At 65.5% G+C, this 55,263-nt stretch carries 54 protein-coding genes, 2 tRNA genes and 1 pseudogene (2 of these 57 running past the window's edge); 31 read left to right on the top strand and 26 right to left on the bottom strand.

All coding sequences use genetic code 11. The annotated features are described in order from the left end of the window. The 5 genes from ACZ1J6_RS08965 to ACZ1J6_RS08945 form a co-directional block, all read left to right on the top strand. Positions 1 to 770 carry the 3' portion of an SPOR domain-containing protein gene (locus ACZ1J6_RS08965; protein ID WP_431568773.1) on the top strand. The gene continues 235 nt to the left of window position 1, outside the view, so 770 of the gene's 1,005 nt are visible here — the last part of the coding sequence; the start codon falls outside the window, past its left edge; it ends in the stop codon at positions 768 to 770. A gap of 159 nt (positions 771 to 929) precedes the next feature. After that, a complete protein-coding gene (locus ACZ1J6_RS08960) occupies positions 930 to 2,147 on the top strand; it encodes a DUF418 domain-containing protein (protein ID WP_431568772.1) in 1,218 nt (405 codons plus the stop codon). A 7-nt stretch (positions 2,148 to 2,154) separates the two neighbouring features. Continuing rightward, entirely contained in the window at positions 2,155 to 2,412 is a 258-nt protein-coding gene (locus tag ACZ1J6_RS08955; RefSeq protein WP_431568771.1) for a (2Fe-2S)-binding protein, read from the top strand. 114 nt (positions 2,413 to 2,526) lie between these two features. Continuing rightward, positions 2,527 to 3,012 carry a bacterioferritin gene (gene bfr, locus ACZ1J6_RS08950; RefSeq protein WP_132262021.1) on the top strand — a complete coding sequence of 162 codons (486 nt, stop codon included), beginning with the start codon at positions 2,527 to 2,529 and terminating at the stop codon, positions 3,010 to 3,012. A 23-nt stretch (positions 3,013 to 3,035) separates the two neighbouring features. Further along, entirely contained in the window at positions 3,036 to 4,094 is a 1,059-nt protein-coding gene (locus ACZ1J6_RS08945) for an NAD(P)H-dependent flavin oxidoreductase (protein WP_431568770.1), read from the top strand. Here ACZ1J6_RS08945 and ACZ1J6_RS08940 read toward each other — a convergent pair. Beyond that, a complete protein-coding gene (locus tag ACZ1J6_RS08940) occupies positions 4,081 to 6,228 on the bottom strand; it encodes a prolyl oligopeptidase family serine peptidase (RefSeq protein WP_431568769.1) in 2,148 nt (715 codons plus the stop codon). The genes ACZ1J6_RS08945 and ACZ1J6_RS08940 overlap by 14 nt on opposite strands. A gap of 117 nt (positions 6,229 to 6,345) precedes the next feature. Here ACZ1J6_RS08940 and ACZ1J6_RS08935 point away from each other — a divergent pair, with 117 nt between their 5' ends. Next, positions 6,346 to 7,500 carry an AI-2E family transporter gene (locus ACZ1J6_RS08935; RefSeq protein ID WP_132262018.1) on the top strand — a complete coding sequence of 385 codons (1,155 nt, stop codon included), beginning with the start codon at positions 6,346 to 6,348 and terminating at the stop codon, positions 7,498 to 7,500. Between the two features lie 56 nt (positions 7,501 to 7,556). Here the strand turns inward: ACZ1J6_RS08935 and der are convergent, their stop codons facing one another. Further along, the gene (der, locus tag ACZ1J6_RS08930) at positions 7,557 to 8,933 is read right to left on the bottom strand and encodes a ribosome biogenesis GTPase Der (RefSeq protein ID WP_132262016.1); all 1,377 of its coding nucleotides are present in this window, start codon (positions 8,931 to 8,933) and stop codon (positions 7,557 to 7,559) included. 178 nt (positions 8,934 to 9,111) lie between these two features. Between der and ACZ1J6_RS08925 the strand changes: the two genes are divergently transcribed. Then, entirely contained in the window at positions 9,112 to 9,768 is a 657-nt protein-coding gene (locus tag ACZ1J6_RS08925; protein ID WP_431568768.1) for a CHAP domain-containing protein, read from the top strand. A gap of 101 nt (positions 9,769 to 9,869) precedes the next feature. Here ACZ1J6_RS08925 and ACZ1J6_RS08920 read toward each other — a convergent pair whose 3' ends face one another. Beyond that, positions 9,870 to 10,157 (bottom strand): DUF3297 family protein, encoded by a 288-nt coding sequence (locus tag ACZ1J6_RS08920; RefSeq protein ID WP_132262013.1) that lies wholly within the window; start codon positions 10,155 to 10,157, stop codon positions 9,870 to 9,872. 88 nt (positions 10,158 to 10,245) lie between these two features. Between ACZ1J6_RS08920 and ACZ1J6_RS08915 the strand changes: the two genes are divergently transcribed. From ACZ1J6_RS08915 to ACZ1J6_RS08895, 5 genes are all read left to right on the top strand, one after another. Then, positions 10,246 to 10,320: transfer RNA gene (locus ACZ1J6_RS08915), tRNA-Val, on the top strand. Between the two features lie 120 nt (positions 10,321 to 10,440). Then, complete coding sequence (serS, locus tag ACZ1J6_RS08910) at positions 10,441 to 11,748, top strand: serine--tRNA ligase (RefSeq protein WP_431568767.1); 1,308 nt, start codon at positions 10,441 to 10,443, stop codon at positions 11,746 to 11,748. Positions 11,749 to 11,804: 56 nt separating this feature from the next. Continuing rightward, on the top strand, positions 11,805 to 12,569 hold the full coding sequence (surE, locus tag ACZ1J6_RS08905) for a 5'/3'-nucleotidase SurE (RefSeq protein ID WP_132262009.1): 765 nt from the start codon (positions 11,805 to 11,807) through the stop codon (positions 12,567 to 12,569). Next, complete coding sequence (locus tag ACZ1J6_RS08900) at positions 12,566 to 13,720, top strand: LysM peptidoglycan-binding domain-containing protein (protein WP_431568766.1); 1,155 nt, start codon at positions 12,566 to 12,568, stop codon at positions 13,718 to 13,720. Before surE ends, ACZ1J6_RS08900 begins: the two co-directional genes overlap by 4 nt. Before the next feature lie 11 nt (positions 13,721 to 13,731). Next, positions 13,732 to 14,799, top strand: a complete 1,068-nt coding sequence (locus tag ACZ1J6_RS08895; protein ID WP_134095021.1) for a potassium channel family protein — start codon at positions 13,732 to 13,734, stop codon at positions 14,797 to 14,799. Here ACZ1J6_RS08895 and ACZ1J6_RS08890 read toward each other — a convergent pair. After that, positions 14,791 to 15,183, bottom strand: a complete 393-nt coding sequence (locus ACZ1J6_RS08890) for a DUF1761 domain-containing protein (protein WP_132262004.1) — start codon at positions 15,181 to 15,183, stop codon at positions 14,791 to 14,793. The genes ACZ1J6_RS08895 and ACZ1J6_RS08890 overlap by 9 nt on opposite strands. Positions 15,184 to 15,341: 158 nt before the next feature. Between ACZ1J6_RS08890 and rimO the strand changes: the two genes are divergently transcribed. From rimO to ACZ1J6_RS08875, 3 genes are all read left to right on the top strand, one after another. Then, a complete protein-coding gene (gene rimO / locus ACZ1J6_RS08885) occupies positions 15,342 to 16,724 on the top strand; it encodes a 30S ribosomal protein S12 methylthiotransferase RimO (protein WP_132262002.1) in 1,383 nt (460 codons plus the stop codon). A gap of 643 nt (positions 16,725 to 17,367) precedes the next feature. Next, positions 17,368 to 18,129, top strand: coding sequence for a competence/damage-inducible protein A (locus ACZ1J6_RS08880; RefSeq protein ID WP_132262000.1), 762 nt, complete (start codon positions 17,368 to 17,370; stop codon positions 18,127 to 18,129). A 3-nt stretch (positions 18,130 to 18,132) separates the two neighbouring features. Next, on the top strand, positions 18,133 to 18,690 hold the full coding sequence (locus tag ACZ1J6_RS08875; protein WP_431568763.1) for a hypothetical protein: 558 nt from the start codon (positions 18,133 to 18,135) through the stop codon (positions 18,688 to 18,690). Between the two features lie 46 nt (positions 18,691 to 18,736). On the opposite strand, the gene ACZ1J6_RS08870 is transcribed toward ACZ1J6_RS08875, so the two are convergent. From ACZ1J6_RS08870 to rplK, 3 genes are all read right to left on the bottom strand, one after another. After that, complete coding sequence (locus ACZ1J6_RS08870) at positions 18,737 to 19,585, bottom strand: TauD/TfdA dioxygenase family protein (RefSeq protein ID WP_132261996.1); 849 nt, start codon at positions 19,583 to 19,585, stop codon at positions 18,737 to 18,739. Positions 19,586 to 19,761: 176 nt separating this feature from the next. Beyond that, positions 19,762 to 20,463, bottom strand: coding sequence for a 50S ribosomal protein L1 (gene rplA / locus ACZ1J6_RS08865; RefSeq protein WP_132261994.1), 702 nt, complete (start codon positions 20,461 to 20,463; stop codon positions 19,762 to 19,764). 4 nt (positions 20,464 to 20,467) lie between these two features. Then, positions 20,468 to 20,899: a 50S ribosomal protein L11 gene (rplK, locus tag ACZ1J6_RS08860; RefSeq protein WP_021232774.1), complete on the bottom strand. Its 432-nt coding sequence runs from the start codon at positions 20,897 to 20,899 to the stop codon at positions 20,468 to 20,470. Between the two features lie 250 nt (positions 20,900 to 21,149). On the opposite strand from rplK, the gene ACZ1J6_RS08855 reads away from it, so the two are divergent. Next, positions 21,150 to 21,863 carry a GNAT family N-acetyltransferase gene (locus tag ACZ1J6_RS08855; RefSeq protein ID WP_431568762.1) on the top strand — a complete coding sequence of 238 codons (714 nt, stop codon included), beginning with the start codon at positions 21,150 to 21,152 and terminating at the stop codon, positions 21,861 to 21,863. A 90-nt stretch (positions 21,864 to 21,953) separates the two neighbouring features. Here the strand turns inward: ACZ1J6_RS08855 and nusG are convergent, their stop codons facing one another. From nusG to ACZ1J6_RS08835, 4 genes are all read right to left on the bottom strand, one after another. Next, a complete protein-coding gene (gene nusG, locus ACZ1J6_RS08850; protein ID WP_132261990.1) occupies positions 21,954 to 22,490 on the bottom strand; it encodes a transcription termination/antitermination protein NusG in 537 nt (178 codons plus the stop codon). 30 nt (positions 22,491 to 22,520) lie between these two features. Next, on the bottom strand, positions 22,521 to 22,715 hold the full coding sequence (secE, locus tag ACZ1J6_RS08845; RefSeq protein WP_086493495.1) for a preprotein translocase subunit SecE: 195 nt from the start codon (positions 22,713 to 22,715) through the stop codon (positions 22,521 to 22,523). A 184-nt stretch (positions 22,716 to 22,899) separates the two neighbouring features. Further along, positions 22,900 to 24,429 carry a hypothetical protein gene (locus tag ACZ1J6_RS08840; protein ID WP_431568761.1) on the bottom strand — a complete coding sequence of 510 codons (1,530 nt, stop codon included), beginning with the start codon at positions 24,427 to 24,429 and terminating at the stop codon, positions 22,900 to 22,902. Between the two features lie 253 nt (positions 24,430 to 24,682). Continuing rightward, positions 24,683 to 24,758 (bottom strand) — tRNA-Trp (locus ACZ1J6_RS08835). Positions 24,759 to 24,981: 223 nt separating this feature from the next. On the opposite strand from ACZ1J6_RS08835, the gene aat reads away from it, so the two are divergent. Further along, entirely contained in the window at positions 24,982 to 25,818 is an 837-nt protein-coding gene (gene aat / locus ACZ1J6_RS08830) for a leucyl/phenylalanyl-tRNA--protein transferase (RefSeq protein ID WP_431568760.1), read from the top strand. A 35-nt stretch (positions 25,819 to 25,853) separates the two neighbouring features. Here the strand turns inward: aat and ACZ1J6_RS08825 are convergent. The 4 genes and pseudogenes from ACZ1J6_RS08825 to ACZ1J6_RS08810 all read right to left on the bottom strand — a co-directional run. Then, positions 25,854 to 26,036: pseudogene (locus ACZ1J6_RS08825) on the bottom strand (DUF2155 domain-containing protein); the annotation flags it as partial. A 260-nt stretch (positions 26,037 to 26,296) separates the two neighbouring features. Next, complete coding sequence (locus ACZ1J6_RS08820; RefSeq protein ID WP_132261988.1) at positions 26,297 to 26,704, bottom strand: NADH:ubiquinone oxidoreductase subunit NDUFA12; 408 nt, start codon at positions 26,702 to 26,704, stop codon at positions 26,297 to 26,299. A gap of 52 nt (positions 26,705 to 26,756) precedes the next feature. After that, positions 26,757 to 27,236, bottom strand: a complete 480-nt coding sequence (locus tag ACZ1J6_RS08815; RefSeq protein WP_314464251.1) for a DUF192 domain-containing protein — start codon at positions 27,234 to 27,236, stop codon at positions 26,757 to 26,759. Positions 27,237 to 27,275: 39 nt separating this feature from the next. Then, complete coding sequence (locus ACZ1J6_RS08810; protein WP_132261986.1) at positions 27,276 to 27,821, bottom strand: regulatory protein RecX; 546 nt, start codon at positions 27,819 to 27,821, stop codon at positions 27,276 to 27,278. A gap of 151 nt (positions 27,822 to 27,972) precedes the next feature. Here ACZ1J6_RS08810 and ACZ1J6_RS08805 point away from each other — a divergent pair, with 151 nt between their 5' ends. Further along, entirely contained in the window at positions 27,973 to 29,733 is a 1,761-nt protein-coding gene (locus tag ACZ1J6_RS08805) for a fatty acyl-AMP ligase (RefSeq protein WP_431568759.1), read from the top strand. Positions 29,734 to 29,845: 112 nt separating this feature from the next. On the opposite strand, the gene ACZ1J6_RS08800 is transcribed toward ACZ1J6_RS08805, so the two are convergent. The 5 genes from ACZ1J6_RS08800 to ACZ1J6_RS08780 all read right to left on the bottom strand — a co-directional run bounded on the left by ACZ1J6_RS08800 (position 29,846) and on the right by ACZ1J6_RS08780 (position 34,571). Beyond that, positions 29,846 to 31,132, bottom strand: coding sequence for an MFS transporter (locus ACZ1J6_RS08800; RefSeq protein WP_431568758.1), 1,287 nt, complete (start codon positions 31,130 to 31,132; stop codon positions 29,846 to 29,848). An 80-nt stretch (positions 31,133 to 31,212) separates the two neighbouring features. Continuing rightward, positions 31,213 to 31,674, bottom strand: coding sequence for a DUF2721 domain-containing protein (locus ACZ1J6_RS08795; protein ID WP_243654022.1), 462 nt, complete (start codon positions 31,672 to 31,674; stop codon positions 31,213 to 31,215). Positions 31,675 to 31,677: 3 nt separating this feature from the next. Next, complete coding sequence (locus tag ACZ1J6_RS08790) at positions 31,678 to 32,493, bottom strand: class I mannose-6-phosphate isomerase (RefSeq protein WP_431568757.1); 816 nt, start codon at positions 32,491 to 32,493, stop codon at positions 31,678 to 31,680. Between the two features lie 10 nt (positions 32,494 to 32,503). Further along, a complete protein-coding gene (locus tag ACZ1J6_RS08785; protein WP_431568756.1) occupies positions 32,504 to 33,553 on the bottom strand; it encodes a mannose-1-phosphate guanylyltransferase in 1,050 nt (349 codons plus the stop codon). 268 nt (positions 33,554 to 33,821) lie between these two features. After that, entirely contained in the window at positions 33,822 to 34,571 is a 750-nt protein-coding gene (locus ACZ1J6_RS08780; RefSeq protein ID WP_431568755.1) for a TonB family protein, read from the bottom strand. 180 nt (positions 34,572 to 34,751) lie between these two features. On the opposite strand from ACZ1J6_RS08780, the gene ACZ1J6_RS08775 reads away from it, so the two are divergent. Continuing rightward, positions 34,752 to 35,432, top strand: a complete 681-nt coding sequence (locus ACZ1J6_RS08775) for a dienelactone hydrolase family protein (protein ID WP_465128053.1) — start codon at positions 34,752 to 34,754, stop codon at positions 35,430 to 35,432. A gap of 12 nt (positions 35,433 to 35,444) precedes the next feature. Here the strand turns inward: ACZ1J6_RS08775 and ACZ1J6_RS08770 are convergent, their stop codons facing one another. Beyond that, entirely contained in the window at positions 35,445 to 36,497 is a 1,053-nt protein-coding gene (locus tag ACZ1J6_RS08770; RefSeq protein WP_431568753.1) for a phosphotransferase, read from the bottom strand. 141 nt (positions 36,498 to 36,638) lie between these two features. On the opposite strand from ACZ1J6_RS08770, the gene ACZ1J6_RS08765 reads away from it, so the two are divergent. The 5 genes from ACZ1J6_RS08765 to ACZ1J6_RS08745 all read left to right on the top strand — a co-directional run bounded on the left by ACZ1J6_RS08765 (position 36,639) and on the right by ACZ1J6_RS08745 (position 41,220). Continuing rightward, positions 36,639 to 37,853, top strand: coding sequence for a CaiB/BaiF CoA transferase family protein (locus ACZ1J6_RS08765; RefSeq protein WP_431568752.1), 1,215 nt, complete (start codon positions 36,639 to 36,641; stop codon positions 37,851 to 37,853). Between the two features lie 2 nt (positions 37,854 to 37,855). Further along, positions 37,856 to 38,254 carry a Zn-ribbon domain-containing OB-fold protein gene (locus ACZ1J6_RS08760; RefSeq protein ID WP_314463561.1) on the top strand — a complete coding sequence of 133 codons (399 nt, stop codon included), beginning with the start codon at positions 37,856 to 37,858 and terminating at the stop codon, positions 38,252 to 38,254. Next, the gene (locus tag ACZ1J6_RS08755) at positions 38,251 to 39,435 is read left to right on the top strand and encodes a thiolase family protein (protein WP_431568751.1); all 1,185 of its coding nucleotides are present in this window, start codon (positions 38,251 to 38,253) and stop codon (positions 39,433 to 39,435) included. Before ACZ1J6_RS08760 ends, ACZ1J6_RS08755 begins: the two co-directional genes overlap by 4 nt. 81 nt (positions 39,436 to 39,516) lie before the next feature. Further along, positions 39,517 to 40,716 (top strand): amidohydrolase family protein, encoded by a 1,200-nt coding sequence (locus tag ACZ1J6_RS08750; RefSeq protein ID WP_431568750.1) that lies wholly within the window; start codon positions 39,517 to 39,519, stop codon positions 40,714 to 40,716. A gap of 93 nt (positions 40,717 to 40,809) precedes the next feature. Further along, positions 40,810 to 41,220 (top strand): GNAT family acetyltransferase, encoded by a 411-nt coding sequence (locus ACZ1J6_RS08745; RefSeq protein ID WP_431568749.1) that lies wholly within the window; start codon positions 40,810 to 40,812, stop codon positions 41,218 to 41,220. A 42-nt stretch (positions 41,221 to 41,262) separates the two neighbouring features. On the opposite strand, the gene ACZ1J6_RS08740 is transcribed toward ACZ1J6_RS08745, so the two are convergent. The 4 genes from ACZ1J6_RS08740 to ACZ1J6_RS08725 form a co-directional block, all read right to left on the bottom strand. Then, positions 41,263 to 42,315: a phosphotransferase family protein gene (locus ACZ1J6_RS08740; protein WP_431568748.1), complete on the bottom strand. Its 1,053-nt coding sequence runs from the start codon at positions 42,313 to 42,315 to the stop codon at positions 41,263 to 41,265. Between the two features lie 127 nt (positions 42,316 to 42,442). Continuing rightward, positions 42,443 to 43,279 carry an IclR family transcriptional regulator gene (locus tag ACZ1J6_RS08735; RefSeq protein WP_314463572.1) on the bottom strand — a complete coding sequence of 279 codons (837 nt, stop codon included), beginning with the start codon at positions 43,277 to 43,279 and terminating at the stop codon, positions 42,443 to 42,445. A gap of 90 nt (positions 43,280 to 43,369) precedes the next feature. Then, positions 43,370 to 44,914, bottom strand: coding sequence for a class I adenylate-forming enzyme family protein (locus tag ACZ1J6_RS08730; protein WP_431568747.1), 1,545 nt, complete (start codon positions 44,912 to 44,914; stop codon positions 43,370 to 43,372). 140 nt (positions 44,915 to 45,054) lie between these two features. Further along, a complete protein-coding gene (locus ACZ1J6_RS08725; protein WP_431568746.1) occupies positions 45,055 to 46,443 on the bottom strand; it encodes a helix-turn-helix domain-containing protein in 1,389 nt (462 codons plus the stop codon). A gap of 149 nt (positions 46,444 to 46,592) precedes the next feature. Here ACZ1J6_RS08725 and ACZ1J6_RS08720 point away from each other — a divergent pair, with 149 nt between their 5' ends. The 4 genes from ACZ1J6_RS08720 (at position 46,593) to ACZ1J6_RS08705 (ending at position 51,945) form a co-directional block, all read left to right on the top strand. Beyond that, the gene (locus ACZ1J6_RS08720) at positions 46,593 to 48,185 is read left to right on the top strand and encodes an isocitrate lyase (RefSeq protein WP_431568745.1); all 1,593 of its coding nucleotides are present in this window, start codon (positions 46,593 to 46,595) and stop codon (positions 48,183 to 48,185) included. A 148-nt stretch (positions 48,186 to 48,333) separates the two neighbouring features. Further along, a complete protein-coding gene (locus tag ACZ1J6_RS08715; protein WP_165921310.1) occupies positions 48,334 to 48,504 on the top strand; it encodes a hypothetical protein in 171 nt (56 codons plus the stop codon). Between the two features lie 379 nt (positions 48,505 to 48,883). After that, positions 48,884 to 50,953 carry a putative bifunctional diguanylate cyclase/phosphodiesterase gene (locus ACZ1J6_RS08710; RefSeq protein WP_465128052.1) on the top strand — a complete coding sequence of 690 codons (2,070 nt, stop codon included), beginning with the start codon at positions 48,884 to 48,886 and terminating at the stop codon, positions 50,951 to 50,953. Between the two features lie 62 nt (positions 50,954 to 51,015). Next, the gene (locus ACZ1J6_RS08705; protein WP_431568743.1) at positions 51,016 to 51,945 is read left to right on the top strand and encodes a 1-phosphofructokinase family hexose kinase; all 930 of its coding nucleotides are present in this window, start codon (positions 51,016 to 51,018) and stop codon (positions 51,943 to 51,945) included. Between the two features lie 63 nt (positions 51,946 to 52,008). On the opposite strand, the gene ACZ1J6_RS08700 is transcribed toward ACZ1J6_RS08705, so the two are convergent. Continuing rightward, entirely contained in the window at positions 52,009 to 52,680 is a 672-nt protein-coding gene (locus ACZ1J6_RS08700) for a TetR/AcrR family transcriptional regulator (protein WP_431568742.1), read from the bottom strand. A gap of 134 nt (positions 52,681 to 52,814) precedes the next feature. Between ACZ1J6_RS08700 and ACZ1J6_RS08695 the strand changes: the two genes are divergently transcribed. The 3 genes from ACZ1J6_RS08695 to ACZ1J6_RS08685 form a co-directional block, all read left to right on the top strand. Beyond that, positions 52,815 to 53,141, top strand: a complete 327-nt coding sequence (locus ACZ1J6_RS08695; RefSeq protein WP_132261947.1) for a 2Fe-2S iron-sulfur cluster-binding protein — start codon at positions 52,815 to 52,817, stop codon at positions 53,139 to 53,141. Between the two features lie 21 nt (positions 53,142 to 53,162). After that, on the top strand, positions 53,163 to 54,422 hold the full coding sequence (locus ACZ1J6_RS08690) for a cytochrome P450 (RefSeq protein ID WP_431568741.1): 1,260 nt from the start codon (positions 53,163 to 53,165) through the stop codon (positions 54,420 to 54,422). 484 nt (positions 54,423 to 54,906) lie between these two features. After that, positions 54,907 to 55,263, top strand: partial view of an MATE family efflux transporter gene (locus tag ACZ1J6_RS08685; RefSeq protein WP_431568740.1) — the 5' portion only. 984 nt of this gene lie beyond the right edge of the window; only the first 357 of its 1,341 coding nucleotides appear in the window; its start codon is at positions 54,907 to 54,909; its stop codon lies beyond the right edge, outside the window.

The following is a 55,263-nucleotide window of genomic DNA, read 5'->3' as shown; positions in this document are numbered from 1 at the left end:
GAGAGCGCCAGAAAGCCATGCCCTATCTGCGCAGTTCCGCCGCGCGCGGAGACGCGCGGGCCGAATATATCCTGGGTGTCGCGCACTTCAACGGCGACATCGTGGAGAAGGACTGGGTCAGGGCCTATGCCCTGGTGAGCATGGCCCAGCGCGCAGGGCTGCCCCAGGCCGCCAATGCCCTTGCCCAGATGGACGAGCATATTCCGCTGGCAGACCGTCAGAAAAGCGTAGCGCTCGCCGCCCAGCTTACAGCGCAGGCCGATGCGACCCGCACCCGCGAAACCGCGGGGGCCGAGCTGGGAACGGGTCCGCGCGCGCCCACGCCGACGAGAATCGCCAACGCCCCGGACAGCCCCGCCCGCACCGGTGCCGACTATACCCTGCCCGCCATCGCGCGCCCGGCCGACCGCGCGCCATCGCCTGCCGCGAAGGCGCCGCCAAGAGTCGCGGCCGCCCAGCCGGTCGCCCGCCCCGCTCCCCCGCCCGCGCCGAAACCCGTGGAACCAAAAGCCGCGCCGCGCCCTGCTCCGGCCGCGGCGAGCGGCGGCATCTGGCGCCTCCAGCTCGGCGCCTTCGGCGTTCCCGGGAATGCGGAAAAGCTCTGGGCCTCCTTGTCGAAGCGCCCGGAAATGACGGGAAGCAAGCGCCAGCTCGTACCGGCCGGAAAGCTCACCAAGCTCTATGCCGCCGGCTTCGCCAGCAAGGCGCAGGCCGACCGCGCCTGCGGCGCGCTCAAAGCCTCCGGTCACGAATGCATCGTCACCTCGTAGTCATACCCCTGCCCTGCAGGTCGTCGTGGACGCGCCACGGCTGATCGCCTAGTCTTCCTCTCAGGGAGACCAGGAATGCTGAAAGCCATCGCGGGCCGGAGTGCCCGGGCAGGTGCACGCGCGTCGATGCCACGGCCGCCGTCCGGGACAGGTGGACGATTGGCCTCGCTCGACCTGGTGCGCGGCATTGCCGTCATGGGGATCCTCACCATCAACATATCCGGTTTCGCCGGACCCAGCCTCGGCGCGCTGACGCCCGATTTTCCCGGCCACGCCAGCATGGCCGACGAAGCCGCATGGGCCGTCGGCTTCCTGTTCTTCGAAGGCAAGATGCGCGCGCTCTTCGCCATTCTGTTCGGCGCGGGCATCGCTCTCCAGTGCGAGCGCATGGACGCAGCCGGGCGCGAGGGCGACGTGCTGCAGGTCCGCCGCCTGGCTTGGCTCATGGTGTTCGGCACCTTGCACTACTGGCTGCTGTGGTGGGGAGACATCCTGTTCGTCTACGGCTGCTGCGGCATAGCCGTGCTGTTCGTTCGCCGCTTGCCCTGCCCTTTGTTGCTGGGCCTGGCGGCGGGCGTGATCGTCACGGCCACCGTGATCGACTTATGGTCCATGCTTCCGCTGGTGCGCGCGGAAGAAGCCTTGCGAATCGGCACGGCTACGGCCGGCCAGCACCGCGAGGTGCTGGCGCGCCTGGACCTCTACAATGCCAACGACTTCGCCCAGGCGCAGCTTTACCACGGCGGTTTCCTGGACATCGCACTCGGCAAGCTGCGCGGCGACCCGTTCTGGCTTTTCACCATGACGGCCCATGCCTGGAGCGAAGTCCTGCCGCTGATGCTGGTCGGGGTCGTTTTGATGCGCAGCGGTTTCTTCAGCGGCGATTGGCCGGAGGCGTGGATGCGGCGGCTTCGGATCGGCGCGACGGCGGCGGGCCTAGCGTTTACCGTGCTGGTGCTCGCCTGGGCCTGGCCGCGCCATTTTCCGCCGATCGCGATGGCCATGCTGCTGGGCGAGGGACTCTGGCCCGCCCACCTGCTGACGGCGCTTGGTTACGCCGCGGCGATCGTATGGGCGACGCCGCACCTGCTCGAAACCCGCGCGGGCCTGCGGATCATCGCGGCCGGGCAAGTGGCCTTCACCAATTACATCGGCACCAGCCTGCTCATGTGTGCACTGTTCTACGGATGGGGCCTGGGCTTGTTCGGAAAGCTCGGCCCGGCAGACCAGTGGGCGCTGGTTCTTATCGGCTGGATGGTGATGCTGGCGTGGAGCGAACCCTGGCTGAGTCGCTATCGCAGAGGCCCTTTGGAACTGCTCTGGCGGTCCCTGGTAGAGCAAAAACGCCTTAAAAATCGCCGTAAGGCAATGGCTTGATAGGAAGTTGAAGAACGCTATTGCGATCCATTTGCAGTTGCATATGATGGTCCTCAAGAGGATTCGCACCATGTACGTTTGCATCTGCAATGCCATTCGTGAGACCGACCTGCGCACCGTAGCCCGCTGCTGCCGCGGCGATGCCACCGCGCTTTACGGTGCTCTCGGACATGCGCCGCAGTGCGGACAGTGCCTGGACGAAGCCGAAGACATTATCGCCGAGGAATCGGCAAGCGCCGACGCGCCCCTGAGCGCGGCAGCCTGACCCTGCAACAAGGCGGGTTACACCTGGCCTCGGCCGGGTGTTTTCGCGTGCCTGCTTGCCTTACAGGTCTGAAAGGGCCATAAACCCGCCCGAACAGATTCAGGAGCATCTCCCATGAAGGGCGACCAGCAGGTCATCGATTTTCTCAACAAGGCGCTCTTCAACGAGCTGACCGCGATCAACCAGTACTGGCTGCATTACCGCATGCTGGACAACTGGGGCATCAAGAAGCTCGCCGAATACGAACGCCACGAATCGATCGACGAAATGAAGCACGCCGACGTGCTGGCCGATCGTATCCTCTATCTCGAAGGTCTCCCGAACTTCCAGGCGCTGGGCAAGCTGCGCATCGGCGAAAGCGTCGAGGAAGTGCTCAAGGCTGACCTCGCCTTGGAATACGACGCGATTCCGCTGCTCAAGGACGCCATCGCCCACTGCGAGACCGTGCGTGACTTCGTCAGCCGCGAAATCTTCGCCCGCATCCTCGAAAGCGAGGAAGAGCACGTCGACTTCCTCGAAAAGCAGTTCGACATGATCGCCCGCATGGGCATCCAGAACTACTGCCAGCTGCAGAGCAAGCCGGCGGGCGAAGAAGAGTAAGCCCGGACGGCGCGCGAGCAGACATGGATTTTCTCGCGCGCCTCGGTCTCTCCCTTCCCCTGGTACAGGCGCCGATGGCGGGCACGTCCACGCCCGCTCTCGCCGCGGAAGTCTGCAATGCCGGAGCGCTCGGATCGCTCGCCCTCGGCGCCATCGGAGCCGACGAGGCCCGCCGCCAGATCGCGGACTTGCGCAGCCGCACGCAGCGGCCTTTCAATCTCAATCTCTTCGTTCACGAAACGCCCGCCGCCGAACCGGCGGTGGAAGCGGCATGGCTGGAGGCGCTCGCGCCCAGCTTTGCCGCCTTTGGCGCAGCGCCGCCCACGGGACTGGAGACCATCTACGAGAGCTTCGCCGGTAATGCCGCGATGCTCGAAGTCGTGCTGGAAGCGAAGCCCGCCGTGGTCAGCTGCCATTTCGGCCTGCCGGACGCCGCAACGATCCAGGCGCTCAAGCAGGCTGGCTGCCTGCTTGTCGGCAGCGTCACCAGCCTGGCGGAAGCCGAACTGTCGCGCAGCGCGGGCATCGACGTGCTCGTGGCGCAAGGTTGGGAGGCCGGTGGCCATCGCGGCATGTTCGACCCCGCCGCGCCCGACGATCGGCTCGGCACTTTCGCGCTGGTCCGCCTGCTGGCCGCTTGGGGCAAGCTGCCCGTTGTCGCGGCTGGCGGCATCATGGACGGAGCGGGCATACGTGCCGCACTCGATCTCGGCGCGGTTGCCGCGCAGCTCGGCACGGCCTTCGTCGGCTGTCCGGAGAGCAACGCCGATGCCGGTTATCGCGCCCTGCTTGCTTCCGACGCGGCCCGGCATACGGTGATGACGCGGGCGATCTCCGGCCGTCCGGCCCGGTGCCTTGCCAACCGCTTCACGGAACTCGGGGAGCGCGCGGACCTGCCGCCCGTCCCCGCCTATCCGCGCACCTATCACGCCGGTAAAGCGCTCAACGCTGCCGCCAAGGCCCAGGGAGAACCCCTGTTCGGCGCGCAATGGGCGGGACAGGGCGCGCCGCTGTCCCGCTCGATGCCGGCGGCGGAGCTGGTCGCCCAGCTCGCCGCCGAACTTTCCGCTACTCGCCCTTAGGCGCGCCGGCTCCCGGCGCGGCCGACTGCCCGTCGGTCCGATACTTGTCGAACCAGGCCAGGATCGCCGAAGCCTTGGCGGCCGATTGCGAAGGCCGCGCGGCAATGCCGCCATGGCTGGCGCCCGGCACCTTGACGAGCGCGGTCGGCACCCCCCGGATCTGCAAGGCGGCGTAATACTGCTCCGCCTCGCTCACCGGGGTCCGGAAATCTTCCGAGCCCACCACCACCATCGTCGGCGTCTTGACGTTGCCCACCAGGCTCAGCGGCGAGCGGCGCCAATACTCCATGGGGTCTTCCCAGGGCTTCTTGTCGAACCAGTAGCGCGAGGTGAACGGCGTGGCGTCCATCGTCAGTGCCTCGCTGATCCAGTTGATGACCGGCTTCTGCGTCACCGCCGCCTTGAACCGGTCCGTCTTGCCGACGATCCAGGCCGTCAGCACGCCGCCGCCCGATCCGCCGGTGACGAAGAGGTTGTTCGGATCGGCCACCCCGTCGGCAATCGCCGCGTCGACCGAGGCCATGAGGTCGTCATAATCGGTTCCGGGATAGGCCCGGTCGATCAGGTTGGCGAAGGCCTCGCCGTAGGACGTGCTGCCGCGCGGATTCGTATAGAGCACCGCGTAGCCGTGCGCCGCGTAGAGCTGGTAGTCGGTGGAGAAGCCCGGCGCATAAGCGGTGTTGGGGCCGCCATGGATTTCCAGGATCAGCGGCGCCTTCTGGCCCGCCGGCAGGCCCGGCGGCGTCACTAGCCATGCGTCGATCGCGCGGCCGTCAGGCGCGGTCACCGCCAGCTTGCGCACAGGCGCCAGGGCCTTGGCGTCCATCCAGGTGCCGTTGAGGTCCGTCAGCTTGCGGCCGGTCCCGCCATTGCTGACCCAAAGGTCGGCCGGGCGCTGGGTTGTGCCGGAGGTATAGGCCACGCGGCCATTGGCGGAGACGCTGAACGCACCGCCCGTATAGGGCCGGTCGAAATGGTCTCCGGGACTGAGCCCCTCGACCACGGTCTTCATTGAACCGTCCAGCCCGACGCGGGCCACATACGTCCTCGCATGATCGTCATACTGGATCATGATCGCGGAATTGCCGGACCAGTTCACCGCGTCGATCGAGTGGTCGAACCCCTTGATCAGCAGCCGCGATCCCGAACCGTCGCTGTTCATCAGGTAGAGGTCGGAATTCTCGTAGGACCGGTTGACGTCGTCATAGCCGAGGTAAGCGATGTGCTTGCCGTCTGGCGAGACCATCGCGCCGGCATCGGGGCCGTTGCGGCTGGTGAGCGCCGTCACCGCGCCGCTCGCGATGTCGAGCGCGTAGACTTCGGAATTGTTGATGTCGCGCTGCCAGTTCTCGTGGCGGTTGGCGCTGAAGACCACGCGCTTGCCGTCCGGCGTCCACGACAGCGGACCGCCGTCGTCGAAGTCTCCGAAAGTCAGCTGGCGCGGCGCGCCGCCGTCGGCCGATACGAGAAACAGGTGGTCGTAGCCGGGCTGGGCATAGCCGCCGCCGTCCGCACGGTATGTCACGCGGTCGATCACCTGCAGCGGCTCGGCCCATTGCGCGCCTTCGGGGCGCTGCGAGGGCTGCGCGCCCATCTTGGGCGCCTCTCCCGGAACCCGCATGGTATAGGCGATCTGGCGCCCGTCCGGCGACCAGGCCAGCGCGCCGGGGCTGTCAGGCAGCCCCGTCACTTTCACTTTGGCGCCGCCATCCAGCCAGAGCACGTAAAGCTGCGGCGCGCCCGTCCCGTCGCTGGAAACGAAGGCCAGGCGCTTGCCGTCCGGCGACCAGCGCGGCGAGAAATGGGCACCCGCCCCGGTCACAAGCGGCCGCTGCACGCCGCTTGCCGTATCGACCAGCCAGATCGAGGGCACGACCTTGTCGGTCATCACATCGGCCGCGGCCCGAACGTAGGCGATCCGGCTGCCGTCGGGCGATATCTGCGGGTCGGTGACGCCCGAAAGCTTGAACAGGTCGTCAGGCGTGAAGCCGCGCTCCGGACCCTTGGAGGTCTTGGCGGCCCGTCCGGCCCCGGCTTCGTCCGCGGCGAAGGCCGAGGAGAGCGGAACGACGGCGCAGGAGAGCGCGAGAACGGCGGCGCGCAGGGCAAAGGCGCGCGAAAGGGTATGCGGCAAGATGGAATGCTCCTTCTCGAATGGGAGGATGCCCCCTGTCTTGCCCAGACTTCGTGAAAAATCCAGTCACCTCGGCCGGCGACCTTGCCGCGGCGGGAATCATGCTAAGAGGCAGGCATGGAGCAACCGGAACGCCCCCCCTATACCATCGAGGACTACGGCTTCGGCGTTCTCGTCATCCTCGTTACCGCGGCCTTCGTCTGGCTGCTGCTGCCTTACTTCGGCGCCGTGCTCTGGGGCGTAGTGGCCGCGATCCTGTTTCAGCCGCTCACGGCGAAGCTGGCCACCCGGTTCGGCGGCCGCAAGAGCCTGGCGGCGGGCCTCATGCTGCTGCTGCTGCTCGCGCTCTTCATCATTCCCACCATCCTGCTCGGGGTCAGCCTCGTCCAGGAAGTCACGACGATCTACGAAAAGGTCCGCGGCGGCCAGATCGACATCCCGCACATGCTGGAGCAAGTCCGCGCCGCCCTGCCCGAATCGCTGGAGCGCCTGATCGACCGCTACGGCCTCACCGATTTCGAGAACTTGCGCCGCCAGTTCGGCGCCGGGATCGCCAACGGCCTCCAGGGCCTTGCCGCCCGGCTCCTCTCGGTGGGACAGGGCGCGCTGAGCTTCCTCGCGGCCTTGGGCGTGATGCTCTACCTCACGTTCTTCCTGCTGCGCGACGGCGACCGCTATGGACGGTTGATCCGGGACGCCATGCCCTTGCGCCCGCACTTGCGCGACCGGCTGGTGAGCAATTTCGTGATCGTGGTGCGTGCGACGATGAAGGGGACGGTCGTGGTCGCCGTGGCGCAGGGCCTGGTCGGCGGCGTGATCTTCTCGCTGCTGGGGATAGACGGCTCGCTGCTCTGGGGCGTGATGATGGGCTTCTTCTCGTTACTGCCCGCCGTCGGCACCGGCCTCGTCTGGGTCCCCATGGCGGGCTATCTGCTGGCGACCGGCCACATGTGGCAAGGTGCGGTGCTGGCCTTCTGCGGCCTGTTCGTCATCGGCATGATCGACAATATCCTGCGTCCGATCCTGGTCGGCCGCGACACACGCATGCCCGACTTCGTGGTGCTGATCGCCACTTTGGCCGGCCTGCAGATCTTCGGCCTCAACGGCTTCATCGTCGGCCCGGTGATCGCCGCCCTGTTCATCGCCGTCTGGACGCTCATGCGCGAGATAAAGAACAGCGACGGCATGCTGGAGCCCGATGCCATCGAACAGCAGGAAGAGCGGGCGGAAGCGCCGGTTTCCGACGCCGAGGTAGCCGCGCACCCATCCTGACACGCGAACGACGGGCATGAAAAAGGCCGCTGGAGCAGTCTCCAGCGGCCTTTTCGTTACTTGGCGAAGGGGTTCTTCGGCATGCGCAGATTGAGACGGATCGGCACCGCATCGAACCCGAGTTCCCGGCGAATGCCGTTGATCAGGTAGCGGCGATAGCTTTCCGGCAGCAGGTCCAGACGCGTACCGAACAGCACGAAGCCCGGCGGGCGGGTCTTGGCCTGGGTGATGTAGCGCAGCTTGATGCGCTTGCCGCCCGGCGCCGGCGGCGGGTTGGCGGAGAGCGCATCGTCGAACCAGCGGTTGAGCGCGGCGGTCGGCACGCGCTTGCTCCAGGCCTCGCGAATCGAGAAGCCGGCGGCGATCAGCTCGTCCAGGCCCTTGCCGGTCCGTGCCGAAACGGCCAGCAGCGGCACGCCGCGAACTTGCGCCAGGCCGTCGTCGAGCGCCCCGCGAATGCCGTTGAACAGGGCCGAGGCGCCTTCGGCCACGTCCCACTTGTTGATCGCGATGATCAGCGCGCGGCCTTCTTCCAGCACCTTGGAGGCGATGGTGAGATCCTGGTGTTCCAGCCCCCGCGTGGCATCGAGCAGCAGCACCACCACTTCGGCGAAATCGATGGCATGGCGCGCATCGGCCACCGCCATGCGCTCCAGCTTTTCCGTCACGTTGGCACGCTTGCGCATGCCGGCCGTGTCGATCAGGCTGACCTGGCGGACCTCCTGCGTCTTGGGATCGGTCCACTCCCAGTCGACCGTGATCGAATCACGCGTGATGCCCGCTTCCGGCCCGGTGAGCAGGCGATCCTCGCCCAGAATTCGATTGATCAGGGTGGACTTGCCGGCATTCGGGCGGCCGACGATGGCAAGCTTGAGAGGCCGGCGCAGCAGCGCTTCCTCGTCCACCTCCTCTTCGAATTCCGGCTCTTCGGGCTGGAGCGGATCGAGATGCGGCAGCAGCGATTCGAACAGATCCGCCATGCCCACGCCGTGCTCGGCCGAGAACGTGATCGGATCGCCAAGGCCCAGCGAATAGGCTTCCAGCACGCCGCCCTCGCCCGCGCGGCCCTCGGCCTTGTTGGCCAGAAGGACCACCGGAACCGGCGAAGCGCGCAGCCATTGGCCGATTTCCTCGTCCAGAGGTGTCAGCCCTGCGCGCGCGTCGACCACGAAGAGCGCCACGTCGGCCGTTTCCAGCGCAGCCTCGGTCTGCTTGCGCATGCGGCCGGGCAGAGTCTGGTCTTCTTCGTCTTCCCAGCCCGCCGTGTCGACGATCTGGAATTTCAGGCCGAGCAACTCGGCATCGCCGAAGCGACGGTCACGCGTGACCCCCGGCTGATCGTCGACGAGCGCGAGCTTCTTGCCGACGAGCCGATTGAACAGCGTGGACTTGCCGACGTTGGGTCGGCCGATGATGATCACCTGAGGAAGCATGTTGATAACTCGATAAAGGATTCCGGCCCGTAGGGGAATTCCTTCGGAATGGAAACGCCTGCGTTCTCGCGGCGCGGTATTGAATAAAATAAGCCGGACGTCCGGGAACAAATTCCTAATTCGTCGTTAACCATGCCCTGAAGGAATCCCATAACCGTACCGGGCAGAATTGGAACACATGCAGGGTTACCGGATCGCAATCATACTGGGTCTGGCCGCCGCGACGATCGCGCCGGCCAGTGCCCGTTCCGCCATAGACGACGCCTTGGCGGGCGCGGATGACACCGTGGGCGCGGTGGCAAAGCCCGATTACCTGGAGTGCGTGCCTTATGCACGCCAGCTTTCCGGCATCCAGATCTTCGGCGATGCCCATACCTGGTGGAGCCAGGCCCAGGGCCGCTATGCCATCGGCCATACCCCGCGCATCGGCGCCGTCATGGCGATGGAGCCTTACGCCAATTCCCAGCTCGGCCATGTCGCCACGGTCAGCAAGGTCATCGATTCGCGTACGATCCTGGTGAGCCATGCCAACTGGTCCCCGATCGAGGGAAGCCGCGGTCGGATCGAGAAGAACGTCACCGTCCTCGACGTCTCGGCCAGGAACGACTGGAGCGAAGTGCGCGTGTGGTATGCGCCGATTCACAACCTCGGCAACACGCACTGGCCGGTTTCCGGCTTCATCTACAACGCGCGGCCCAATTCCGGTCCCGCAGGGGGCCAGGATCCGGCCCTGCAACGGCTGGACGACGTCTCGGCCGCGCCAGGGGCACCGAAGAAAAGGAAAAAGGGCCGCCGCAGCGACCCCATCGGCGAAATCATCGCCGGCCTCTACTGAGGCGCCCGGCCCGGCGGCCTGCCGAAACAGGCCGACCGTCCGGGTATGGCCCTATCGGGCCTTGCTGACCTCAGGCCCTGGCGGACCTCAGGCCCCTTACCTCAGACTTTGGCGACCGGCGCGTCCTCGCCGAGGTCTTCGTACCAGGCTTCGACCGGACCGGAGAGCTTGACCGTCAGGGGATTGCCCTTGCGATCCAGCGTCTTGCCGGCCTGAACGCGCACCCAACCTTCGGAAATGCTGTATTCTTCCACATTGGTGCGCACGGTACCCTTGAAGCGGATACCGACGCCGCGCTGAAGCTTTGCCTCATCGAAGAACGGGCTCTTCGGATTGATGGCGAGGTGATCGGGCGGCACGTCAGGGCCGTTCTGGGTCTCTTCAGTCATGCCCCGCGATTTAATTCCAGATGGGCGCTTGTCAATTCGATCCGACTCATCTAGAGGCGCGCTTCCGCAACGGACACAGTCCTTCTGCGGGCGCGTAGCTCAGTGGTAGAGCACACCCTTCACACGGGTGGGGTCGCAGGTTCAATCCCTGCCGCGCCCACCATCCCTTCTACGGGATGGCCTTTGCAAGGCGGACATTTTCCCCAAGATCACCATTTCTCGCAGGCCGAAACGAGCCTCTGGAATCTTGCGCCTGCGCGCATGAGGCGGCATAGCGCGCGCCATGCACGATATCCGCCTGATCCGCGAGAATCCCGAAGGATTCGACGCCGGCCTCGCCCGCCGTGGGGCTCTCCCCGTGGCTGCCGACATCCTCGCCCTCGACGAGCAGCGCCGCTCGGTGGCGACGCGCATGCAGGAAGGGCAGAACCGCCGCAACGAGGCATCGAAGGCGATCGGCAAGGCCATGAGCCAGGGCGACAGCGCCACGGCCGAAGCGCTGAAGGCCGAAGTCGCCCAGCTCAAGGACACACTCCCCGCGCTCGAAGCCGAGGAGAAGGACCTCTCCGCCCAGCTTCACAATGCCCTGGCCGCCTTGCCCAACATCCCCGTCGCCGAAGTGCCGGACGGCGCGGACGAGAGCGAGAACGTCGAAGTCTCGAAATGGGGCACGCCGGGCACTTACGCCTTCGAGCCCAAGGAACATGCCGATCTCGGCCCGGCACTCGGTCTCGATTTCGAGACCGGCGCCAAGATTTCCGGCGCGCGCTTCACGTTCCTGAAGGGCCAGATGGCGCGCCTGCACCGGGCCCTGGCGCAGTTCATGCTGGACACCCAGACCGCCACCAACGGCTATATGGAATGCATCGTGCCGCTGCTGGTCAAGGACGAGGCCGTGTTCGGCACCGGCCAGCTTCCGAAGTTCTCCGAGGACCTGTTCCGGACCACGGACGGTCGCTGGCTCATCCCCACCGCCGAAGTCTCGCTGACCAATGCGGTCCAGGACGAGATCGTCGATACGGCCGCCCTGCCCCTGCGCATGACCGCCCTCACCCCCTGCTTCCGCTCGGAAGCGGGCGCAGCGGGCCGCGATACGCGCGGCTTCATCCGCCAGCACCAGTTCGAGAAAGTGGAACTCGTCACGATCTGCGCGCCTGAGCAGTCGGAAGCCGAACACGAGCGCATGGTCGCGGCCGCCGAATCGATCCTCCAAGCGCTGGAACTGCCCTATCGCAAAGTGCTGCTCTGCACCGGCGACATGGGCGCGACGGCGCGCAAGACCTTCGACCTCGAGGTCTGGCTGCCCGGCCAGGCGGCCTACCGCGAGATCAGCTCGATCTCGAATTGCGGCGACTACCAGGCCCGCCGCATGAACGCGCGCTTCAAGCCGGAAGGTTCGAAAAAGACGGAGTTCCTGCACACGCTCAACGGCTCGGGCCTCGCGGTCGGCCGTACGCTGGTGGCGGTTCTGGAGAACTACCAGCAGGAAGACGGCTCGGTGCGCGTTCCCGAAGCGCTCAAGCCCTGGATGGGCGGGATCGACAAGCTGACGGCCGGCCACGAAGCCGCTCTCGACTCGAAGCACACCTGAACTCCTCGTCGCCCTGAACCCGTTTCGGGGCGACGAATGAAAGCAGCAGAAAAATCATGCGTATCCTGCTCACCAATGACGACGGCATCAACGCCCCCGGCCTCTATGTCCTGGAGAAGATCGCCGCACAGCTTTCGGACGATATCTGGATCTGCGCGCCGAGCGAGGAACAGTCGGGCGCGGGCCATTCGCTGACGCTGGGCCGCCCGGTGCGCATGCGCGAGCATGCACCCAAGCGCTTCTCGGTCACGGGGACGCCGACCGATTCGGTGACCCTGGGTCTCAAGAAAGCCCTGCCCGGCCCGCCGGACCTGATCCTTTCCGGCGTCAACCGCGGCGCCAACCTCGGTGACGACGTGACGTATTCGGGCACCGTCTCCGCGGCGATGGAAGGGGCCATGGCAGGCATCCCCTCGATCGCGCTCAGCCAGGTCTATGCGGGCGAAGGCCTCGGCAACAATGTCAGCTTTTCGGCGGCCGAGGAATGGGGCGCCAAAGTGCTGCGCCCCCTGCTGGACATGCCTTTCGCGCCGCGCACCCTCATCAACGTCAACTTCCCGCCCCTGGCCGGAGCTGACGTGAAGGGCATTCGCGTGGTCCGCCAGGGCTTCCACGACTATGCGCGCGGCTCGGTCGTCGAAGGCATGGATCCGCGTGGTTTCCCGTACTTCTGGTTCGGCCTTCACGGCATCGAGCACACGCCCGGCCACAACACCGATCTCGAAGCGATCTCCGAAGGCTATATCTCGGTGACCCCGCTCCAGATCGACCTCACGCATGACGCCGCGATAGCGCAGATCGCGAGCCGCTTCGAAGCATGATTCCCAAGTCCCTGTTCCTGCTTGCGGCGCTGGCGCTGCCGATCGCGCCTGCCGTCGCGGCACCGCGTGACGAGACCGTGCACGTCGTCGAACCGGGCGAGACGCTGAACGGCATCGCCAACCGCGCCGGCGTCTCTTCCGAGGCTCTGGCGAAAGCGAACGGCCTGAAAGCGCCCTACGTCGTCCGGCTAGGCCAGAAGCTTGCCATTCCGCGCCCCCGGCCTGCGCCGGTGAAGACGGCGGCACCGAAACCGGACAATGCCGCGGCGCCTGCGCGCGCCTCCGGCGCCAGCGCGACGGCCAAGGCAGCAGCCGCAGCCAGTTCGACGGCGAAAGCCGCCATCGCCGCCGCGGGTCCGCCGGAGCAGGAATCCGTCCACGTCGTCCAGCCCGGCGAGACGCTGGGCGGCATCGCTGCCGCAGCGAAAGTTCCCCGCGTCCTGATCGCGGAAGCCAATGGTCTGCAGCCGCCCTATGCGGTGCGCTCCGGCCAGAAACTGCAGATCCCCCGCACGCGCCGGCATACGGTCAAGGCAGGCGACACCGGCTTTTCGATCTCGTACAAGTACGCGGTGCCCTGGGAGCAGATCGCCCTTGCCAACGGTTTCGATCCGGTCGCGCCGGTCAAGCCGGGCCAGACGCTGCTGATCCCCACTTTGCTCGATCCGCCGTCCGCAAGCGGCGCTTCCGTGCCTGTCGCTGCGCCCACGTCTGCACCCACCGCCGCACCGCTGCTGGCGATCCCCGCTCCGCAGAGCACGCCAACCACCCGTGGTGCGCGATTCGCCTGGCCTGTCAGCGGCCCGATCCGCCGCGGCTTCGCAACCGGCGCCAACCATCACGACGGCATCGACATCAAGGCCCCGGATGCCACGATGGTCCGGGCCGCCGCGGCCGGCACCGTGCGTTTCGCGGGCATGGAAAAGGAGCAGTTCGGCAATCTCGTCGTGCTCGACCACGGCGACGGCTGGTTCACCGCCTACGCCTTCCTCAGCCGGGTGACCGTCAAGGAAGGCGCCAGGGTGGCGGCCGGAGAGCGCGTCGGGCTGGTCGGCAGCACGGGCCTTGCCAAGGGCAACGAGCTTCATTTCGAGGTGCGGCAGAACGGCAAGCCCGTCGATCCGCTGGACGAGTTGCCCAAGGCCCCCTAAGCTTGGCGGGCATGTCGAAGCGACACTCTGCTCGCGCCGTATTCAGGCCGCCTTCGTTCAAACCATTGCGTCGGTCGCTGGCGGTCCCGGTCTGGGCCGACGTGGCCTTGCGCCTGGGTGGTGCGTTCTTCCTGATCTTCGTGGTCATCATGGTCCACTGGAGCGACCGGGCCGGGCTCCACGATGTCCACGACGGGCAGGTCAGCTTCCTCGACGTCGTCTATTTCACGATGATCTCGATCACGACCACGGGCTTTGGCGACATCGCCCCCGTCAGCGACCGGGCGCGGCTGATCGAGGCGATCCTGGTCACCCCGATCCGGCTCGCCGTCATCACCATCTTCGTCGGCACGGCCTACAATTTCATCATCAAACGCAGCTGGGAGAGTTGGCGCATGAAGCGAATCCAGGAAAGGCTGGAGGACCACATCGTCGTGCTCGGCTTCGGCGTCAGTGGCTCGGAAGCGGTCAAGGAACTGGTCGAGCGCGGGATGGAACCGGCCTGCATCGTCGTGGTCGACCCGGTGGAGGCCCGTCTGGCTCACGCCGAGAAACTGGGCTGCAACGTGCTCCAGGGCGACGCCACGCGTGACGATATCCAGAACGCGGTCCGCGTGACGACGGCGCGGACGGTGCTGGTCTCTGCCGGGCGCGACGATACTTCGGTGCTGATCGTGCTCACCACCCGCCACCTCGCGCCCACAGTGCCCATCACGGTGGTCATTCGGGCCGACGACAACGAACTCCTCGCGCGGCAGGCCGGCGCCAACAACGTCATCAACCCGGTGCGCTTCACCGGCCTGCTCCTGGCAGGCTCGGCCGAGGGCCAGCACGTCGCGGACTATTTCTCCGACCTCGCCTCCGTGGCGGGCCGGGTGCAGCTAGTGGAACGGCCGGTGGCGCCCGAGGAGATCGGCCGACCGCTCGACCAGCTCGCCACGGGCGGCAAGGGGCTTCGCATCTACCGGGGAGAGCACACCATCGGCTTCTGGGAGGACGACGCCAGGATCCTGCAGCCCGGCGACATCGTGGTGGAAATAGCCCCCACCAAGGCTACCGACGAAGCGGGTTCAGCCTAGCACCCAGAACACCAGGCCCATCGCCAGATAGGCCACCAGCCAGAACAGGCAGTCCACCACGCGGCGCATCGGCTCGGTGCGCTGGCGAAGATGGGTCAGCCATACAGCGGGCATCACGAAGGCCACCGAGACGCCGCCCGTCTGCATGAAATAGAGCCAGGGCTTGGCGGCCAGCGTTTCCGCCCCGATCCGCGCGAAATTGTGGCCGAGCATGGCCGAAGACACCAGCATGACGAAGACGACCACGGCATAATTGGCCCCGCGCTGCGCGCGACCGGGAATCAGCTGCCGCCCGGTTCGGAACAGCGGACCGTGCCAGACAAGACCCACCGCCACCGCGAGCGCCGCAGCCAGGAAGACCGCCAACCAGTTAACCGGACCCATCGACATCCCCTGTTTTCCAATAGCTTCTCTCTTGCAGGCCCGTGCCGAAGGCGCAAGACAAGTGCGCGTCGAAGGAAGGGATTCGCCTGCCACTCGGCCGGTACGATTCGTTTTTCGTGACTCTCGGGCGCAATAGGCGTATCGGGCGCGCCATCCCTATGGCTATTGAAATCCCCTCTCCGCCCAAGGTCGGCATGGTCAGCCTCGGCTGCCCCAAGGCGCTTGTCGACTCCGAACGCATCCTCACCCGCCTGCGCGCCGACGGCTATACGATGAGCCCGGACTATGCCGGGGCCGACGTCGTGCTCGTCAACACTTGCGGATTCCTCGATTCCGCGAAGGAAGAGAGCCTCTCCGCGATCGGCGAGGCCATTGCCGAAAACGGCCGCGTGATCGTCACCGGCTGCATGGGCAATGAGGCCGACGTGATCCGCGCCCGCTTCCCGGACGTGCTGGCCGTCACCGGCGCACATCAGTACGAAGCCGTGGTCGAGGCCGTGCACGAAGCCGCGCCGCCCGAACTTTCGCCTTACGTCGATCTGATTCCCCAGATCTATGACGAAGCCGGCGTCAAGCTCACGCCGCGGCACTACAGCTATCTGAAGATCTCGGAAGGCTGCAACCACGCTTGCTCGTTCTGCATCATTCCCTCGCTGCGCGGGAAGCTGGCGAGCCGCCGTATCGACGCGGTGCTGCGCGAGGCGGAAAAGCTGGTCCAGGCCGGAACGCGCGAACTGCTGGTCATCAGCCAGGACACTTCGGCCTATGGCGTCGACGTGCGGCACGAGACGCGCATGTGGAAGGACCACGAGGTCCGCACGCACATGACGGACCTTGCCCGCGAACTCGGTCAGCTCAGCGATTCGCAGGGCCGCAAGCCCTGGGTCCGCCTGCACTACGTCTATCCCTATCCCCATGTCGACGCGGTGATTCCGCTCATGGCGGAAGGACTGTTGACGCCTTACCTCGACATTCCCTTCCAGCACGCTGCGCCTTCGGTGCTCAAGTCGATGAAGCGACCTGCCAACGAGGCCAAGGTGCTCGACCGTCTGCGCAAGTGGCGGGAGATCTGCCCGGATATCGCGATTCGCTCCAGCTTCGTGGTTGGCTTCCCCGGTGAGACCGAGGCGGACTTCCAGTACCTGCTGGACTGGCTGGACGAGGCCCAGCTCGACCGCGTGGGTGCGTTCCGTTTCGAACCCGTCGAAGGCGCGAGCGCCAACGACCTGCCGAACGCCGTGCCCGAAGAGGTCAAGGAAGAACGTTACGCCCGCATCATGGAGAAGACCGCCGCGATCAGCGCCGCCAAGCTTCAGGGCAAAGTTGGACGTATCCTCCCGGTCATCATCGATGAAGTCGGCGAAGTGGACGAGGACGGCGACATCGGTGCAACCGGCCGCTCGCAGGCCGACGCCCCTGAAATCGACGGCAATGTCTTCCTCCGCAATGCCGGAAAGAACCTGGAAGTCGGTGATATCGTTGATGTTCTTATCGAGGACGCCGACGAGCACGACCTCTACGGCGCCATCACCGAAGTCTGAGCCAGATCGGGCAGCAGTTGCACGGCTTGCAACGTTGCTCAATCTTTTCGCATTTGCAGCGAATCAGTGTCGGGAGCATATGGAACAGGCCTTTCAGGCATCCTCTCCCAAAAACTTTCCAAGGGCTGGTCTTCGGACCGGCCTTTTTTTTTGCGCTGCATCCGCGCGAATTGACGTTTGCTCCATTTGCTCCCGGTCAGGTCTCGCAGGATCTGCGCACCCCACCTTCATCCGTTTCTGGCTTTAAGGCACTGGCCGTGCCGCTTCATTGCAGGCGCAGCCACAGCGTCCGGAGACGCTCCAACATCGCTCGATAGGCTGAGTTGCGACACGTCGCGGCATCCGTAGCGCGCGAACCGGCAGGCGCATGCATTTCTAACAAGCGCATTGCCCCTCAAGACTGCCCGAAATTCAACGCCCGAACGATTACATGCAGGTTATGCAATCACGCCCAATTTTTTCGCATTTGCAGCAAAACCTTTCGCGGATCATAAGGATCGGGCCTTTCAGGCATCCTCTCCCAAAAACTTTCGTAGGGCTGGTCCATCGGATCGGCCCTTTTTTTTGCGCCTATTCCAGGCGAAACGCCGTCCGGCGCCCCCATGTGCTGGCAGTCGGAGCCGCTTTGTCCTAGCCATGCTGCATGGCCGAATCGTTGCGAATCTATACCGCCGCCCTCGTCGTCATCGGTGACGAGATCCTTTCCGGTCGCACGCACGACAAGAACATCGCGCAAGTCGCCGCCTGGCTGCAGGTACAGGGGATCCGCCTCAAGGAAGTGCGCGTGGTCGCCGACGACACGGCCGCCATCGTCGAGGCCGTGAACACGCTGCGCGCGCGCAACGATTATCTCTTCACCACCGGCGGCATCGGACCGACCCATGACGACATCACCGTCGACGCCATCGCCGAAGCGCTGGGCGTGCCGGTGATCGTCCATCCGGAAGCCCGTGCGATCCTGGAAAGCTACTATGCCACGCGCGGGGGGCTGACGGATGCCCGCCTGCGCATGGCGCGCACGCCGGACGGCGCCAGCCTCATTCCGAATCGCTACACCGGCGCGCCCGGCATCCGCGCCGGAAACGTCTTTATCATGGCCGGCGTCCCCAGCATCACCGCCGGCATGCTCGACGCTCTTTCCGGCCAGCTCGAAGGCGGGGCTCCGCTGCTTTCAGAGACGGTCGGCTGCTGGGTGGGGGAGAGCGAAGTCGCCGAACTCCTGCGCGAAACCGAACGAACCCACGATGGCTGCCAGATCGGCTCCTATCCGTTCTGGGCCGAGGGCCGCACCGGCGCCAACTTCGTGATCCGCTCCGTCAACGCCCAGGACCTTGCCGCCTGCACCCGCGCTCTGGTGCAGGGCCTGGAAGCGATGGGACGCCCCGCGGTGCCCGGTGGCATTTGAGCCATGGCATTCGAGACGGCCTTCGCGCTTGCCCTGATGGCGTCCTCCGCGCCAGTCGCCGTCCAGGCCCCAACGACGCTCGAAGCCTTCGAAGCCGTCCTGGGCCGCCATGACAGCGCGACGCTGGCGCTGGAGGAATGGTGCACCCTGCGCGGCTTTTCCGCCTCTGCGCGGGTAACGGCGCAGCTCGTGACCGGCAGCGACATCCCCCCGCCCCCCGACATCGAAAAGAAGCTGGCGCTGCAGCCCGGCGAGACGGCCGCCCTGCGTAACGTCAGGCTGAGCTGCGGTTCCCGGGTCCTGTCGGTGGCATGGAACTGGTACGTGCCAGAGCGCCTGACTGCGGACATGAACGAGGTGCTGCGCTCCAGCGACGTGCCTTTCGGCAAGGCCGTGGCCGACCTGCATTTCCGGCGCCTGCCGCTCTCGACGATTGCCGGCGCCGCCGCGAATTGCCCGGCAGGCACGATCTCCACCCATCGGGCCATGCTGGTGCTGCCGGACGAACGGCCTCTGGCCTATCTGGTGGAGTGTTACACCGCGGCCAATCTCCAACCCTGACGTCGCCCCGAACCATGTCCAGCGCGACGCCCGACATCTTTCCGGATCAGGCCGCGACCGCCTCCGTCCCGGCGATCGAGGTTCGGTGCATCATGCGCCCGGTCGACTTGTCATAAGGGATCGCCCGGTGCATCGCGCCGGTATTGTCCCAGATGACGAAGTCGCCCTTGGTCCACTTGTGGCGCAGTGAGAACGCCGGCTGCGCCGCCCATTCCTGCAGGCGGATCAGCATGGCGCGGCCCGCCGGCACTTCCATGCCCACGATATGGTCGGCCGTAGTACCGATCACCATCGACTTGCGGCCGGACTCGTGAGTCCAGACCAGCGGATGTTCCTTGATCAGGCCGATGCCCAGAACGCGCTCGCGGTGCTTCTCGGGAATGGCGTCGGCGATCGGGGAGAGGCTGGCGCGCACTGAGTGGACGGCCCGCAGCCCTTCCAACGCCTGCTTCTCTTCCTCCGGCAGCCCTTCGTAGGCGGCGTAAGTGCTGGCGAACTCCGTCTCTCCGCCGATGGCCGGAGCAATCCGGCACGACAGCAGCGTGGCGAATGGCGGAGGCATATCCACCGTGATCCCGTCCATGTGCCAGAAGAACGTCCCCAGCACATATTCGGGCTGCGGATTGATCTTCTCGTCCAGTGTGACCTGGTAGACGTTGTCGTCGTTCTGCTGGACGTTGTTTCGCGCCGTCAGCTTGACGGTCCCGCCCATCGCATCGGTGATGGCAAGCTGCTCGGCATCGGTCAGGTTGATCTCGGGAAAGACGACGACCGTGCGTTCTTCCACCTTCGCACGGATCGCGGCGGCCGCTTCGGGCGTGAAGATGTCTTCCCGGTCGTCCCACACGACACGCGAACCGATGTGTTCCTTGATGTCCTCGAATCGGATGGCCATGGCGGCACACTCTCCAGCTTATCATTTTGAACAGTTGTTCAGCACGAAATACACCGGCCCGCCTCTCCGCGCAAGCGGGGGCGCGAGGCCGGGGGATCGCCACAACGAAAAAGGGCCGGAGGTTTCCCTCCGGCCCTTCTATCCGTTTCGCATGATCCCGAAGGATCAGGTGCCTATCAGGCGCCGGCGATCTCGGTCGTGTCGATCTTCAGGCCGGGGCCCATCGACGACGAAAGCGAGATCTTGCGAACGTACTTGCCCTTGGAGCCCGAGGGCTTGGCCTTGACGATCGCATCGACGAACGCGCTGAAGTTGGTCAGCAGGTCGGCGTCCGAGAACGACATCTTGCCGATGCCGGCGTGGATGATACCCTGCTTTTCGACGCGGAACTCGATCTGGCCGCCCTTGGCGTCCTTCACGGCCTGCGTGACGTTCGGGGTAACCGTGCCGAGCTTCGGGTTCGGCATCAGGCCCTTCGGACCCAGCAGCTTACCGAGACGGCCGACGACGCCCATCATGTCCGGGGTGGCAATGACGCGGTCGTAGTCGAGGTTGCCGGCCTGCATGTCGTCCATGAGGTCTTCCGCACCAACCTTGTCGGCGCCGGCGGCGAGAGCTTCCGCAGCCTTGTCGCCCTTGGCGAACACGGCGACGCGAACGGTCTTGCCGGTACCGGCCGGAAGCGAAACCATGCCGCGAACCATCTGGTCGGCGTGACGCGGGTCAACGCCCAGGTTCATCGCGACTTCGACGGTTTCGTCGAACTTGGTCGTCTTCAGGTCGCGCAGGGTCTGCAGCGCGTCAGCGACGGGGTAGTGCTTGAGGTTGTCGCCGAGCTTTTCGGTCAGCGACTTCTGCTTCTTGGTCACCTTGGCCATGGAATCAGCCCTCCACCACTTCGAGGCCCATCGCGCGGGCCGAACCTTCGATGATCTTGGTGGCGGCATCAATGTCGTTGGCATTGAGGTCGGCCATCTTGACCTGGGCGATTTCGGCAAGCTGCGAGCGCTTGACGGTACCGGCGCTGATCTTGCCCGGCTCCTTGGAGCCCGACTTCAGGTTCACGGCCTTCTTGATGAGGAAGGTCGCCGGGGGGGTCTTGGTGACGAACGTGAAGCTGCGATCCGCATACACCGTGATGATGGTGGGGATCGGCATGCCCTTTTCGAGCTCCTGCGTGGCGGCATTGAACGCCTTGCAGAATTCCATGATGTTCACGCCGCGCTGACCCAGCGCAGGGCCGATCGGCGGGGACGGCGTGGCGCTGCCGGCCTTGACCTGCAGCTTGATGTAACCTTCGATCTTCTTGGCCATGTGGCCACTCCTTCACACTTTCGCACCTGCCGGGCAGATGCTCATGTTTAGCGGTTTTACGGGTGCCGGAGCATCCTCCCGCAGGGAATCGGGCGGCACGAGGCCGAACCGAAGGGCGCGCCCCTAAACCATATCGTTCGAAAAGGAAAGCGCCGGTTTCGGCAATTCGCCGCCCGATCTTGCTGGCGCCTGATCCTCCTGACGCCTGACCTTGCTGATGGCCGATCTTGCTCCCATAGGCTGTGACATCATGGCAGACAACGAACTCGACATTCTCATCTGGGCGGCACTGTCCGGTGAACAGGCCCGTTTCTCCATCGGCAACGACCGGGCAAAGCGCTTCCATCCCTCAATCGGCCCGCTTGCCGCATTTCGCGATCTTTCTCCGGAAAGCCTCGAAGCCTTTGGCGAACTGGTCCGCACCACCGGCCTCGCCGCACTCGGCCTTGTCGGCGTGGCCGAGGACCTCGCGGTTCCGGGCACCGAGATCCTTCGCAGCGCAGAGGGCGTGCAGTTGCTGTTCGACGAAAGCAACGCCGCCGCCGTGGAGGAGATCGCCCGCGCCGAGAACGATCCGCGCACCGTTCCGCTCGGCCAGAGCGACTACCCGGACATGCTGGAACTCGCGCTGCTGACCGAACCCGGCCCCTTTGCCGAGCGCACGGGCGACCTCGGTCGCTTCTGGGGCATTCGCGAGAACGGCCGCCTGCTGGCCATGGCCGGTCAGCGCGTACGCACGGCAAAGCATGTGGAAGTCAGCGGGGTCTGCACCCATCCCGACGGTCGCGGCAAGGGTTACGCCGCCCTGCTCTCACGCCGCGTGGCGGGCGCGATTCGGGCTTCGGGACAGCGGCCCCTCCTCCACAGCTATGCCGATAACGAGACGGCCCTGGCGCTCTACGGCAGGCTGGGCTTCGCCGAGCGCGCACGGGTTCGCTTCACGGTTTATGCGCCGCCAAGCTGAAACGGCGGCGCGTAGGCCAGATCGAAACCAGACGGAGAAACGAAAAAGGCCGGGCGAGATGCCCGGCCTTTTTCGTTTTCTTGCCGACGATTACTTGCTGAGTTCGACGTGTTCGAAGTCTAGCTCGACCGGGGTGGCGCGGCCGAAGATCGACACCGATACCTTGACCTTGTTCTTGTCGAAATCGAGTTCCTCGACGATACCGTTGAAGCTGGCGAAGGGGCCATCGAGGACCTTCACCGAATCGCCGATCTCGTAATCGATGCTGACGGTCTTGCGCGGCGCGGCAGCGGCGGCTTCGGCGGCGCCGAAGTAACGGGCAGCCTCGGTCTCGCTGATTGCCTGCGGCTTGCCGCTGGAACCCAGGAAGCCGGTGACCTTCGGGGTGTTCTTGACGAGGTGGTAGACGTCGTCGTTCAGCGCGAGCTTGGCGAGCACATAGCCCGGCATGGTCTTGCGTTCGGTCTGAACCTTCTTGCCGCGCTTGACCTCAGTGATGGTCTCGTGCGGAACCTGAACGTCCTCGACGAGCTGCGAAAGTCCCATCCGCTCGGCTTCCGAGAGGATGGATTCCTTTACCTTGTTCTCGAAGCCGGAATAAGCGTGGATGATGTACCAGCGGGCCATGGATCTCTCTTCGTAAGCTAGTTCAGGCGATCACAGCAGCGACAGGATCGAGCTAACGACCCAGCCGAACAGTGCGTCGATCCCCAGGAAGAACACCGCGAGAAAGACCGTCATGATGCCGACGAAGATTGCCGTCGTCACCGTCTCCTGGCGCGAAGGCCAGTAGATCTTGGAGGTTTCCGTACGCACCTGGCGGATGAATTCGCCGGGACTGGTCTTGGCCATGACTGTCGTTCTCGCGTCTCTTGCCTGCTGCCTGAGCAGAAAAATAAGTCTCGGCTTCCGGCTAGGGGCCATCGCCGCCCCGGCCGTGGCCGGGAGGGGCAGATGCGATCCTCATGTCGGAAGGAAACGCCGACTTAGCCCCGGCCCGCTCGATTTGCAAGGTCTGGCGAACCGCTCCGTAAACCTAGGACGAAGGGTCCGCGGGATCGGCCAGACGGGCCAGGAACGAGTTCGGGCTGGAGTAGAGAATGCGCGCCCCGTCGGGCAGCGCCACCGGCTTGATCCGCCCGATATACCAGAGATACTCGGCATGGCGCGCAGGGCCGAACTTGCGCAAGTCGATGTGCTGGCGCGGCGAATAGAGGATGCGCTGGCTCGGATCGGCAAAGCGGTAGGACAAGTCGCGCATGGAGAGCATGTGCACGTTCGGCAGGGCGAAGTTGGAATTCTCCATCGCGCTGCGACGCACCACGGCATAGGAGCCGAAGTGCTCGAACGGGCCGAACCGCCACTGGATACGCGGAATCGCCACGGCCGTGGCCACGCGGGCGCCTTCGGGCACCTGGTCGAGCGCGGCGATCAGCTGCCGGGCGGTCTGCGCGTCCTCGTACCAGACCACGGTCGTCACGGCCGTGCGGGAAACGAACAGCGAGGCCGCAGCCACGACCATCCAGCGCCGGATCGGCAGATCGATCGCAAGGCAGGCCACCAGCAGCGCCGTGGTGCTCAAACGGTAGTCGGCATAGTCGCCGCCGAAGATCTGGCGCGGCACCACGAGCGTCAGCATCAGCAGAATCAGCGCCGCCCAGCCGAAGCGTCCATCGATGCGCTTGCGCAGCAGCGCATAGCCCAGCGCCACCAGCACGAGATCCAGGCTGATGATATCAAAGTAGAAATCGAAGCTGCGCATCGACTTGTAGAGGATGCCCCACTTGTAATCGAGCACGTAGCGCCCGTAGGACACCTTCGAATTCGCGCCCATGCCGATCAGCATCGGCAGCAGGGGGAAGATCAGCGGCCAGGGCTTGAGGAACGGGCGCCAGTCCAGCCAGCTGCTCCGGCGGCTCCATTCGTAGCCGAACAGGAGCACGCCCATCACTGCCCAGCCCGAAACGTGGCAAAGCCAGACCACGAAACCGATCGGCACCATGACGGCCCAGCGCCAGGGGCGGTCCTCCAGCTTCACCCAGAGGGCGAACGTGAACAGCCCCAGCGCCAGCGACAGCGAATAGTTGAGAAAGCCCATCAACAGCGAGGGCGACCAGATCATCGCGAAAGCCAGGATCGGTCCGACCCCGAGTTTGCGGCCCAGCGAACGGCAGGCCGCCACGATCGACAGGCCCGAAAGGAAGGGAATCATCGCCACGATGATTCGCCCGGCCTGTTCCAGCCCGAAGATCGGCGCCATCGGCACCATCAGCAGTTCGACGCCGAGATTGCCGGTCCATTCCCAGTTGAACACGAAATAGCGCGTCAGATAAGGGTCTGCGCCGTGATCCAGCGCAACCTTGTAACCGGCCAGGTGCGAGGGATAATCCGTCATCTGCGGCGCCCAGGCGACCAGCGCCGGCAGGGCCGCAACAGCCGACAGGACAACGCCCAGGACAAGCGCCCTGTCCTGGCCCAGCAACTCGGCAAGGCGCTGCCAAAGGGCACGCCACCTGCCGTTGTTCAGTCCGATCTGTTCCGCCTGCGGTCGCGCGGTTCCGTGCATCAGCGCCTGTTTCTTTCTCGAGAAAGCCCCCGAACGTACTTGGCCGGAGCCGCCGATCGAAATCGTGCATGGGCTCGATTCGCCAAACGCGGCTGTCTAGTCGCAGCGACGCGAATGACAAGACCGCGTATGGGGCAGCACGCTATCGTGCTTTTCCGTTTATCGCAATTGCAGCATAATACGCGAAACGCCCGCCTCCGAAAATATCCGGAGCGGGCGCTTGGCAAGTGCCTCAACGCTTTTCGAAAAAAGCTGGCAGGAGTGCACGGACTCGAACCGTGGGCCCTCGGTTTTGGAGACCGATGCTCTACCAACTGAGCTACACTCCTGCGGGCGAAGGAGCCTCTAGAAGGAGAAGAAGAGGATTACAAGAGGGTTACAGGGCATGATGACAAGTTATTTCCCGCCCTTGCATTTTACGGGGCTGGGACCCCAGGTTACACGAGGATTCCCGGGATCTCGGGATGGGGGCAAAGCGCTCCGAACACGCGTTTTTCCGGTTGGCCCCGGATTTGGGATCGGCCTTTCAGATCAGGAATTCACGGCAGGACCATGCACGCGCCCCGCTCACCCTCGATGATCGAGCCGGAACTCCTCATGCTCGCCTACCGCAGCGGGATCTTTCCCATGGCGGACAGCCGGGACGACCCGGAGATCTTCTGGATAGAGCCGCGTCTCCGCGCGATCCTGCCGCTCGGTGGATTCCACTTGTCCCACTCGCTGGCGAGGACGCTGCGCCGGGAGCGGTTTTCCGTAACCTGCAATGCGGCCTTCTCCGAAGTCATGGAAGCCTGCGCCGCACCGCGCCAGGTCGCTGAAAAGGCCGGCGAGGACGGTGAGGACGAAAGCGGCAGCTGGATCAGCCACCGCATCCAGGCCAGCTACGAAAACCTGCACTTCCTGGGGCACGCCCACTCGGTGGAGGTATGGCAGCACGATGCGGACGATCGCCGCCAGTTGGTCGGGGGACTCTACGGCGTGGGATTCGACCGGGTGTTCTGCGGAGAAAGCATGTTCTCGCGCGCGACCGATTCGTCGAAAGTCGCGCTGGCCTATCTGGTCGCTTCGCTGCGCCGGGGCCGTGTCAGCCTGCTCGACTGCCAGTTCATGACGCCGCACCTGGCCTCGTTGGGTGCCGTGGAAATGCCGCAGAAGCGCTACCTGACGCTTCTCCAGGAAGCTCAGTCCTCAGGCGCGGCTTCGGGAATGGCCGCGGGCGCCGGCGCGGCGGACGATGTCGCACCGGGCGAAGGGGCCGCTGCAGACGAAGAGGCCGGGGCGCTGGCGCTGCCCGTGGCCTTTGCGGCGCTCCTGGCGGAAGGCGCCGAAGACGGCAGCGCTTCCTCGCCGGGGAAGTTCATCGCGCAGCTCTTGACCCAGACGTCGTAGACCGGGTGCTCGACGACGTTGAGCGCGGGCGAATTCTTGAACAGCCAGCCCGAGAAGACCTTGTGCCATCCCAGCTTCTCGGCCGCGCTGCGGCGCTCTTCAACGAAGGCCTGGACGAAGGCGCCCTCTTCCTGCGGCTGCTCCCAGGGAAGCGACTTCTCGCAAGTGGCGACCTTGACGACGAGGTTGCCGATCCGGCGTGCCTCGCCCGGCTTCATCACCAGGTCCTGCGTGAGGTTGTTGCGCTTGTTGAGCACGCCGAGCGTGACGACGCGGTCCTTGTTCGGCGTACCGATCTGCTGCCCCTTGGCAGCCTGCGCCGGCCCCGCCTGCATCCCGGCGATCGCATCGGGAACGCTGGTGTCCTGCACTTCAGGCGCCGGCTCCCCCTTGCCGCATCCTGCAAGGAGCGACAGGACGAGCGCCGGCGCAAAAGCAACGGTCCGGCCGAAAGGAGCCCGCATCACCGCAGCGCCCCTCAGGCTTCCGGAGACCAGGCCTCGTAATCGCCGGTGGCGGGGGCACGCTTGCCGCCCCGCTCCAGCGCGCCCTGCGGGCGATAGGCGGTTGCGGTGCCGGTGGCGTTGGGGGTGTAGTCCACTTCCCAGATGCGCGCGGGAGCCAGGTGGCTTTCCGGCACGCCGTCATAGGAGTGATGCAGCCAGCCGTGCCATTCGGACGGCACGTTGCTGGCGTCGTTGGCGCCCGCATAGATCACCCAGCGGCGCTCGTACCCTTCGGTAGTCCGCACTTTGTCGGACTTCGAACGGAAGTACTTGTTGCCCTGCGCGTCGGTGCCGACGTGCTCGCCATTGCGCGAGCTCCAGAGCGAGGTGCCAATGGTGGCGCCGTCCCACCAGGTGAAGATCTTGGACAGGATTCCCATGAGCCGCGCGTTAGCGCTGTTCGCAGCCGATGCCAAGGGCCTTGCCGTCAACTTAAGGCGCTTTCCACGAGACCTCGTCGCCCGGCGCGATCCCCAGCTGCGCCGCACGCCCCCCGTTCAGCTCGAGCACGGCGATCACCGGACCCGCGGAAGGCAGCGGCGTTTCGTCGTAAGGCCTGGCATTCGCGGCTATGTTGAGGATGCGGTGATCCGGCCCGATAAAGAGCAGGTCGAGCGGAATCACCGTGTTACGCATCCAGAAGGCAGCCGGAGCCGGTGCCTTGCGGGGGAAGATCATGCCCTCGTCCGCGCCCATTTCGGTGCGGAACATCAGCCCCTTGGCCTGCTCGGCCTCGCTGCGGGCCACTTCGACTTCGAAACCATGCGCCTTGCCCGAGGCGCGAACGACCAGGGGAATCACCGGCAGGCCTGAAACCGGATGGATCGCCGTCTTGGCCTGAACGGCGCCGGCAGCCTCGCCCGCGCTCCGGGAGCACCCCGTCGCTGACAGGACCACGCCGGAAACCAGCATGCAGGCGAACAAGGCAGGCAGTTGGCGGATCGGACGCACTCAATAGTCTCCCGTGTCGGATTCGGCCCATTGCTCCGCATCCTCGGCATCGGAGGCATCGACGATACGCCGGGCAATGTCGAGCCGGTGCCCTGCCCGCAGCATCGCCGCCAAATGCTTTTCGCGCAGCGGCCGGTCCGGCACCTCTGCGGCGAATGGACCGAAGCGCCGACGCCGCGCAAGCACCAGCGCCGCACGCCGCTCCGCCGCGGCATCGGGCCGCACTTCCGCGCGCAAGTCCTCGTCCAGCCCGGCATGGCCCAGCGCCTCGCCCACCCGGCGCGCGCCATAACCGCGTCGCAACAGGCTGCCGGCCTTCATCCGCGCCCAGACCGCGTCGTCGACATAGCCCTTCTCTACGAAGCGGCCGATCATCGCCTCCAGATCGGGCCGCCCTTCCCCATCCCAGCCCCGTTCGCGGAGCTTGCGCTGCAGATAATCGCGCAGCTTCCCTTGCGTCGTGGCGAAACGCGCGACATAGGCCAGCGCCAATTCTTCCAGGCGGGCCTCGGTCAGGGGTTGCGGATTGCGACGGTTCTCGGACATCTTGCCCTATTCGTGCCACAGTCGGCTCGGATTGGGGAGAGCGCACGGAACCACGTCGTGCGGAATTGCTATGTCCGGTTCAGGTAAGACCGGATAATAGCGCGGGGTTCCGGTGAGAATAAACGGTATAACAACAACGGGTTAGAACGAAATGAACGACACCATCAACGTGGTGCCGCGAGCGAGCGAAGCACTTGTCGCCACCCCGAACCAGGATGCGCTTGCCCGCCGCTTTGCCGATTTCGACACCTTCGGCGATGCGCTGGACTATGCGGCGCAGGGTCAGCGCGGCTTCAATTTCCACGATCCGCGCGGCACGCTGAAACAGGTCTATCCGTTCAGCGAACTGCGCACGGATTCGATCAAGGTGGCCCATGCGCTGATCGCGCGCGGCGTGAAGCCGAACGATCGCGTGGCCCTGATCGCGGAAACCGGTGCCGATTTCGCATCGCTTTTCTGCGGCGTGGTCTATGCGGGCGCCTGGCCCGTTCCCCTGCCGCTGCCCACCAGCTTCGGCGGCAAGGACAACTATATCGAGCAGCTCTCGGTCCAGCTTTCCAGCTCGGACCCGATGCTCCTGGTCGGTCCGGACGAAATCGCCGAAATGACCGCCAAGGCCGCCGAGCGCCAGGGCTGCGACCATGCCACCTGGGCCGACTTCGCGGCAAAGGACGCGCCGGTCGTGGCGCTTCCCAAGGCCAGCCCGGACGACATCTGCTATCTGCAGTACTCCAGCGGCTCGACCCGCTTCCCCCACGGCGTGGCGGTCACGCACCGTTCGCTCATGTCGAACCTGGCCGCGCATAGCCACGGCATGGAACTGGCCGAGGGCGACCGCTGCATTTCGTGGCTGCCCTGGTACCATGACATGGGCCTGGTCGGCTGCTTCCTCTCGCTGATCGCCAACCAGGTCTCGGGCGACTACCTCAAGACGGAAGATTTCGCCCGCCGCCCGCTGGCATGGCTGGACATGATCACCCGCAACGAAGGCACGTCGATCTCGTATTCGCCCACCTTCGGCTACGACATCTGCGCCCGCCGCATCTCCAGCCAGAGCCCGGTCTCCGATCGCTTCGACCTGTCGCGCTGGCGCCTCGCCGGCAACGGCGCGGACATGATCCGACCCGACGTGATGCAGAGCTTCGTGAACGCCTTTGCCGATGCGGGCTTCAAGGCATCGGCCTTCCTGCCCAGCTACGGCCTGGCCGAAGCGACCCTGGCCGTGACCATCATGCCGCCGGGCGAAGGCATCCGCGTGGAACTGGTCGAGGAAGAACGCCTTTCGGGCAGCCCGCGCGACCTCAGCCGCCCGGCCCGCTACCGCGCCATCGTCAACTGCGGCAAGCCCGTGCTCGACATGGAAGTCGTGATCCGCGGCGAAAACGGCGAAAGCCTCTCGGACCACCAGATCGGCAAGGTCTGGTGCCGCGGCACCAGCGTGATGCATTCCTACTTCCGCGACCCCGAAGCGACCGAGGCCTGCCTCGTCGACGGATGGCTGGACACCGGCGACATGGGCTACATGGCCGATGGCTATCTGTTCATCGTCGGCCGGGCGAAGGACATGATCATCATCAACGGCAAGAACCACTGGCCCCAGGACATAGAATGGGCCGTGGAGCAGCTGCCGGGCTTCAACCATGGCGACATCGCCGCTTTCTCGGTGGAAATGGACAATGGCGAAGAAGCGCCCGCCGTGCTGGTCCATTGCCGCGTTTCCGATCCGGTGAAGCGCGTTGAACTGCGCGACTTGATCCGCGACAAGGTGCGCTCGATCACCGGCATGAACTGCGTGGTGGAACTCGTTCCGCCCAAGAGCCTGCCCCGCACCAGTTCGGGCAAGCTCAGCCGCGCCAAGGCCAAGAAGCTCTACCTTTCGGGTGAAATCGAGCCCTTCAAGCTCGCCGCCTGAAGCCGGGGTTCAGCAATCGATCGAAGGGCCGGGAAGCGCATGCGCTTTTCCGGCCCTTCTCGTTTCAGTCCGTCATCTGCTCAGCGCCTGCCCCGGGATCCGCGCCTTTCCGTCAGCGCGTCGTCACTCGGTCGCCTGAGCCGATATCCTCTCGGTCTGCCTCCGCCCAATTCGGATAAGCCGGAAGCGTGACGAGCAACGACCCACCCAGCAGGCATCCCACGGTTCCCGCCCAAAGGAAGGGCTCATAGCCCCCGAAGCCGTCGTAGATCGCCCCTGCCACGAGCGGCCCCAGTCCCGAAGCCAGCGCCACGAGCGCCGACATCAGCCCATAGATCGCGCCGAAATGGCGCATTCCAGCATAACCGACGGTCAGATAGGCGCAGATCTGCATCTTGGTGCCTGCCGCGTAGCCGTTGACCAGCAAGGCGAAGACGATCGCCACGGTGGAATTCATCGCTACCGTCAGCAGGAAGAAAGTCACCGCGGTGACCCCCATCGTCAGCCCCCCGATCCAGTTGGGCCGGTAGCGGTCGAGCAGCGCCCCGGTCGCGAGCTTGCCGACGATGCCTGCCACGCCGGTCAATGAAGTAAGCCAGGCCGCGCTGCCTCGGCTGATGCCCGATTCGGTGAGGATCGGGAAAAGATGAATGCTGAGGCCGATCGTCAGCAGCATGATCACGAACGTCGAGATCGCCACTTGCCAGAGCGGCCGGCTGCGCAACGCTTCCTGCCGCGTAAGCCCGGGCAGATGCGCGCTCGACCGAGGGCCGGGCGCCTTGCCGCTGCGTGTCGCGCGGTCGTGTGCGTCATAGAGAAACAGGAAGCAAAGCAGCAGCGAAACGCCGCCCCAGCCCAGTCCGAACCAGACAAAGGCCCCTCGCCAGCCCACTTCCTCGATCAGGAAGTTGCCCAGGGGCGGAACGATCGCCTGCGCCAGGGCCGTGCCAGAAACCGTGCAACCAAGCGCAAGCCCCCGGCCGCGCGTGAACACTCCGGCAACGGCAGCGGTCCAGATCGTCGACTTGATCGTGGTGATGAGGAGCCCGAAGACCAGCCACAGGGCAATCCATTGCGCCTGCGACCCATTGGCCAATGCAAAGGCGCAAGTCGAACCCATGACGGCCACGATACCCGGCAGCGCCAACCGCCGCGAGCCGACCCGATCGATCAGAACCCCGTAGAACGGCGAAAGCACGGCACTGGTGAAAGTGGCAATTCCCGGCCCCGCCGAAAGCAACGACCGGCTCCATCCGAACTCGCGCGAGAGCGGCTCCATGAACAGGCCGGTCCCCGCAAGCAGCACGGAGAGGAAGGAAAACCCGATAGAGGCGGCCAGGACAAGGGTCCAGCCCGTCTTCCATTCCTGGGCCTGCGTCGGCTCTTTCGGCTCTTCCACGGCGTCTCTCCCTCGCCCTCCAGACTAGAGGGATCGGAAAAAACGCCAATCGCCAGGACGATAACCCTCGGCGTACCGAGTCAGATCTTGCGGTGCAGTTCCAGATAATCGCGCGGAATGCTCAGCGCTTCCTTGGCGACCTGGGTTTCGCGCAGGAACAGCAGCAGGGCCACCAGCAGGAGCACGATCGAGGCTAGGAAGATGATCGCCGCTGCACCGTGCATGTCCAGTCCCGCCAGCCCCTGAAGGAACAGCACGGCGACGGTCGTGCCGATGCACAGACCCGACAGCACCATGAAGCGGATGGCATTGGTGATGATCGAGATGCGCTTGTCTACCAGTCTGATCTCCAGCACGACCATGTCGTGTTCCGCGCCATCCGTCTGGTTATGGCGCTCCTGAAGATAGCGCGCACGGTCTACCACCCGGCCGAGCCGGGTGGACAGGATGTTCAGGATATTGCCTATGGCCACCAGCACGAAAACCGGCGTGAGGGCCAATTGAATGGTCTGGACGATCATGGCGTTGTCTGTCGTGAACACGCCTCAGCCTGCACAGGCCCTCGCCAGAAGGCAAACGCCGTCTTCCGGAAATTCCACAAGATCCAGCGACTTTGCCAGCGCGCAGCCACCCGGAGCGATGGAATCGCCGGCGACCGTGAACGTGCCCTCGCGCGGAATGACCAGCAGGGCTTCAGGATAGCGCGCGGCGATCTCGGCGGTCGGCCGTCCGTGGACCTGGTCGAGCAGGAACAGCGGGCCGTCCACCAGCACGGCACTCCCTTCGGCCGGAACGCGCTTGTGCCAGCGCGCCAGATCATAGACCTCGCCCTTGGCGACGGCCATGCCGTCATCCAGATGAAGTTCACGCGGCCGGCCATAGTCATAGAGCCGGTACGTAATGTCGCTGTTCTGCTGCACTTCGATCAGGCTGACGCCCACGCCGATGGCATGAACGGTATTGGCCGGGATGTAGAAGAAGTCTCCCGGCGCCACTTCGTGCCAGGTCATGAGTTCCTCGATCGAGCCGTCGAGAGAGGCCTCGCGCAGCTTGTCCGCGCCGATGGGGGCATCGAAGCCGATCCCCAGCGTTGCGCCGGCCTCTGCATCGACGATCAGCCAGCACTCTTCCTTGCCCTGCCGTCCCAGACCCTTTGCCTCAGTCTGCGCATCGGTGGGATGGACCTGCACGGAGAGTTTCTCGCTGGTGAAGATGTACTTCACCAGCAAGTCCGGCAGTCCGGCCGGGGGCTCGAACCAGATCTCTCCGATCCGCTCCCCCTCGGGCGCCTTGAACGGCGCCGGCAGCACATCCTTGCCCCAGGGCTTTTCAACCTGGCGGATCGGCAGTGCAGCAGTCATCGATAGTTCCTTACTGGTTCACGGCTCCGGAGAGCTTTCCGACCTTTTGCACACCGTCAACGGTCGTGACCAGCACATCGTTGCCGTCGATGACGACGATCACGTTTTCCAGCCCGATCACAGACACCCGCGGCCCGTCACTGTCGACCAGCACGTTGCGGCAATCGACCATCTCGACCGCGCCGCTGCCGCGTACGGAATTGCCGTGTTCGTCCCGCGCGAGCGCATCGTGCAGAGCCTGCCAGTTGCCGATGTCCGACCATTCCATGTCGGCCGGCACCAATGCGGCACGGCGGGTATTTTCCATGACCGCATAGTCCACCGAATCGCTTTCGACTTCGGCGAAAGTGGCGGCGTCCGGGTGGAAGCGGTGGCCGTCCTCCGCGCCCTTCTCGACCGCTTCGCGCACTTTCGCGGCGATCTGCGGACGATGCGCGGCAAGCTCGGCCATGAAGTCGCCCACGCGGAAAGCGAAGATGCCTCCATTCCAGGCGTAGTTTCCTTCCGCAAGGAATGCCCTGGCGCGCTCGATGTCCGGCTTCTCGACGAACTGGGCGGTGCGGAAGGCCATCTCATGACCTTCGATAGCCTCGCCGCGCTTGAGATAGCCGAAGCCCGTTTCCGGTGCCGTGGCTTCGATGCCGAAGGAGACCAACCAGCCTTCGATGGCCAGCAGCGCGGCAGCGCAGGCCGCTTTTACGAAGACCTCGGGGCGCCCGATGTGGTGGTCGCTGGGGCAAACCAGCATCACGGCATCATCCGGCAAGCGGCAGGCGGCCAGCGCGATGGCGGCCGCAGTATTGCGCGCTGCCGGCTCAACGATCACCGAAGCGCCTTCGACGCCGCGAAGCTGGGCCTCGACATGTTCGAGGTGCCGGGTCCCCGTGACCACGACCGGCGCCGAAAATCCACCGGCCGCAGGACAACGGGCAACGGTCGCCTCGAAAAGCGTGGAATCGCCCACCAGCGGCAGGAAAGGCTTTGGCATGGCAGCGCGGCTGCGCGGCCAGAGCCGGGTGCCACTGCCGCCGCAGAGAATGACGGGTACGATTTCGGGCATGAGGCTCGCAGTGTGAAAGGGGAGGGAATTTTCCGGCGCGCTATTAGCCGCACCTTCGACCAATGCAACAGGATCGATCCAGTCAGACTTCATCATTCACTCCTGCACGGGCGTATTCGGGCTTTGCCGCGAGCACGCCTTTTTGAACCGCGATCGATCGATCATGGCCCATGCCGAACGTTAGCGCGAAGCCCGGCGCTCGTCTTCGCATAACGAGACCAACTGGACCAACACTGCGCCGCATGGAAAGATCCCCCGTTATATTCGCTTACGGCGCGGTCTTGAGGAACCATCGCTGCCGCCATCCATAATCCGCCTCGACCGGATTGCCGCTGGCATCCTGCGCCGGTTTGAAGCGGAAACGCTCCGCCGCGAGCCGGCAGGTTATGCGATCGGCTTCGGCATCCGGGCTGGCCTGGACGACCCGGCACCCTTTCACCCGGCCATCCGTACCGACCCGAAGCGCGACGACAACTTGCGTCCCCAGGCGCAGGTCCCTGCTCTTGCGGGGATAGTCGCTGGCGGAATTGATGTCTCCGGCGATCTTCACCGGTTTGGTGGCAATTCCCCCGCCACCCCCGGTTCCAGCACCGCTTGCCCCGGAACCGGGGCCAGCCCCGGCGCCCGAACCTCCCGTGCCGGCGCCTTCCAGCCCGGCGCCCGAAGCGTTCTGCGTCCCTTGACCGGCCACCTGCGGCGCCTGGGTTGGCTTGAGGGTCACGGCCGCCTTGGGAGCCGCCACGGCACGAGGTTCTGCGCGCTTGGCGGGCGCCCCGGCCGCGCCCTCTTCCCGCACGGGCGAGACATGGGATTCCGGCGTCGCCGCCGGACTCGGGGGGGCCGGTGGCGGATCGAGGGGGACGTCGAACGTCCGGGTTAGCGACCCCATGATCGTCGTGGCCAATTGCGGCGTAAAAGCGCGGATCAGCACGAGGATCACCGCAATGTGGAGCGCCGCCACCAGCAGGATCGCCGCCAGCCGCGTTCGCCGCCCCGGCTCAAGATCGGCTCCGCTCATGCCGGTGGGATGCCACGGCGTTCAACGCCCTGACAACCCCGGCGAGCGTTTTGACAAGCCGGCGAAGATCGGGGCATTCTCCTTTGCGAACAACAATTCGCCCTGCCGACAACGCTGGGCGACGGGAGAGGAAACGACATGGGCTTCGAGGCAACGCAATGTCATCACGAGGGCACAGCGATGAACGGGCGCCTGGCGAGGGGCTTGGGCCTGCCCAATGGCGGCACTGTCCTGATGTTTCCGGGCGCCACGGGGCCCAGCCCGAGTTTCGATGCGGCCATGGAGGAACTGGCCGATGCGGGCTATCTCGTGGTTCACGCCAATGTCTATGGCGAGGAGGTGGACATGACCTCTTCGCAAACGGCAGGCCAGGGATTCGCGGCGCTCATGGCGGAACCGGCGCGGCTTCGCGGCCGGGTCCTGGCCTGGTTCGGACATGTGCGCGAGCTTGACGGTGTCGATCCACACCGCATGGCCGCGCTCGGATACTGCTTCGGTGGCAAGTGCGTTCTCGAACTCGCGCGCAGCGGGGCGGCCGTGCGGGCAGTGTCGAGTTTTCACGGGTTGCTGACCACCCATGCACCGGCGCAACCCGGGATCGTCAGTGCCCGCGTCGCGGTGTGGACGGGCGGCGACGATCCCTACGCGCCAAGGCCGGACGCGGACGCACTCCAGGCGGAAATGGATGCCGCGGGGGCCGACTACCAATTCACTCTCTTCGCAAAGGCGCGGCACGCCTTCATGGACCCCGACCACGACGGCTTCGCACCGGGCATCGTCTACGACCGGACGGCACACCGGATCGCCTGGGCAGGCACGCGGGCGCTCCTGTCGGAGACCATCGGCGGCCAGCCTGGTTAGCGCTGGAAGGTTCTACAGCCCCAACAGGGCATGGCTTTCGTGCCGTGCCACGGCCTTCCCGAGGCGATCGACGAACTCGACGATGATTGGCGGATCGACCCTTCGGGTGATGGACCAAAGATAGAAGCCATAGATCGCCGCTTCCCGGTACTGGAGCCAGGCCTCGTCCTCGTCAGGCATGGTCAGGCCATGTCCGCGCATCATCGCCAGATATTCGCGGAGCAATCGCCGTTCCTCGGCCTCGGCCGACGCGGGGGGCAGTACGGCATTGATGTGGTAGGCCACGTCCAGCGCCCAGCCGCCGCGCTGGAGCAATTGCCAGTCGATCAGCCCCATGCCCCCGTTCCAGCGAAACACGTTTCCCGCATGAGCATCGCCATGAACAAGGAACTGCGGCCGTGACGCATCGCGCGCGGCCAGCGCCTTCAACGCCGCAATCAGACGCGGGGCATCGCGCACCGAACGCGGAAGGCCGTCGCCGCGCGGCCCGTCCAAGAGTTCCTGCAGGGTCTCGGGCGTAACATAGCGCATTTCGGCCAGTTGCGAGAGACGTGGGCGGATCCAGGCGAACTCCGTCAACACCGCGCTGCGGGCGTGGAGATGCGCGATCTGGCCCAGGCTGGACAGCGCATCATCGGCCGAGAAGCTGTCCAGCGCGGAGCAGAACACCGCCCCCTGGACGATGAGATCGCGCATCACGGTCACCGCCTGCTGCCGCTCGCGATCAATCACGGTGGCGATGCAATCAGGCACGGTGCAATCGACGAACTGGGCCAGCCTGCCGTAGAAATCGGCCTCGAGCACGCAAGTCGGCCCGCCCCGCGCCGTCATCTCGTCCACATCGAGCAGGCCTTTGAGGCAATAGGCGCCCTGCCCGCCATCCTCGAATGTCACGACAAAGCGGACTTTGGTGGCAACGGTGCGGATCACTTCCACCGCCTCGGCACTGCGTACGGTCCGCCCCAGAACCTGGGTCAGCCACGCGGGCGCGAGCGCGGCCGCCAGCGTGGCCGGTACTTCGGCCGAGACCAGTCGGGGCGCTTCGCGTGTAAGAGCATCCAGCATGTCCTGTTCTCCCGATGCCGGTCGAGTCCGGCTTGTCCAATTCTCTATTTCGGTACATAATTCGCAATAGAGAATTTATCGCGCCTGCGAAGTCCGGTCCAGTCGAGTCTGGCAGGGCGCGATGTCGGGAGAGTTGCAACGATGGGCAGGCCGCTGGAAGGCATCAAGGTCGTGGAAGTGGCGATGTGGGCTTTCGTGCCGGCATGCGGCGGGATGCTCGCCGACCTGGGCGCGGAAGTTATCAAGATCGAGCCGCCGAGCGGTGATCCGCTGCGCGGCCTCAAGATCGTCTCTCTCGGTGGCGGGGAAAGCGCGTTCGATTACTCCTGGGAGAGCTACAATCGCGGCAAACGCTCGGTGACGCTCGATCTCAAGCAGGAGGCTGGGCGCGCCGTGCTCGACCGGCTGCTGGAGGGGGCCGACGTGTTCCTCACCAACTTGCTGCCCCCGGCGCGCCGGTCCATGCGAATCGATGGGGAGACGCTGCGCGCCGCTTTTCCCAACCTGATCTATGCCAGTGGCAGCGCGCTTGGCCCCAACGGACCGGAGAGCGACAAGGGCGGCTACGATGCCATCACGTTCTGGGCGCGCGGCGGCATTGCCTCCTCGCTCACGGGGGAGGATGCCGTGCAACCTGTCGGCCCGCCTGGACCGGCCTTCGGCGATACCCTGTCCGGCGCCATGCTGGCCGGTGGAGTCTGCGCCGCGATCGCCCGGCGCGCGCTTACGGGCGAAGCGGGCGAAGTGGACGTTTCGCTGCTGGGCGCAGCGCTGTGGTCGCAGCAGCGGTCGATCTGCCAAGCCACCGCAGATGGCTTGCGCAAGTTCGCCCGGCCCGATCCGGCGCGGCCGCACAATGTGCTCGTCGCCAATTATCGCACGAGCGATGGGCGCTTCGTGGCGCTCTGCATGCTGCAGGCGGATCGCTACTGGGCGCGGTTCTGCGACGTGGCAGGCCGACCGGACCTGGCCGAAGACCCGCGCTTTGCCAACAGCGCGGCCAGACGCGAGAATCTGACGGACTGCCTTGCCGCCATGACCGCCCTCTTCGCTTCCAGACCGCTGGCGGAATGGAAGGAGATCCTCGCCCGGCAGGACGGCCAGTGGGACGTGGTGCAGGACGTGGGCGAAATCGCTGACGATCTGCAGGTCCAGGCAAACGGCTATCTCAAGCAGGTTCCCGCGGGCGATGGCAGGAGCCTGCCGATGGTCTCCGTGCCCATCCTGTTCGAAAGGGCGCCGCTGCCCTCCGCCCGCTCGCCCGAACTGGGCGCTGACAGCGACGCCGTCCTGGCCGGCCTCGGCTACGGCGAGGACGAGATCATCGACCTCAAGGTCCAGGGCGTGGTGTTCTGAGCGTGGCACCAAAGCTCCCCCGCATCGAACCGGATACCGCCTTTTTCTGGACTTCGGGTGCCGACGGCAGACTGCGCATTCAGCACTGCGCCGATTGCGGGCAGTGGCAGCACCCGCCTCTGCCCCGCTGCGCCTCCTGCGGCAGCGAGGCGGTCTCACCGGAGCCGGTCTCAGGCAGAGGACGCATCGCCAGCTATACCGTCAACCGTGAGGCCTGGCTGCCCGATATGGCCGTTCCCTTCGTCTTCGCCGCGGTCGAACTGGCCGAACAGGCGGGGCTCTACGTCTTCACCAACCTCAAGGCCCCGATCGAGGAGGCACGGCGCGGGCTTCCGGTGACAGTCGCTTTCGAGCAGCAGGACGATGTCTGGCTGCCGATGTTCCGGCCGGAGGCGTCGTGATCCCGCTTCCCGAGAAAAGCGTCTGCATAACCGGCGCGGCCCAATCCGAAGTCGCGCGGCCATCGCCGCGCAGCGCCTTGCAACTCACCGCCGATGCCTGCCTTGCCGCCATTGCCGACGCCGGGCTGTCCGTTGCGGAGATCGACGGGATCGCCACTTATCCGGGCAAGTCCGCGGAAGGCGGCGGGATTGCCCCGGTCAGCCCCTCGGAAGCCGCCGAAGTTCTGGGCATCACGCCGCGCTGGATCCTCGCCTCCTCCGAAGGCTTCAGCCACATGGCGCCGATCTTCAACGCCGTGACCGCAATCGCCTGCGGCCTGGCGCGCCATGTCGTGGTGTTTCGCACCGTCGCCCAGGCCAGCGCCCGGCGGCAGGCCCGCGCCTCCACGCTTCTGTCCGGCGGCAGGGACCGCGTGGAGGGCAACAATGCCTGGACCGTCCCATTCGGCGCCGTTTCGCCCGTCAACACTTTCGCGCTCTATGCCCAGGCCTATTTCGACCGTTATGGCGCCAACGAAGCGCAGCTTGGCGCCATCGCCGTAACCAGCCGCGCCCATGCGGCGCTCAATCCCGCCGCCATCTACCGCGAGCCGATCACGCTGGACGATTACCTCGCCTCCCGCGTTGTTTCTTCGCCGCTCCGGCTTTACGACTGCGATGCCCATGTCGACGGCGCTACCGCGCTGGTGCTCTCGCACCGCGATGCCGCCGCCGACTTGCGCAATCCGCCTCTCCATATCGAGGCCATGGGCATGGCGGTCGGGGGCCTGTGGACCGGACGACACGAAGGCGACTTCACCAGCCTGCCCGCCGCCCATCGCGCCGGCGAAATGCTGTGGTCCCGCACCGACCTGACGCCGGACCGGATCGACTGCGCGCAGATCTACGACGGTTTCTCGATCTTCGTCTGGCTCTGGCTGGAGGCGCTGGGGCTGGTGCCAAGCGGAGAGGCCTGCCGGTTCACCGAAGGCGGTTCGCGGATCGGACTGGGCGGAGAACTGCCGCTCAACACCGGAGGCGGCCAGCTCTCCGCCGGGCGACTCCATGGCTATGGCCATATCCATGAAGCCTGCGTGCAACTCTGGCAGCGCGGCGGCGAACGGCAGGTAGCCGGTGCCCGCAACGCGATCGTTTCCAACGGGGGCTACGGATACGGCGCGATGCTCCTGCGACGGGACTGACGGGGCTGGCGATACTTGACTCTTAAGTTCGTTATATCGATACTTCATTCACAATAACGAATTCATGAGAGGAGTTGGGAGATGAGCGAGGCTGATCCAGCCATCGGCGCCAAGGCCGTGACCCATTGGCCTTACGGCCCGATCTTCGACGCCGATGCCCACATCGATCCGCCGCATGACATGTGGAAGGACTACCTGCCCGCGCACCTCAAGGACCGCGCACCGTTCATCGAGCACGGCGAGGACGGAGACTACATCTGCTTCGAGGGCAATCGCCGGCCTTTCATGATGATCAACAACCAGGCCGGGCGCGAGGGGCAGAACTTCAAGATGAAGGGCCGCCTTGCCGACCAGCGCAAGGTCTGGGATCCGGCCACGCGGCTTGCCGACATGGATGCCGATGGCATGGATGCCGCGCTGCTGTTCGGCGGCGGCCCGCTCGGCTCGTTCGACAACGAACTCTACATCGCCAGCTACGAAGCCTACCAGAACTGGGTGCTGGACTTCTGCTCCGCCGCGCCGGAGCGCCTCTTCCCCGTGGGCTACGTGCCGATGCGTGACGTGGACGAGACGGTGGAACATGTCCGCCGCCTGGCGGGCAAGGGCTTCCGGGCGATCAACCTTCCCGCCTTCCCGCAGAACCCCGATGCCTGGAACACCAGTTCGGGCGTTGCGGCGCTGAAATCCGGGCAGGTCTCCGCGCTAACCGGCGACCCCAGGGGGAGCCTGCAATATTACCAGCCGGAGTTCGACCGCCTCTGGGCCGCGCTCTGCGACCATGACCTTGTTGCCACGTTCCACCTCGGCGCGCGCGTTCCCCGCTTCGGGGAGAAGCGGTTCTTCCTGCCCGACATGCCGATGAGCAAGCTGGCCATGGCCGAGCCGATCGGCATCCTCATCTACAACGGCGTTTTCGACCGCTTCCCCGCGCTGCGGGTAGGATCGATGGAAAGCGGTGTGGGCTGGTTCGCATGGTATGCCGAATACAACGACCGGACCTGGGAAAAGCAACGTTTCTGGACCGAATCGCCCCTGAAGAACCCGCCAAGCTGGTACATGGATCGAAACCTGTTCGGCTCGTTCATCCAGGACCGGGCAGGCATTCTCAACCGCGACCTGCCGGGCGGACGCAACATCATGTGGTCCTCGGACTATCCCCATTCCGAAACCACCTTCCCCCGCTCGCGCGAGGTGATCCTGCGCGACTTCGAAGGTGTCCCGGAAGCGGATGTGCGGGCCATCGTCCATGACAACTGCCGCCGGATGCTGGCGCTTTCCTGAACGCTGGCGCGCCGACTACCCGCGGTTCCCTCCTGCCGCTCGAACGGTCATAAGCGGCTTCGGCCGCTCTTGGCCGGACGACGAGGAGCAGCCATGGAAATTCGGCCTTACCGCGATGAGGACTTCTCCGGTGTGAAAGCCCTGTGGGAAGAGGCCTTCCCTCACGATCCGCCTGCGAACCGGGCGGAAATCGCCATTCCCGCAAAACTTGCCGTGCAAGGCGAACTGCTGTTCGTGGCCTGTGACGGTGAGAGCGTAACCGGCACCGTCATGGCCGGTTACGACGGGCATCGGGGATGGCTCTACTCGGTCGCGGTGCGCGGTGACAGCCGGCGCAGCGGCCTTGGCACCCGGCTTGTCCGCCATGCCGAGCAAGCCTTGCTGGCGATGAATTGCGCGAAGATAAACCTTCAGGTCAGGTCGACGAACGCGGCCGTAGTGGCCTTCTACGAGGCTCTAGGCTACGCGGTGGAGGACCGCATCAGTCTGGGCAAGCGGATCTGACCCTGCCGACGCGCGGCGCCCCGAAGACGGGCGCCGGACACCTTACGCGGCATGCACTTTCAGCCGCCGCGCCATGGCTGCCTCATCCATGATCCGGGTGCCGCGCAAATGGCCGAGGCGGATACCGGTGCAGGTCATCTTGAACCTGGCGAAATCCTCGTACCATTCGAGATCGGCCGCCGACTTGCCAGTAAGCTCCTCCCAGAGCGCGACGGTTTCCTCACGGCTGCCCATGCCATCCAGCGGCGCGCCGTAAGTCGAGCCGGGACCATGCATGGTGTCGGCAATGACGCAGAACCAGGCCAAATCGTGAAGCGCGCCGCCCAGCGACGGCTGCTCCCAGTCCATGACGGCCACCACATCGAAGTTCGCGTCGAACATCATGTTGCCGATCCGCGCATCGCCCCAGACCAGGCCTTCGGGCCGGTTGGCCGGCCACAACGATCGCAGCCGGTCCAGCGCCTCGGTGAGCACTGGAAGCGGCTCGACTTCCTGCAGCCAGCGGGCGAAGCGCAAGTATTTGTTCCATTCCTGCTCCAGCCCCCGCTCGCCCGCAGGTCCTGCCAGGAAATCCAGCCCCGCCAGCGGCACCCGCTGAACGGCAGCGAGCTGCTCCACGGCATTGCGCCAGAGCACGCGGCGCTGCTCCGGCGCCGCATCCCGAAGCCAACCCTCGCGCGCGTAAGGGGGGATCGAAACCGGCACTTGCCCGGACTTGCGCTCCATCACGAAGAAGGGTCTGCCAAGCAGCGCCGCGTCTTCCTCGAACCAGAGCGGCCGGGCGACGCGCACGCTTTCGCCGCGCGCCAGTGCGTCCATCACCCGGTACTGCTGCACGAAAAGGTCATCGGGAAAGACCGTGAAGCCGCCCGGCTTGATCCGGACGACGCAGCCCTGCTCCCGCGCCCGGCCCAGCTCGATCCAGCGTGCATCGAACAGGATCGTCTCGTGGCTTTGCCCCGCGCCCCGCGGATAGGCGAGATTGTGGACTTCGACCTCGCTCGCATCGGGCAACTTGCCGGCAAGCCATTCCGCCAGGAGGGTTCCCAGTTCCGCAAGGTCACGGGTTTCCGGCGCGACGATCACGTCCGACATCCAGCACTCTCCCCAATCGCTAAATTCTAAATAGCGAATTTATTTTCGCTAAAATTGATAGAGCGACAGGGGGAGAGGGTCAAGCGCCTGAACGGCCCTGCCTCGATGATACCGCCGGGACGGAAGCTCAGCTTTCTTCGGGTTGACCGATCAGGAACCGGGAAATGCGCGCGCAGGCATCGGCAAGCGCCTCACCTGCCCGGCGCGCCTCGGCCCCGGTCATGGAGCCATTGAAACCGGCCAGGACAAGCGAGATCGAGACGCGGTCGCGAGCGTCGTAGATCGGGGCCATGATCGCCATGAGCGGGTAAGCGCGCTCGTCTTCCAGTTCCGTCTGCGGCACGACCGGCGGATCCTCTAGCCCCGAAGTCGAGATCTCTGCAGTGCGTGAACTGTCGGCGCGGCGGATCAGCGCAATGAAGCCGTGCTCGCGAACGAAGGCCATGCCGCCATGAAGCTGTTCCAGTTGCTCGGCCGAGGGCGACGGATTGATGCGGACTTGCGCCGCATCGGCCTCGCGCGGGTTGCGGGCGAAGAACGAAGTCGCCTGCACCCAGCGCAGCGGCATGCGCGTGCCCAGCGGGACCGGATAGCCGACATGGCTGGCCGAGGCGGCCCGTTCGCGCAAGTGGATCGTGTCGCCTTCCAGGAAGTAGGCGCCGCAGACCACGTCGAAATCGTCCGCCAGCTTGCGCATCTCCGGCTGCGCAACCTGGAGCGGCGAGAAGTGCTCCGCCGCCGTGCGCCCGATCGCCGCGAGCGCCGGGCCGAGCACGTAAGTCTTGTCGCTGGTGCGGTAGAGGTAGCCCACGTCGACCAGCCCGGTCAGCAGGGCATGGCAGGTGGCCCGGCTCAGCTTCAATGCGCGCACCAGGTCGGTCAGGGCGAAGGACTGGCGCGGGTGATCGGCGATGAAATTGAGGATGGCGGCCATGCGGGCGACGCCGGGAGAGGAACGCGACATGGGCACTTTCGCTATTTCGAATTGCCTGTCGGGTTATTGGGCGTGAGAGCCTTCGTCAATGCCTACAAGCCCTCCCCCGGGGCGGAGGGCCTAGACGGCGTTCTCGCTCAACCGCTCCGCCACGATCCGGGCGATCTCTCTGCGGGCGACCTTGTTGGAATGGAGCAACGGCACCTCGTTCCGCGCCAGTTCCACCCACGCCCGCGGAACCTTGTAGCCGGAAAGGCTGCCGCGCAGCCTGGCCTCTATCGCGACCATATCGAGCACGGCGCCATCGCGCGGCACCAGCGCCGCCACGAGCAGCGCGCCGCGCTCCCGGTCCGGCAGGCCGACGACATAGGCGCTGTGCACGCCGTCTAGCGCCTGCAGTTCCATCTCCACTTCCGCAGGCGAAACGTTCGAACCGGAAACCTTGATCATGTCCCCGCCGCGCCCGACGAAATGGATGCGGCGGCCGTCCGCACGATCCTCGACTAGGCAGAGGTCGCCGGTGTGCAGATAGCCGTCCGGCGTATAGTGTTCGGCGCGGTCGATCTTGTGGAGTCCGGTCGCGACGGCAGGTCCGCGCACCTGCATCTCGCCGATCTCGCCATCGCCGACCGCACGGCCATCCTCGTCGGCAATGCGGATGTCATAGCCGGGCGCGAAGTGGTCCATCGGCGCGCAGACCGGGCGGCCTGGCACCCGGAACTCGTCCCCCCAGCCATAAGGACCAAGCGTTTCGCTCATGCCCAGGCCCCACCACGGCTGCGGCCCCTTGATCCGTTCGAGATCCTCCTCCGCCAGCACCGAACCCATGGCGAAGCGGCTGTTGCTGAGCGTCCGCTCGGTACAAGTGGTGACGGCGCCGCGCTCCCATCCGGGCAGCAGGTACAACATCAGCCCGCCCACCCAGAACATCGGCAATTGCGCCGGGCGTTCCTCACCCGCCTGCACGCCCAGCATCTCCGCCAGCCAATGGCTGCGCGCCATGACCGCACCGTGGAGATGGCGCACACCCTTGGGCAGCGCCATCGAGCCGGACGTGTAGATCTCGATCATCTGGTCCGTCGGGTGAACTTCGGATTCGACCTCGAGCAGCAGGTCTTCGCCCAGTTCCGCCCCCGCATCGATCAGCCACCCCATAGCCTCGACGACGGTGGGCAGGCCCTCGCCGCTGGAGACGATCCAGCGCAAGTAGGGCACGCGCGGCAGGCGCAGCGCGCCGCAAGCCTGCCCGACGAGTTCGGGCAATGCCTCGGTGAGCCGGGCCACGAGATCCTTGCCGAGCATGGTGCGCTGGACGATCAGGCCCTGTACGTCGCTCTGGCGCAGCACGCGGACCAGTTCGCCTGCGCGGAGCATCGTGCTGATCGGCACCGCGACTGCGCCGATACGGGCAATGGCCGCAAGCGCGATGGCAAAGCCCGGACCATTGCCGAAGATGAAGCCGACGCGTGCGCCCTTCCCCACTCCGCGCGCCAACAGCCCGCGCGCGAGCGCGGCGGACTGGCGGTCAAGATCCGCGAAAGTGACGCTTTCCCGGCCGGCTTCGGTCTCCAGCGTGATCGCCACGGCATCGCCATGAGATGCCGCGGCGGAGCGGATCAGTTCGGGAAAGGTCCGGGCCGCACCCGGCGTGCCTGCGCTGCTCAATGCACTCATCCTCTCGCCGGGTTCTTGCCCTGTGAGGCTCGATCCTGCTTCGAGGGGACCGCTTTCGCAACTCTTGCCTCCTCGCTATCGCCCGGGCGGAATCGTCACATTTGCGAATTACAGTTCGCAATGGCGAAATGTCAGCTTTCCGAGAAAGTATAGGGCTGCGCGGCGCGGCGATAGTCATCGGCGAGCACATCGCGGCCAATAGGCGGCACCGAGCGGGCCGCACAATCGGCCCGCTGGCAGAGGCGGCAAGTGACGCCGATGGGCGTTGCGCCTGCTTCCGGCTCACTTCCATAAACCAGCTTATCCGCCTCTTCCGCCGCGCAGGCGAGGGCCACCGCGCGGGTGACTTTCATGCGGCCGTGACGCCCCTCACCCGAAGTGACGGTGCGCGCGATCGAGAAGAAGCGCTGGCCGTCCGGCAGTTCCAGCCACTGCGTGCGCACCTCGCCCGGCCAGCGGAACACCTGATGCACCGACCACAAGGGGCAGCCGCCGCCATGTGCAGCAAAGGGGAAGCCCGCACCGTCCAGCCGCTTGGAGACATTGCCCGCCTCGTCCACGCGCAGGAAGAAGAACGGCACGCGCTCCTCACCCGGTCGGTGCAGCGTGGTGAGGCGATGGGCGACTTGCTCGAAACTGGTGCCGAACAGCGCGCAGAGCGCCTCGATATCGTAGCGCCGCGCCTCCGCCGCGCGGGCGAACCGGGTGTAAGGCATCAGGATCGCCGCCGCCGCGTAACCGGCCAGCGCGCGGCGCACCAGCGTCGCCGTGGTGGCCTGCACGAAAGCTGCCGCGCGCACGACCGCAACGATATCGCTGCGCATCGCGGTATGCGCGATATGCGTGGCGATCTGGAACGCACGGCTTGAGGCCCCGAGCGTATCGTCGATCAGGAGCTGCTGGTTGTGCCGGTCGAAACGGCGCAGCGAATCGACCATGACATCGGGCGGCAGGAAGCGCACGCGCACGCCTTTGCCCGCGAGCCATACAGTGGCCCCGCCCGCCAGCTCAATCTCGGCGGCCAGTTCCTCCGCCCGCAGATCGATGGCGTGGAAGTAATTGCGCGAAGCTCCAAGGAAGCGCTGCGCCTCGCGCACCGGTTCGTTCTCTTCCGCAGCCGGGCCGGATGCCCGCTGCTCAGCCAGGGCCTGGCTTTCGCGGGTATAGGCACCGTGAAGCCGCAACAACGCCTCCGAAATGCCCGGAAAGCTCATCGCAAGATCGGCAATTTCCAGCGAGGGCAGGTCGATATCGGCGAACAGGGGATCGCGCAGTACGTCGCCCACGCGGCGCGCATAGTCCTCGCCATCGTCGCCCGCGATATCGGCAATGTCGAGCCGGTAGGTCCGCGCCAGGCGCAGCAGCATATCCGCCGTCACCGGGCGTTGGTTACGTTCCAGCAGCGCCACGTAGCTGGGCGAAATCTCCAGATCCTCCGCCATCGCCTGCTGGGTCAGCCCCAGTTCGCGGCGCAAGCGGCGAAGTCGGGGGCCGAGGTAGAGAGGTCGTGATTCCGCCATGACTTCCGCAGTTTGTCATGCCTGCACATCTTTACAAGGAATATCTGTAAAGTTTGACAACCGGACTTCGCAGGCCGTTCCGCGCTGCACAAATCGGGCTTAGCTCCCGGCCATCGCCCAATCACATTTTTCGACGGGGACTTTTGGCAGTGACCTACCAGAGCAAGATCACCGAAGCCGGCCAGACCATCGGCACCGAGCCCAACTGGAACGGCATCGAGCCGGAATCGGTCGCGCGCATGCGCCTGCAGAACCGCTTCCGCACCGGCCTCGACATCGCCCGTTACACCGCGCGCATCATGCGTGAGGACATGGCCGCCTATGACCGCGATCCCGCCAACTACACCCAGTCGCTGGGTTGCTGGCACGGGTTCATCGGCCAGCAGAAGATGATCTCCATCAAGAAGCACTTCGGCACGACCAAGGGCCGCTACCTCTATCTTTCGGGCTGGATGGTCGCAGCGCTGCGCAGCGAGTTCGGGCCCCTGCCCGACCAGTCGATGCACGAGAAGACTTCGGTTCCGGCGCTGGTCGAGGAACTCTACACCTTCCTGCGCCAGGCTGATTCCCGCGAACTCGGCATGCTGTTCCGCGATCTGGACAAGGCGCGCGAGGCGGGCGACGAGGTCGAGGCCAAGCGGCTCGAACACGCGATCGACAACCACGAGACGCATGTCGTGCCGATCGTTGCCGATATCGACGCGGGTTTCGGCAATGCCGAGGCGACCTATCTGCTCGCCCGTAAGTTCATCGAGGCCGGCGCCTGCTGCATCCAGATCGAGAACCAGGTTTCCGACGAGAAGCAGTGCGGCCATCAGGACGGCAAAGTCACCGTCCCGCATGAGGACTTCATCGCGAAGATCCGCGCCGTTCGCTACGCCTTCATGGAACTCGGCGTCGACGAGGGCCTGATCGTGGCGCGCACGGACTCGCTGGGTGCGGGGCTGACCAAGCAGATCGCCTTTACCCGCGAACCGGGCGACATCGGCGACCGCTACAACAGCTTCCTCGATTGCGACGAGATCGCAGCGGGCGATGTCGGCCACGGTGAGGTTCTGATCACCCGCGACGGCAAGCTGATGCGCACGAAGCGGCTGCCGTCGAACCTCTACCAGTTCCGCAGCGGAACCGGCGAGGACCGCTGCGTGCTCGACTGCATCCATGCTTTGGAAAACGGCGCGGACTTGCTGTGGATCGAAACCGAAAAGCCGCACATCGGCCAGATCGGTGGAATGGTCAGCCGCATCCGCGAGGTGATCCCGAACGCGAAGCTGGTCTACAACAACTCGCCCAGCTTCAACTGGACGCTGAACTTCCGCCAACAGGTCTTCGATGCCTGGGCCGCGGAAGGCCGCGACACCAGCGCCTATGACCGGGCGAAGCTGATGAGCGTGGACTACGACGGCACCGAACTCGGCGCCGAAGCCGACGAGCGCATCCGCACCTTCCAGAAGGACGCGGCGCGCGAGGCGGGGATCTTCCACCACCTCATCACCCTGCCGACCTATCACACCGCCGCCCTGTCGACCGACAATCTGGCCCGGGAATACTTCGGCGAGGCGGGCATGCTCGGCTACGTCAAGGGGGTCCAGCGTCAGGAAATCCGCCAGGGCATCGCCTGCGTGAAGCACCAGAACATGGCCGGATCCGACATCGGCGACGACCATAAGGAATACTTCGCCGGCGAGGCCGCCCTCAAGGCCGGCGGCACGCACAACACGATGAACCAGTTCGCTGCCTGAGGCAGCGGAGGGAACCAGTCCGCTGCCTGAGGCAGCGGGGGAACCAATTCGCTGCCTGAGAGCGCGAAGAAACGAACTTCGAGAACGCCCGAGGACAGTCCTCGGGCGGATGGGGAAAGCCCCAGTGAAGCAAGGAAAGGAAGGTACTATGACCACCATGACCGCCGAACCGGCCCGCGCCCGCGCGGTGCTTTCGAACCAGGACTTCAAGCTGCTGCAGGAAGCCGTGCTCTATTACATGCGCGCACATGAGGACGATCCGGTCAGTTCGACTTACTCGAACCTCTACCATCGCCTCGGAAGCGCCACGCGGCGCTGACCAGTCAAGGCGCAGCGCCACACGGCGCTGACCAACTAAGGCGCAGCGCCACACGGCGCTGACCAACCAAGGCGCAGCGCCACCCGGCGCTGACGCAGCCACCGGAACGCCGGCGATGATAACGCCGGCGGCCAGAACGACCGGTCCTGCCAGGACCGGATAACCTCTCAAGCGCTTTCCTGGGGAGGAAGGCCAGGCCCGTCGCACCCCGGTGCGGCGGGTTTCTTTTGTGGTTAATTTCCTTTTCCGCGCGGCACTTCCTGTCGGCGCAAGAGCAGCACGATTGCGTTGGCGGAAAAATTAACGTCCTGTGTTATAAACCGAATCCGGGTTCGGGCTCGCTTGCTGGTTATGGAAAGTGCGGAAAGAGTACGAAGCCTTGGAAGGCGAAGCGCCACCTGAAACGCTCGATGCCGCGCTCGCGGCAGCCGACCGCGCGGAAAAACGCCTGCGCGAGGCTATCGAAGTGCTGCCGCAAGGCGTCGTCTTCCTCGACGAGGACGGGCGCTACATCCTGTGGAACCGCAAGTACGAGGAAATCTACTGCCGTTCCGCAGACCTGCTGGAGCCCGGCGCCCGCCTGGCGGATACCTTGCGGGTCGGCGTCGCGCGCGGCGACTATCCCGAGGCCAAGGGCCGCGAGGAAGAATGGCTCGCCGATCGCCTGCGGTTGATGCAGGAACCCGATGCCCGGCACGAACAGCGCCTCTCCAACGGCCGCTGCATCCTCATCGAGGAGCGCCGGACCGAAGATGGCGGTTCCATTGGCCTGCGCGTGGACATCACCGATCTCAAGCAGCAGGAAGAGAGCTTCCGGCTGCTGTTCGATCGCAATCCCCTGGCCATGCTGGTCCACGATCCCGAAAGCGGCCTGATCGTGAATGCCAATGCCTCCGCCTGCCGCCTGCTGGGCTACACGCCGGAGGAACTGAACGGCCTCGCCACGCGCCGCCTCTTCGCGGCGCAGGCCTGGGCGATCGCCGCACCGATGCTCGATGCCGATCTGGCGACCAGCAACGCGAACTGGCAGATGCTGCGCCGGGACGGAGGCCGGGTGGAAACCCATGTCTCCACTCACGCCTCGACACTCGACGGCCGGCAGGTGACGATCGCCTCGATCTTCGACGTGACCGAACGCTGCCGCATCGAGCGCCGCATGGAATACATGGCGCGGCACGACGAGCTGACCGGGCTGGCGAACCGCTCGCATTGCCGCGAGACCTTGCGCGAACTGCTTCACGGCGCCGTCCCGGCAGGAACGGTGACTCTGGCGCTGATCGATCTCGACAACTTCAAGTCCGTAAACGACACTTATGGCTACCGCTTCGGGGATGCCCTGCTAATCGATGCCGCGCTGCGCATGCGGGACCTCATGCCGCCCGGCGCCCTGCTCTGCCGGATCGCCGGAGACGAATTCGCCATCATCTTCCGCAAGTCCAGCCTGACGCAGGCCGAACTGGTCATCAAGGCGATCATTGCCGTGCTCTGCGAACCCTTCCATGTCCACGGCAACACCCTGCATGTCGGCGCCACGGCCGGCATGGCCGGCGCTCCGTTCGACAGTGGCGATCACGAGACGCTGATGCGCTATGCCAATCTGGCGCTCTACGCCGCCAAGACCGAGCGACGCGGCAGTTGCCGAAGTTTCGAAGTGGCAATGGACGAGGCCGCGCAGGCCAGGAGCCGGTTGGAGACGGACTTGCGCAAGGCCGTGCGCGACGATGAACTGGAAGTCCATTACCAGCCATTGCTCAACCTGGAGACCGGCGCCATCGAGTGCTGCGAGGCCCTGCTGCGCTGGAACCATGCAGAGCGCGGGCAAGTCTCTCCCGAAGTCTTCGTGCCCCTGGCGGAAGAACTCGGCCTGATCGACAAGCTCGGCCGTTTCGTGCTGCAGACCGCCTGCCGCGAAGCGACCCGCTGGCCGGAGTCCGTGCGGCTTTCGGTCAATGTCTCGCCCGTGCAGTTCCGCAACGGCAATCTGCTCAGCACCGTCATCAACGCGCTGTCCGGTTCAGGCCTCGGCGCGGAACGGCTCGAACTGGAGATCACCGAAGCCGTGCTGATGGAGCACGGCCCCCGCCCCGCCGCGATCATCCGCAACTTGCGGGCCTTCGGCATCGGCATCTCGCTCGACGACTTCGGCACGGGCTATTCGTCGCTCAGCTACCTGCTCAACTACCCCTTCACCAAGATCAAGATCGACAAGTCCTTCATTCTCAACCTCCATGAGGAAGCCAGTTCGCGGGCGGTGATCCGCGCGGTGATCGGGCTCGGTCGCAGCCTGGGGCTGACGGTGGCGGCGGAAGGGATCGAGAGCGACGTGGAGCGGGAATACTTGCGCGCAGAGGGCTGCACCCAGGGCCAGGGCTTCCTGTTCGGACGGCCCCAGCCGGGATCCATGCTGCAATTCCCCGGCGCCCAGCCGGACGCGCTGGACCCGGTCTAGCGCCGGCCCGCGATCGCGGGCATGAAGCGCTGCAAGAGACCGGCCGACCAGGAGCTGCCTTGATGAAGAGCATCGCCACGCTGACGATGAACCCGACGATCGACATCTCTTACGATGTCGGCAAAGTGCAGCACACCCACAAGATGCGCACTGACAACGAGCACTATGCTCCGGGCGGCGGCGGCATCAACGTGGCGCGGGTCTTCGTGCGGCTCGGCGGTCATGCGCGGTGCTTCTATCTTTCGGGCGGGGCCACCGGACCGGCGCTGGACGGGTTGATCGACCTGCATCAGCTTGTCCGTACACGCATCGCCATCGAAGGTCCGACCCGGATCGCCGCCGACATTCTCGAACACGATACCGGCAAGGAATATCGCTTCACCCCCGCCGGCCCGCAAGTCAGCGAACGCGAATGGCAGGACTGCCTCGACCAACTCACCGAAGCCGACTGCGACGTACTGGTGATGAGCGGTTCGCTGCCGCCCGGCGTGCCCGACGACTACTATGCCCGCGTCGCCCGGCTGATGCGCAAGCGGGGATGCGACGTCGTGCTCGACAGTTCCGGAAAGGCGCTGGAGGCGGGGATCGCGGAAGGCGGACTGCTGCTGGTCAAGCCCAGCCAGGGCGAGTTGCAGCAATATGCCGGCCGCAAGCTGGAGGATGTCGATGCCATCGGCGCGGCCGCCATGGAGATCGTCGCGGCGGGCAAGGCGCGGCTCGTCGCCGTGACGATGGGCCATGAAGGCGCGGTGCTGGCGCGGGCCGAAGGACCGGTGTTCCTGCCCGCGCTCAAGATCGACGCCGCCAGCGCGGTTGGCGCGGGCGACAGTTTCGTGGCCGCCATGGTCCACGCCCTGTGCCGGGGGGACGACGAGCTGGAGGCTTTCCGCCGCGGCATGGCCGCAGGCTCGGCGGCGGTGCTGCGTGCGGGCACGGACCTGGCGCGGCCCGACGACATCGAGCAAATGCTGGAACGCATCGCCCCGCTCTAACCGGCCGCCGACCCTTTCGGAACCCGGCAGCGATACCGCGCAGGCGTCAGCCCCTGCGAAGGCTCAGGCGACGATGGCCCTTCGGCAGAAGTCCCAGATCGCCCCGGCCAGCGCCTCGCGCTCGGCAAGATCGGGCTCGCCGCCTTCCTCCTGGAGCAGGACGGTGTGCACGGTGGTGGAAACGAGGTTGTAGATCAGCCGCGCCTGCAATTGCGGCTCGGCGGGGCGGAACTCTCCCTTCGCGATACCGGCGGCGACATGGCCGGCCATGAGATCCAGCAAGGGCTGGAGCGCGGCCTGAAGCTCCGCCGGGCGCGACTGGGCCAGCCGCAAGTGTTCGCGGCTGAGCGCTGCGCTGCGCAGATGGGCGCCGCTCTCCACCGAATCGCCCTGGCCGAGCTGGCCGACGACGATGCTCGATACGATCAGCCGCAGGGCCTCCATCGGGCTTTCCACCTGCCGCGTCATTTCGCCGAACTGGAGCGCGGCCGAGCGCAGCGACGAATCGAAGACCGCCAGCACCAGGTCGTCCTTGCCCTGAAAACGCTCGTAAAAAGCGCGCCGTGCCAGGCGGGTGCGGGAAAGGACGGCGCGGATCGTCAGCCCTTCGAGACCCGCTTCGTCGAGCAGATTGTAGGCCGCGGTCACCAGCAGCCGCGTGCGATCCTGCTCGCCGTCGTCGAAAGCGGCGAAGGGCGTGTCGGAAGGGGCGGGGATCGGAAGCGATGATGCCATCCGCCATGGACTAGGCGCTCCGCCCCGCGCGGTCCAGCCGGTGCTTTCATTTGACCCCCTTCGAAGACCGCGCTACACGCCGTGAGAACAGCGTTCTCAGAAATGCGTCAACAGCCGAAGGACAGGAGAGTTCGATGCCCAAGGTCACTTACGTCGATCATGAAGGACACGCGTCCGACGTGGACGTCGAGGTCGGCGACAACGTCATGCACGGCGCCGTCTACAACGGGATCGAGGGGATTACCGGCGAGTGCGGCGGTGGGCTCTCCTGCGCTACCTGCCACTGTTATATCGACGCGGACTGGGTCGACACCGTCGGCGCCCCCTCCTCCCAGGCGGAAGAGGAACTGCTGGAATCGGCAGCGGCCGAAGTGCGTCCCAGCAGCCGGCTCTCGTGCCAGATCGAGATGACATCCGCGCTGGACGGCCTCGTCGTCCACATGCCCGAACATCAATTCTGAACCGCCAGGCAGGAGAGACCGATGCCCATCGACGCCGCCAACCCGGTTCCCCCCAGCTTCCCGCGCCACGTCGGCATGGACCAGGTGCCGGACCATGTCCCGGCAGAGCTGATCCGCCAGTCCGGCCTGACGTTCGGCCCCGAATTCCTCGCCGGCCCGCACGATTTCATGGCCGCGCTGCACGAGAAGCAGCCGCCGATCTATTACGACGTGAGCCCGATGGGCAACATGTGGCACCTCACCAAGCATGAGGATGCCCTGTTCGGCCTGCGCCATCCGGATATCTTCTCGAACGAAGGCGCCACGCCCTTCCCGCGCGATCCGAACGACTACTTCTACTTCATCCCGATCGAGATCGATCCGCCCCACCACCGCAAGTACCGCAACATCGTGGATCCGGTGTTCAGCCCCAAGGGCGTGCTCAAGCTGGAAGAGTTGATCCGCAGGCGCTCGAACGACCTGATCGACGAGATCGAGGCCAAAGTCGCGGCCGGGGGCACTTGCGAATTCACCGAGGACTTCGGCCGCCCGCTGCCGGTCTCGGTATTCCTCGATATCATGGGCCTTCCCCAGGCCATGCGCGACACCTTCGTCGAATGGGCGATGGAACTGCTCCATTCGAACGACCGCGCGATCATGGGCCAGGCGATGGCTAAGATCGGCGCCTATCTCAAGGAAGCCATCGCCGAGAAGAAGGCCAATCCGGACGACGGCGTGGTCAGCCTGATCGCCCATGCCGAGCCGGACGGCGTGCCGCTCTCCGAAAAGGAGATCTTCGGCTTCGTCTGCTTCCTGTTCATCGGCGGGCTCGACACGGTGTTCGCCACGCTCAACAACATCTGGCTCTGGCTGGCGCAGAACCCCGAGCAGCGCCAGGAGATCATCGACCGCCCGCAGGACATCGACCGGATCGTCGAGGAACTTCTGCGACGCTGGTCGGTCACTTTCTCCGGACGCGTGCTCGACAAGGACTACGAGATGCGCGGCGTGCAGATGAAGAAGGGCGACCGTGTCACCTTCATCCTGCCCGCCTGCAATTTCGATCCCGAAGTCTTCCCCGATCCGAAGAACGTGGACTTCGACCGACCCCGCAAGACGATCCTGGCCTTCACCGTCGGGGTACACAGCTGCATGGGCGGACATCTCGCCCGCCTGGAAGTGAAGATCGCGCTGCAGGAATGGCTGAGGCGCGTGCCCCAGTTCGAACTGCAGCCGGGAACGCACATCGAGTACCGCCCCGGCGGAGTGATCGGACCGGAAGCCGTGCCGCTGGTCTGGTAGTCGCCGCCCGCCTGCCGCATCGTCTTTGCTGCAAGGCCCTTGCGCCCGTTCCGCACGCGCGCCGTCGATCCCTGGCGGTTGTGGCCAAACAGCATCGGTTGGGACATTCAATAAGTCCCGATGCAATTCCGCTTTGAGATCGCGCGAAATTGTTGCAGAGTGCTTGGTGAAAGGCCGCTTGCGGCTTTACCGGTGTTGGGAGAGAGCGCGCCGGGTAGGAAGTTTACTTTCTGTCCGGCGCGCCGATTCTTCGCAAACGCAACATCATCTCGATCAACGGTTTTAGCGCACTTGCACTGCTTCCAGCAGAGCAGGTCGCGCACCGTTGTATCCGTGCCATCCTTCCAGTTAGCAGGTGCAGCAAAGCCCTGCCCTCCGCCGGGCTCGCCCGATCGTCCCGATTCGCATGCTGCGATTCGCCGGCGCGATTGCCGGATCCAGAGCCCTCGGATAAGCGCGGAGGCATTCCAACCGCGAGAACGCCTTGAACCTTCGCCTATCCCTGCGTGCCGACCATCAGGCGCGATTGCTCTGGTCGATCGCCCTGCCGGCGATGCTCACCAACGTGGCCACCGCGCTGTTCGGGCTGGCAGACATGTGGGCCATCGGGCGCCTGGGCGACGCGCCGGCGCAAGGCGCTGTGGAACTCGGCGCGAAGTACATGATGGCCATGCTCAACGTGTTCAACTTCCTGCGGACCAGCACGGTCGCCCTCACGGCACAGGGTGCGGGGCGCGGGGATCGCACCGCTTCCGCCGAGACGCTGGCACGCGCCATGGCGGCGGCGATGGCCATCGGCGCGCTGCTGCTCTGCCTCATGCCCGTGGCGATCCCGCTGGGG

It is taken from the genome of Novosphingobium sp. BL-S-21 (assembly GCF_055521655.1).
The sequence above is the reverse complement of the archived record's forward strand: the minus strand, read 5'-3'. Positions and strand labels throughout refer to the sequence as shown.

Bases quoted from the DNA above. Each gene is read 5' to 3' on its own strand.
- bfr (WP_132262021.1), top strand. From the start codon at position 2,527: ATGAAGGGCGACCAGCAGGTCATCGATTTTCTCAACAAGGCGCTCTTC.
- ACZ1J6_RS08945 (WP_431568770.1), top strand. From the start codon at position 3,036: ATGGATTTTCTCGCGCGCCTCGGTCTCTCCCTTCCCCTGGTACAGGCG.
- ACZ1J6_RS08935 (WP_132262018.1), top strand. From the start codon at position 6,346: ATGGAGCAACCGGAACGCCCCCCCTATACCATCGAGGACTACGGCTTC.
- der (WP_132262016.1), bottom strand. From the start codon at position 8,933: ATGCTTCCTCAGGTGATCATCATCGGCCGACCCAACGTCGGCAAGTCC.
- ACZ1J6_RS08925 (WP_431568768.1), top strand. From the start codon at position 9,112: ATGCAGGGTTACCGGATCGCAATCATACTGGGTCTGGCCGCCGCGACG.
- ACZ1J6_RS08920 (WP_132262013.1), bottom strand. From the start codon at position 10,157: ATGACTGAAGAGACCCAGAACGGCCCTGACGTGCCGCCCGATCACCTC.
- serS (WP_431568767.1), top strand. From the start codon at position 10,441: ATGCACGATATCCGCCTGATCCGCGAGAATCCCGAAGGATTCGACGCC.
- surE (WP_132262009.1), top strand. From the start codon at position 11,805: ATGCGTATCCTGCTCACCAATGACGACGGCATCAACGCCCCCGGCCTC.
- ACZ1J6_RS08900 (WP_431568766.1), top strand. From the start codon at position 12,566: ATGATTCCCAAGTCCCTGTTCCTGCTTGCGGCGCTGGCGCTGCCGATC.
- ACZ1J6_RS08895 (WP_134095021.1), top strand. From the start codon at position 13,732: ATGTCGAAGCGACACTCTGCTCGCGCCGTATTCAGGCCGCCTTCGTTC.
- ACZ1J6_RS08890 (WP_132262004.1), bottom strand. From the start codon at position 15,183: ATGGGTCCGGTTAACTGGTTGGCGGTCTTCCTGGCTGCGGCGCTCGCG.
- rimO (WP_132262002.1), top strand. From the start codon at position 15,342: ATGGCTATTGAAATCCCCTCTCCGCCCAAGGTCGGCATGGTCAGCCTC.
- ACZ1J6_RS08880 (WP_132262000.1), top strand. From the start codon at position 17,368: ATGGCCGAATCGTTGCGAATCTATACCGCCGCCCTCGTCGTCATCGGT.
- ACZ1J6_RS08875 (WP_431568763.1), top strand. From the start codon at position 18,133: ATGGCATTCGAGACGGCCTTCGCGCTTGCCCTGATGGCGTCCTCCGCG.
- ACZ1J6_RS08870 (WP_132261996.1), bottom strand. From the start codon at position 19,585: ATGGCCATCCGATTCGAGGACATCAAGGAACACATCGGTTCGCGTGTC.
- rplA (WP_132261994.1), bottom strand. From the start codon at position 20,463: ATGGCCAAGGTGACCAAGAAGCAGAAGTCGCTGACCGAAAAGCTCGGC.
- rplK (WP_021232774.1), bottom strand. From the start codon at position 20,899: ATGGCCAAGAAGATCGAAGGTTACATCAAGCTGCAGGTCAAGGCCGGC.
- ACZ1J6_RS08855 (WP_431568762.1), top strand. From the start codon at position 21,150: ATGGCAGACAACGAACTCGACATTCTCATCTGGGCGGCACTGTCCGGT.
- nusG (WP_132261990.1), bottom strand. From the start codon at position 22,490: ATGGCCCGCTGGTACATCATCCACGCTTATTCCGGCTTCGAGAACAAG.
- secE (WP_086493495.1), bottom strand. From the start codon at position 22,715: ATGGCCAAGACCAGTCCCGGCGAATTCATCCGCCAGGTGCGTACGGAA.
- ACZ1J6_RS08840 (WP_431568761.1), bottom strand. From the start codon at position 24,429: ATGCACGGAACCGCGCGACCGCAGGCGGAACAGATCGGACTGAACAAC.
- aat (WP_431568760.1), top strand. From the start codon at position 24,982: ATGCACGCGCCCCGCTCACCCTCGATGATCGAGCCGGAACTCCTCATG.
- ACZ1J6_RS08820 (WP_132261988.1), bottom strand. From the start codon at position 26,704: ATGGGAATCCTGTCCAAGATCTTCACCTGGTGGGACGGCGCCACCATT.
- ACZ1J6_RS08815 (WP_314464251.1), bottom strand. From the start codon at position 27,236: ATGCTGGTTTCCGGCGTGGTCCTGTCAGCGACGGGGTGCTCCCGGAGC.
- ACZ1J6_RS08810 (WP_132261986.1), bottom strand. From the start codon at position 27,821: ATGTCCGAGAACCGTCGCAATCCGCAACCCCTGACCGAGGCCCGCCTG.
- ACZ1J6_RS08805 (WP_431568759.1), top strand. From the start codon at position 27,973: ATGAACGACACCATCAACGTGGTGCCGCGAGCGAGCGAAGCACTTGTC.
- ACZ1J6_RS08790 (WP_431568757.1), bottom strand. From the start codon at position 32,493: ATGACTGCTGCACTGCCGATCCGCCAGGTTGAAAAGCCCTGGGGCAAG.
- ACZ1J6_RS08785 (WP_431568756.1), bottom strand. From the start codon at position 33,553: ATGCCCGAAATCGTACCCGTCATTCTCTGCGGCGGCAGTGGCACCCGG.
- ACZ1J6_RS08780 (WP_431568755.1), bottom strand. From the start codon at position 34,571: ATGAGCGGAGCCGATCTTGAGCCGGGGCGGCGAACGCGGCTGGCGGCG.
- ACZ1J6_RS08775 (WP_465128053.1), top strand. From the start codon at position 34,752: ATGAACGGGCGCCTGGCGAGGGGCTTGGGCCTGCCCAATGGCGGCACT.
- ACZ1J6_RS08770 (WP_431568753.1), bottom strand. From the start codon at position 36,497: ATGCTGGATGCTCTTACACGCGAAGCGCCCCGACTGGTCTCGGCCGAA.
- ACZ1J6_RS08765 (WP_431568752.1), top strand. From the start codon at position 36,639: ATGGGCAGGCCGCTGGAAGGCATCAAGGTCGTGGAAGTGGCGATGTGG.
- ACZ1J6_RS08750 (WP_431568750.1), top strand. From the start codon at position 39,517: ATGAGCGAGGCTGATCCAGCCATCGGCGCCAAGGCCGTGACCCATTGG.
- ACZ1J6_RS08745 (WP_431568749.1), top strand. From the start codon at position 40,810: ATGGAAATTCGGCCTTACCGCGATGAGGACTTCTCCGGTGTGAAAGCC.
- ACZ1J6_RS08740 (WP_431568748.1), bottom strand. From the start codon at position 42,315: ATGTCGGACGTGATCGTCGCGCCGGAAACCCGTGACCTTGCGGAACTG.
- ACZ1J6_RS08735 (WP_314463572.1), bottom strand. From the start codon at position 43,279: ATGTCGCGTTCCTCTCCCGGCGTCGCCCGCATGGCCGCCATCCTCAAT.
- ACZ1J6_RS08725 (WP_431568746.1), bottom strand. From the start codon at position 46,443: ATGGCGGAATCACGACCTCTCTACCTCGGCCCCCGACTTCGCCGCTTG.
- ACZ1J6_RS08715 (WP_165921310.1), top strand. From the start codon at position 48,334: ATGACCACCATGACCGCCGAACCGGCCCGCGCCCGCGCGGTGCTTTCG.
- ACZ1J6_RS08705 (WP_431568743.1), top strand. From the start codon at position 51,016: ATGAAGAGCATCGCCACGCTGACGATGAACCCGACGATCGACATCTCT.
- ACZ1J6_RS08700 (WP_431568742.1), bottom strand. From the start codon at position 52,680: ATGGCATCATCGCTTCCGATCCCCGCCCCTTCCGACACGCCCTTCGCC.
- ACZ1J6_RS08695 (WP_132261947.1), top strand. From the start codon at position 52,815: ATGCCCAAGGTCACTTACGTCGATCATGAAGGACACGCGTCCGACGTG.
- ACZ1J6_RS08690 (WP_431568741.1), top strand. From the start codon at position 53,163: ATGCCCATCGACGCCGCCAACCCGGTTCCCCCCAGCTTCCCGCGCCAC.